55 protein-coding genes and 1 tRNA gene (1 of these 56 only partly in view) are annotated in these 56,364 nt (G+C 57.4%); 26 read left to right on the forward strand and 30 right to left on the reverse strand.

Translation table 11 applies throughout. The annotated features are described in order from the left end of the window. From thiL to J7447_RS05010, 3 genes are all read left to right on the forward strand, one after another. Nucleotides 1-645, forward strand: the 3' portion of a protein-coding gene (gene thiL / locus J7447_RS05000) for a thiamine-phosphate kinase (protein ID WP_209168970.1). It extends 354 nt beyond the left edge of the window; 645 of the gene's 999 nt are visible here — the last part of the coding sequence; its start codon lies off the left edge, out of view; its stop codon occupies nt 643-645. A gap of 218 nt (nt 646-863) precedes the next feature. Then, nucleotides 864-2,087 carry an MFS transporter gene (locus J7447_RS05005; RefSeq protein ID WP_055656427.1) on the forward strand — a complete coding sequence of 408 codons (1,224 nt, stop codon included), beginning with the start codon at nt 864-866 and terminating at the stop codon, nt 2,085-2,087. Between the two features lie 219 nt (nt 2,088-2,306). Further along, nucleotides 2,307-4,442: a sodium-translocating pyrophosphatase gene (locus J7447_RS05010; protein WP_075281473.1), complete on the forward strand. Its 2,136-nt coding sequence runs from the start codon at nt 2,307-2,309 to the stop codon at nt 4,440-4,442. A 65-nt stretch (nt 4,443-4,507) separates the two neighbouring features. Here J7447_RS05010 and bamE read toward each other — a convergent pair whose 3' ends face one another. Then, nucleotides 4,508-4,945 (reverse strand): outer membrane protein assembly factor BamE, encoded by a 438-nt coding sequence (gene bamE, locus J7447_RS05015; RefSeq protein ID WP_006931570.1) that lies wholly within the window; start codon nt 4,943-4,945, stop codon nt 4,508-4,510. 113 nt (nt 4,946-5,058) lie between these two features. Here bamE and J7447_RS05020 point away from each other — a divergent pair, with 113 nt between their 5' ends. From J7447_RS05020 to J7447_RS05045, 6 genes are all read left to right on the forward strand, one after another. After that, on the forward strand, nt 5,059-5,607 hold the full coding sequence (locus J7447_RS05020) for a ubiquinol-cytochrome C chaperone family protein (protein ID WP_023003814.1): 549 nt from the start codon (nt 5,059-5,061) through the stop codon (nt 5,605-5,607). Nucleotides 5,608-5,662: 55 nt separating this feature from the next. Then, complete coding sequence (locus J7447_RS05025; RefSeq protein WP_055653457.1) at nt 5,663-6,235, forward strand: DUF177 domain-containing protein; 573 nt, start codon at nt 5,663-5,665, stop codon at nt 6,233-6,235. A 214-nt stretch (nt 6,236-6,449) separates the two neighbouring features. Further along, a complete protein-coding gene (gene plsX, locus J7447_RS05030; RefSeq protein WP_023003817.1) occupies nt 6,450-7,514 on the forward strand; it encodes a phosphate acyltransferase PlsX in 1,065 nt (354 codons plus the stop codon). Then, nucleotides 7,511-8,488, forward strand: coding sequence for a beta-ketoacyl-ACP synthase III (locus tag J7447_RS05035; protein WP_023003818.1), 978 nt, complete (start codon nt 7,511-7,513; stop codon nt 8,486-8,488). The genes plsX and J7447_RS05035 overlap by 4 nt, the downstream gene beginning before the upstream one ends. A 141-nt stretch (nt 8,489-8,629) precedes the next feature. Then, nucleotides 8,630-8,944 (forward strand): integration host factor subunit alpha, encoded by a 315-nt coding sequence (locus tag J7447_RS05040; protein ID WP_023003819.1) that lies wholly within the window; start codon nt 8,630-8,632, stop codon nt 8,942-8,944. A 20-nt stretch (nt 8,945-8,964) separates the two neighbouring features. Further along, on the forward strand, nt 8,965-9,564 hold the full coding sequence (locus J7447_RS05045) for a MerR family transcriptional regulator (RefSeq protein ID WP_023003820.1): 600 nt from the start codon (nt 8,965-8,967) through the stop codon (nt 9,562-9,564). 15 nt (nt 9,565-9,579) lie between these two features. Here the strand turns inward: J7447_RS05045 and J7447_RS05050 are convergent, their stop codons facing one another. The 3 genes from J7447_RS05050 to J7447_RS05060 all read right to left on the reverse strand — a co-directional run bounded on the left by J7447_RS05050 (nt 9,580) and on the right by J7447_RS05060 (nt 13,579). After that, nucleotides 9,580-10,959, reverse strand: coding sequence for a hypothetical protein (locus J7447_RS05050; RefSeq protein ID WP_209168971.1), 1,380 nt, complete (start codon nt 10,957-10,959; stop codon nt 9,580-9,582). Nucleotides 10,960-11,065: 106 nt separating this feature from the next. Next, a complete protein-coding gene (locus tag J7447_RS05055; RefSeq protein WP_209168972.1) occupies nt 11,066-12,265 on the reverse strand; it encodes a glycerophosphodiester phosphodiesterase family protein in 1,200 nt (399 codons plus the stop codon). A 78-nt stretch (nt 12,266-12,343) separates the two neighbouring features. Continuing rightward, nucleotides 12,344-13,579 (reverse strand): cytochrome P450, encoded by a 1,236-nt coding sequence (locus tag J7447_RS05060; RefSeq protein ID WP_209168973.1) that lies wholly within the window; start codon nt 13,577-13,579, stop codon nt 12,344-12,346. A gap of 277 nt (nt 13,580-13,856) precedes the next feature. On the opposite strand from J7447_RS05060, the gene J7447_RS05065 reads away from it, so the two are divergent. Together J7447_RS05065 and J7447_RS05070 are read left to right on the forward strand one after the other, a co-directional pair. Then, nucleotides 13,857-14,045 (forward strand): hypothetical protein, encoded by a 189-nt coding sequence (locus J7447_RS05065; RefSeq protein ID WP_031270652.1) that lies wholly within the window; start codon nt 13,857-13,859, stop codon nt 14,043-14,045. Between the two features lie 165 nt (nt 14,046-14,210). Then, a complete protein-coding gene (locus J7447_RS05070) occupies nt 14,211-15,284 on the forward strand; it encodes a DUF389 domain-containing protein (RefSeq protein WP_209168974.1) in 1,074 nt (357 codons plus the stop codon). A gap of 67 nt (nt 15,285-15,351) precedes the next feature. Here the strand turns inward: J7447_RS05070 and J7447_RS05075 are convergent, their stop codons facing one another. The 5 genes from J7447_RS05075 to J7447_RS05095 are packed head-to-tail and all read right to left on the reverse strand — an operon-like array spanning nt 15,352 to nt 19,450. Continuing rightward, entirely contained in the window at nt 15,352-15,858 is a 507-nt protein-coding gene (locus J7447_RS05075; protein ID WP_209168975.1) for a GAF domain-containing protein, read from the reverse strand. Nucleotides 15,859-15,889: 31 nt separating this feature from the next. After that, on the reverse strand, nt 15,890-16,642 hold the full coding sequence (locus J7447_RS05080) for an ABC transporter ATP-binding protein (protein ID WP_023003827.1): 753 nt from the start codon (nt 16,640-16,642) through the stop codon (nt 15,890-15,892). Next, nucleotides 16,639-17,484 (reverse strand): ABC transporter ATP-binding protein, encoded by an 846-nt coding sequence (locus J7447_RS05085; protein ID WP_055653473.1) that lies wholly within the window; start codon nt 17,482-17,484, stop codon nt 16,639-16,641. The genes J7447_RS05080 and J7447_RS05085 overlap by 4 nt, the downstream gene beginning before the upstream one ends. Next, the gene (locus tag J7447_RS05090) at nt 17,481-18,377 is read right to left on the reverse strand and encodes an ABC transporter permease (RefSeq protein ID WP_023003829.1); all 897 of its coding nucleotides are present in this window, start codon (nt 18,375-18,377) and stop codon (nt 17,481-17,483) included. Before J7447_RS05090 ends, J7447_RS05085 begins: the two co-directional genes overlap by 4 nt. Further along, a complete protein-coding gene (locus J7447_RS05095) occupies nt 18,374-19,450 on the reverse strand; it encodes an ABC transporter permease (protein ID WP_209168976.1) in 1,077 nt (358 codons plus the stop codon). The genes J7447_RS05090 and J7447_RS05095 overlap by 4 nt, the downstream gene beginning before the upstream one ends. A 223-nt stretch (nt 19,451-19,673) precedes the next feature. Here J7447_RS05095 and J7447_RS05100 point away from each other — a divergent pair, with 223 nt between their 5' ends. From J7447_RS05100 to J7447_RS05140, 9 genes are all read left to right on the forward strand, one after another. Then, nucleotides 19,674-20,342, forward strand: coding sequence for a cupin domain-containing protein (locus J7447_RS05100; protein ID WP_209168977.1), 669 nt, complete (start codon nt 19,674-19,676; stop codon nt 20,340-20,342). Between the two features lie 24 nt (nt 20,343-20,366). After that, complete coding sequence (locus J7447_RS05105; protein WP_077290250.1) at nt 20,367-21,953, forward strand: ABC transporter substrate-binding protein; 1,587 nt, start codon at nt 20,367-20,369, stop codon at nt 21,951-21,953. A 92-nt stretch (nt 21,954-22,045) separates the two neighbouring features. After that, nucleotides 22,046-23,140 carry a M24 family metallopeptidase gene (locus tag J7447_RS05110; protein WP_209168978.1) on the forward strand — a complete coding sequence of 365 codons (1,095 nt, stop codon included), beginning with the start codon at nt 22,046-22,048 and terminating at the stop codon, nt 23,138-23,140. Between the two features lie 162 nt (nt 23,141-23,302). After that, nucleotides 23,303-23,881: a dTDP-4-dehydrorhamnose 3,5-epimerase gene (gene rfbC, locus J7447_RS05115; protein WP_209168979.1), complete on the forward strand. Its 579-nt coding sequence runs from the start codon at nt 23,303-23,305 to the stop codon at nt 23,879-23,881. Further along, on the forward strand, nt 23,878-24,960 hold the full coding sequence (gene rfbB / locus J7447_RS05120; RefSeq protein WP_209168980.1) for a dTDP-glucose 4,6-dehydratase: 1,083 nt from the start codon (nt 23,878-23,880) through the stop codon (nt 24,958-24,960). Before rfbC ends, rfbB begins: the two co-directional genes overlap by 4 nt. Beyond that, nucleotides 24,957-25,847 carry a dTDP-4-dehydrorhamnose reductase gene (rfbD, locus tag J7447_RS05125; RefSeq protein ID WP_209168981.1) on the forward strand — a complete coding sequence of 297 codons (891 nt, stop codon included), beginning with the start codon at nt 24,957-24,959 and terminating at the stop codon, nt 25,845-25,847. Before rfbB ends, rfbD begins: the two co-directional genes overlap by 4 nt. 37 nt (nt 25,848-25,884) lie before the next feature. Beyond that, a complete protein-coding gene (rfbA, locus tag J7447_RS05130; protein ID WP_209168982.1) occupies nt 25,885-26,763 on the forward strand; it encodes a glucose-1-phosphate thymidylyltransferase RfbA in 879 nt (292 codons plus the stop codon). A gap of 277 nt (nt 26,764-27,040) precedes the next feature. Beyond that, on the forward strand, nt 27,041-28,684 hold the full coding sequence (locus J7447_RS05135; protein WP_209168983.1) for a glycosyltransferase: 1,644 nt from the start codon (nt 27,041-27,043) through the stop codon (nt 28,682-28,684). A 26-nt stretch (nt 28,685-28,710) separates the two neighbouring features. Then, the gene (locus J7447_RS05140; protein ID WP_209168984.1) at nt 28,711-29,607 is read left to right on the forward strand and encodes a hypothetical protein; all 897 of its coding nucleotides are present in this window, start codon (nt 28,711-28,713) and stop codon (nt 29,605-29,607) included. 30 nt (nt 29,608-29,637) lie between these two features. On the opposite strand, the gene J7447_RS05145 is transcribed toward J7447_RS05140, so the two are convergent. The 6 genes from J7447_RS05145 to J7447_RS05170 form a co-directional block, all read right to left on the reverse strand. Continuing rightward, nucleotides 29,638-30,723, reverse strand: a complete 1,086-nt coding sequence (locus J7447_RS05145) for a hypothetical protein (RefSeq protein WP_209168985.1) — start codon at nt 30,721-30,723, stop codon at nt 29,638-29,640. 294 nt (nt 30,724-31,017) lie between these two features. After that, nucleotides 31,018-31,094 (reverse strand) — tRNA-Pro (locus tag J7447_RS05150). 79 nt (nt 31,095-31,173) lie between these two features. Further along, nucleotides 31,174-32,442 carry an O-antigen ligase family protein gene (locus J7447_RS05155; protein WP_209168986.1) on the reverse strand — a complete coding sequence of 423 codons (1,269 nt, stop codon included), beginning with the start codon at nt 32,440-32,442 and terminating at the stop codon, nt 31,174-31,176. Beyond that, entirely contained in the window at nt 32,439-34,046 is a 1,608-nt protein-coding gene (locus tag J7447_RS05160; RefSeq protein WP_286188933.1) for an undecaprenyl-phosphate glucose phosphotransferase, read from the reverse strand. The genes J7447_RS05155 and J7447_RS05160 overlap by 4 nt, the downstream gene beginning before the upstream one ends. Then, the gene (locus J7447_RS05165) at nt 34,046-35,275 is read right to left on the reverse strand and encodes a glycosyltransferase family 4 protein (RefSeq protein ID WP_286188934.1); all 1,230 of its coding nucleotides are present in this window, start codon (nt 35,273-35,275) and stop codon (nt 34,046-34,048) included. The genes J7447_RS05160 and J7447_RS05165 overlap by 1 nt, the downstream gene beginning before the upstream one ends. Nucleotides 35,276-35,381: 106 nt before the next feature. Next, nucleotides 35,382-35,939: a polysaccharide biosynthesis/export family protein gene (locus J7447_RS05170; RefSeq protein WP_023003844.1), complete on the reverse strand. Its 558-nt coding sequence runs from the start codon at nt 35,937-35,939 to the stop codon at nt 35,382-35,384. A 197-nt stretch (nt 35,940-36,136) separates the two neighbouring features. On the opposite strand from J7447_RS05170, the gene J7447_RS05175 reads away from it, so the two are divergent. Continuing rightward, nucleotides 36,137-38,611: an exopolysaccharide transport family protein gene (locus tag J7447_RS05175; protein WP_209168987.1), complete on the forward strand. Its 2,475-nt coding sequence runs from the start codon at nt 36,137-36,139 to the stop codon at nt 38,609-38,611. Nucleotides 38,612-38,644: 33 nt separating this feature from the next. Here the strand turns inward: J7447_RS05175 and J7447_RS05180 are convergent, their stop codons facing one another. Continuing rightward, a complete protein-coding gene (locus J7447_RS05180; protein WP_209168988.1) occupies nt 38,645-39,814 on the reverse strand; it encodes a GNAT family N-acetyltransferase in 1,170 nt (389 codons plus the stop codon). Nucleotides 39,815-40,019: 205 nt separating this feature from the next. Between J7447_RS05180 and J7447_RS05185 the strand changes: the two genes are divergently transcribed. Continuing rightward, nucleotides 40,020-41,114 carry a polysaccharide deacetylase family protein gene (locus tag J7447_RS05185; RefSeq protein WP_209168989.1) on the forward strand — a complete coding sequence of 365 codons (1,095 nt, stop codon included), beginning with the start codon at nt 40,020-40,022 and terminating at the stop codon, nt 41,112-41,114. On the opposite strand, the gene J7447_RS05190 is transcribed toward J7447_RS05185, so the two are convergent. Continuing rightward, nucleotides 41,074-41,289, reverse strand: coding sequence for a DUF2842 domain-containing protein (locus J7447_RS05190; protein WP_023003848.1), 216 nt, complete (start codon nt 41,287-41,289; stop codon nt 41,074-41,076). The genes J7447_RS05185 and J7447_RS05190 overlap by 41 nt on opposite strands. A gap of 150 nt (nt 41,290-41,439) precedes the next feature. Between J7447_RS05190 and J7447_RS05195 the strand changes: the two genes are divergently transcribed. Further along, nucleotides 41,440-42,534 carry a COX15/CtaA family protein gene (locus tag J7447_RS05195; RefSeq protein WP_075281493.1) on the forward strand — a complete coding sequence of 365 codons (1,095 nt, stop codon included), beginning with the start codon at nt 41,440-41,442 and terminating at the stop codon, nt 42,532-42,534. A 177-nt stretch (nt 42,535-42,711) separates the two neighbouring features. Here J7447_RS05195 and J7447_RS05200 read toward each other — a convergent pair whose 3' ends face one another. From J7447_RS05200 to J7447_RS05210, 4 genes are all read right to left on the reverse strand, one after another. Beyond that, a complete protein-coding gene (locus J7447_RS05200; protein ID WP_023003850.1) occupies nt 42,712-43,992 on the reverse strand; it encodes an O-acetylhomoserine aminocarboxypropyltransferase in 1,281 nt (426 codons plus the stop codon). A gap of 159 nt (nt 43,993-44,151) precedes the next feature. Then, entirely contained in the window at nt 44,152-44,277 is a 126-nt protein-coding gene (locus tag J7447_RS31225; RefSeq protein WP_023003851.1) for a hypothetical protein, read from the reverse strand. A gap of 397 nt (nt 44,278-44,674) precedes the next feature. Then, nucleotides 44,675-44,860 (reverse strand): hypothetical protein, encoded by a 186-nt coding sequence (locus J7447_RS05205; protein WP_023003853.1) that lies wholly within the window; start codon nt 44,858-44,860, stop codon nt 44,675-44,677. A 104-nt stretch (nt 44,861-44,964) separates the two neighbouring features. Further along, the gene (locus J7447_RS05210) at nt 44,965-45,495 is read right to left on the reverse strand and encodes a CoA-binding protein (protein ID WP_209168990.1); all 531 of its coding nucleotides are present in this window, start codon (nt 45,493-45,495) and stop codon (nt 44,965-44,967) included. A gap of 183 nt (nt 45,496-45,678) precedes the next feature. Here J7447_RS05210 and J7447_RS05215 point away from each other — a divergent pair, with 183 nt between their 5' ends. Beyond that, nucleotides 45,679-46,551 carry an AraC family transcriptional regulator gene (locus J7447_RS05215; protein WP_209168991.1) on the forward strand — a complete coding sequence of 291 codons (873 nt, stop codon included), beginning with the start codon at nt 45,679-45,681 and terminating at the stop codon, nt 46,549-46,551. Between the two features lie 42 nt (nt 46,552-46,593). Here J7447_RS05215 and J7447_RS05220 read toward each other — a convergent pair whose 3' ends face one another. Both J7447_RS05220 and J7447_RS05225 read right to left on the reverse strand, forming a co-directional pair. Beyond that, nucleotides 46,594-47,028, reverse strand: coding sequence for a DUF3052 family protein (locus J7447_RS05220; protein ID WP_209168992.1), 435 nt, complete (start codon nt 47,026-47,028; stop codon nt 46,594-46,596). A gap of 35 nt (nt 47,029-47,063) precedes the next feature. Continuing rightward, nucleotides 47,064-47,885 (reverse strand): enoyl-CoA hydratase, encoded by an 822-nt coding sequence (locus tag J7447_RS05225; RefSeq protein WP_023003857.1) that lies wholly within the window; start codon nt 47,883-47,885, stop codon nt 47,064-47,066. Nucleotides 47,886-47,996: 111 nt separating this feature from the next. Between J7447_RS05225 and J7447_RS05230 the strand changes: the two genes are divergently transcribed. Next, nucleotides 47,997-48,869 (forward strand): DUF1194 domain-containing protein, encoded by an 873-nt coding sequence (locus J7447_RS05230; RefSeq protein ID WP_286188936.1) that lies wholly within the window; start codon nt 47,997-47,999, stop codon nt 48,867-48,869. A 54-nt stretch (nt 48,870-48,923) separates the two neighbouring features. On the opposite strand, the gene J7447_RS05235 is transcribed toward J7447_RS05230, so the two are convergent. The 7 genes from J7447_RS05235 to J7447_RS05265 form a co-directional block, all read right to left on the reverse strand. Then, on the reverse strand, nt 48,924-50,960 hold the full coding sequence (locus J7447_RS05235; RefSeq protein ID WP_209168993.1) for an ASKHA domain-containing protein: 2,037 nt from the start codon (nt 50,958-50,960) through the stop codon (nt 48,924-48,926). 279 nt (nt 50,961-51,239) lie between these two features. After that, nucleotides 51,240-52,196, reverse strand: a complete 957-nt coding sequence (locus tag J7447_RS05240; protein WP_023003861.1) for a methyltetrahydrofolate cobalamin methyltransferase — start codon at nt 52,194-52,196, stop codon at nt 51,240-51,242. Then, nucleotides 52,197-53,090, reverse strand: a complete 894-nt coding sequence (locus J7447_RS05245) for a methylenetetrahydrofolate reductase (protein ID WP_209168994.1) — start codon at nt 53,088-53,090, stop codon at nt 52,197-52,199. After that, complete coding sequence (locus J7447_RS05250; RefSeq protein ID WP_031270670.1) at nt 53,083-53,385, reverse strand: virulence factor; 303 nt, start codon at nt 53,383-53,385, stop codon at nt 53,083-53,085. The genes J7447_RS05245 and J7447_RS05250 overlap by 8 nt, the downstream gene beginning before the upstream one ends. Before the next feature lie 113 nt (nt 53,386-53,498). Further along, nucleotides 53,499-54,146, reverse strand: coding sequence for a DUF1638 domain-containing protein (locus tag J7447_RS05255; RefSeq protein ID WP_209168995.1), 648 nt, complete (start codon nt 54,144-54,146; stop codon nt 53,499-53,501). A 26-nt stretch (nt 54,147-54,172) separates the two neighbouring features. Next, a complete protein-coding gene (locus J7447_RS05260) occupies nt 54,173-54,877 on the reverse strand; it encodes a B12-binding domain-containing protein (RefSeq protein WP_031270674.1) in 705 nt (234 codons plus the stop codon). Between the two features lie 177 nt (nt 54,878-55,054). Further along, nucleotides 55,055-55,672, reverse strand: coding sequence for a TetR/AcrR family transcriptional regulator (locus tag J7447_RS05265; RefSeq protein WP_209168996.1), 618 nt, complete (start codon nt 55,670-55,672; stop codon nt 55,055-55,057). Between the two features lie 86 nt (nt 55,673-55,758). Here J7447_RS05265 and J7447_RS05270 point away from each other — a divergent pair, with 86 nt between their 5' ends. After that, a complete protein-coding gene (locus tag J7447_RS05270; RefSeq protein ID WP_209168997.1) occupies nt 55,759-56,271 on the forward strand; it encodes an anthrone oxygenase family protein in 513 nt (170 codons plus the stop codon). The last annotated feature ends 93 nt before the right edge of the window (nt 56,272-56,364 follow it).

The following is a 56,364-nucleotide window of genomic DNA, read 5'->3' on the forward strand; positions in this document are numbered from 1 at the left end:
CATCTTCTGGGCGGTGACACGGTTCGTTCCGGCAATGGTCTGCAGGTGTCGATCACGGCAATTGGCGAGGTTGAAACCGGCAGCGCAGTTCGGCGGTCCGGGGCACGACCGGGCGATCTTCTGTTTGTTACCGGAACCATTGGTGACGCCGCTGCCGGTCTTCAGGCGCGCCTCAATCCCGACTTCTGCCGCGATCATGATCTGACAGAGAGCGAAGAAGCCCATATTCTCGACCGTTACCTGCTGCCGAGGCCGCGCACGAGGCTTGCCGGGGCGGTGACCGATTATGCTTCGGCTGCCATGGACGTGTCAGATGGCCTGTTCGCCGACTGCGCGCATATGGCCAGCGCTTCGGCGTTGGACCTCACGATCGACCTGGATCAGGTGCCGCTTTCACAGGCGCTCGCCCATCTCAAGATCAAGTCACCAGAAGACTTTGCCCGTTGCCTGAACGGTGGCGACGATTACGAAATCCTGATGTCGGTGCCGGAAGACGTTTCTGGTACCTTCTGCCGGGTTGCTCATCTTGCCGGCTGTCCCGTTACGCAAATCGGTCATGCCCGGGCAGGTGAGGGCCGAATTCGGCTTGAGGAAGCCGGGCAACCTGTCGACTACGGTCGCTTTGCGGGCTTCAGTCACTTTTAGCTATTGCAAAGGACAGGTGCCGGAATTTTACCAGGCCGGATCCATCGCCCGAATGCCTGCTTCCTATGGTGTTGCGCTTTCGTGCCGCTTGGCCGCGACGTGTCGCACGTTACAGCTCTCGGCTGGTCTCCAGTTGCAAATGAAACTTCTGGTCTTTCGCGGTCGGCTGTTGGCGTGTTATGTGCCATGCAAACTTCTGCCTTCCTGAAAGTATCCAAATGACCGTGACGACCCCCGATAGCTTTGTCGACGACAGTCTGGCAAAACGAAACGCGCTGCTATTGGCTCTGGCGCAGGCAATTGGTGGGGCTTCGGCGTCGATCGTGATCGCAACGGCGCCGCTGGTCGGGTATTCGATGCTGGATACGGACAAGTCTCTGGCAACCTTGCCCGTGTCGGCGATGGTTCTGGGAACAGCTTTCGGAACCATTCCCGCCGGCATGATCATGCGCCGCTACGGCCGCAGGACCGGTTTCATGGGGGCAGCTTTGCTTGGCGCTATCGCCGGGCTGCTGGCGGCATTCGCGGTTTTCCAGGACGAGTTTCTGATGTTTGCCCTCGGGTGCTGCATCAGCGGTTTTGCAGGCGCATTCGTGCAGCAATACCGCTTTGCGGCAGCGGACACGGCAAGTGACGCCTTCAAGCCGAAGGCCATCTCATGGGTGCTTGCCGGTGGTGTTCTGGCAGGGGTGGTTGGTCCGCAAACGGTTATCGCCACCAAGGACCTGTTCTCGCCAATCCTGTTCGCCGGAACCTATCTGGCGCAGGCGGGCTTGTCCCTGATTGCCTTTTTCCTCGTGGCTTTTCTCCGAATTCCAAAGCCGCAGCGGCACAGCCATGCCCAGGCGGGAGGACGTCCATTGCGCCAGATCATGTCGCAACGCCGTTTCATCGTCGCGGCAGCCTGCGGTATCTGTTCCTATGCGCTCATGAGCATGGTGATGACGGCCACGCCGCTGGCCATGATCGGCTGCGGCCTGTCGCAGAATGACGCCACGCTTGGCATTCAGTGGCATGTGCTTGCCATGTTCGGTCCGAGTTTCTTCACGGGTAATCTCATCGGTCGCTTCGGCAAGGAGCGGATCGTCTCGATTGGCCTGCTGCTGCTGGCCGGATGTTCCGTGGTCGCGTTGATGGGGGTCGACCTTGCCAACTTCTGGATCGCGCTGATCCTGCTCGGCCTTGGCTGGAACTTCGGCTTCATCGGAGCCACCGCCATGCTGACGGATACCTATCGGCCCGAAGAGCGGAACCTGGTGCAGGCGGTCAACGATTTCCTGGTGTTCGGCTTTGTTGCTGCCGCATCGTTCTCGTCCGGTGCTTTGCTGAATGTCTACGGCTGGAACACGGTCACCCTTCTGGTGTTTCCCTTTGTGGTGCTCTGCATCGGCTTGCTTATCTGGCTTGCAGTTGCGGAAAGAAGAGCGGATACAACCGCTTAAAGTACCTTCGAAATTCCATTTCGTCAGCGCAGCATAATTACTGCGCTGCATCAAACAATACCGTAACGGAAGTTTTGAATTAAACAATGTGAGAGCTTGACGAGGCGCGCCGCTTTGCTGCTATCGTTACCCTCCCTCACGTCGAGGAATTGATGTGAAGGGCCGTCAGGCGGCAAAAAACGACAAGAAAATCAGTCCGCCGCAGCTTTGGGAGGAAGTATGATCGAGCTTGTCGTCATCATTTGTGGCCTCTTGTCCATTGCCTATGGGGCGTGGGCCATCCAGTCCGTTATGGCAGCGGATGCAGGGAACGCGCGCATGCAGGAGATCGCCGAGGCGATCCAGGAAGGGGCTAGCGCTTATCTCAATCGTCAATATACGACTATTGCCATTGTGGGGGCCGTTGTTTTCGTGCTCGCCTGGCTATTGCTTTCCGGCACCGCGGCAATCGGATTTGCCATCGGCGCCATCCTCTCGGGAGCTGCCGGTTACATCGGCATGATGGTTTCCGTCCGGGCCAATGTGCGCACCGCCCAGGCGGCCAGCCAAAGCCTCGGGGCAGGGCTGGAAATCGCGTTCAAGGCCGGTGCCGTCACCGGCCTTTTGGTTGCCGGGCTAGCGTTGCTTGGCGTGGCAGTCTATTTTGCCATCCTCACCGGAATGATGGGGTACGACCCGACGGACCGTACAGTGATCGACGCGCTGGTCGCGCTCGGCTTCGGTGCCTCCCTCATATCGATCTTCGCCCGTCTCGGCGGCGGTATCTTCACCAAGGGGGCTGACGTCGGCGGTGATCTGGTCGGCAAGGTTGAAGCCGGAATACCGGAGGATGATCCACGCAACCCGGCGACTATCGCCGACAATGTCGGCGACAATGTCGGCGACTGTGCGGGCATGGCGGCCGATTTGTTCGAAACCTACGCGGTGACGGTCGTCGCCACGATGGTTCTGGCCTCGATCTTCTTCACGAGCAGCCAGGCCATCGACCTGATGCACCTGCCGTTGCTGATCGGAGCTAGCTGCGTGGTGACGTCCATCATCGGCACGTTCTTCGTCAAGCTCGGCAGCAACAACTCGATCATGGGGGCGCTCTACAAGGGCTTCATTGCCACGGCGGTTCTGTCCGCGGTTGCCCTCGCGATCATCATCTTCGGCTGGATCGGTGCCGGCACCGAGTTCACGACATCGGGCGGCACGACCTTTACCGGGTTCGATCTGTTCGTCTGTGGTCTCGTAGGTCTCGTGGTGACCGGGCTGATCATCTGGGTGACCGAATATTACACCGGCACGGAGTATCGTCCGGTGAGATCCATCGCCCAGGCGTCGGTGACCGGTCATGGCACCAACGTGATCCAGGGTCTGGCCGTGTCACTGGAAGCAACGGCCCTGCCGGCGCTGATCATCATCGCGGGCATTCTGGTCACCTACGCCTTCGCGGGCCTCTTCGGGATTGCGATTGCCGTAACGACCATGCTGGCGCTCGCAGGCATGGTGGTAGCACTCGACGCCTTTGGTCCGGTGACCGATAACGCCGGGGGGATTGCCGAAATGGCGGATCTTCCGGCGGAAGTGCGCACCACGACGGACGCCCTCGATGCGGTGGGGAACACCACCAAGGCGGTCACCAAGGGCTATGCCATCGGGTCTGCTGGGCTAGGTGCACTGGTGCTCTTTGCCGCCTATACGGAAGACCTGAAGTTCTTCTCCAGCAATGCTGCGGAAGGGTCGATCTTCTATGGCATCGACGTCGGCACCCTGTTCACATTGTCCAATCCCTATGTGGTTGCAGGTCTCCTGTTCGGCGGCCTGTTGCCCTATCTCTTCGGCGGCATTTCAATGACCGCCGTCGGCAGGGCTGCCGGAGCGGTGGTGGAGGAAGTCCGCCGCCAGTTCAAGGAAAAGCCGGGCATCATGCAGGGCACGGAACGGCCGGATTACGGCCGTGCGGTGGACATGCTTACAAAGGCGGCGATCCGGGAGATGATCATCCCCTCGCTGCTGCCGGTGCTGTCGCCCATCGTGGTGTTCTTCCTGGTCAAGGCCGTGGCAACACCAGCCGACGCCTTCGCGGCGCTTGGTGCGATGCTGCTGGGCGTGATCGTGACAGGGCTCTTCGTGGCCATTTCCATGACCGCCGGTGGCGGTGCCTGGGATAACGCCAAGAAGTCCTTCGAGGACGGCTTCACCGACAAGGACGGTGTGACCCACCAGAAGGGAAGCGAGGCGCACAAGGCCTCGGTGACAGGCGATACGGTTGGGGATCCCTACAAGGATACCGCCGGTCCGGCTGTGAACCCGATGATCAAGATCACCAACATCGTGGCCTTGCTGCTGTTGGCGATCTTGGCGCACTGACGCCCCGGAAAAAGAAAGCCCCGGCCGATGGCCGGGGCTTTTTGCATTGGGTTGTGGCTTTTGCCTCAGAGACCAAGGCTCGGGTTGGTCGCACCGCGCAGGATCTGCGTCAGGAAGCCATAGTCGGCACCGCCCGTACGGGTCTTGCGGGTGACGATGTCGACGATCTTGCCGTCTTCAAGCGAGTAGTTGCCGAGGTCCTGGACGTAGCCGTCCTTGTCGAAGTAAACCGCGACGACGCGCTGCTCGACGATATCTGGAGCCATGAAGGCGGTCGTGGCGGTTTTCTGCGAGATGTAATAGTAGGCATCGCCGTTGAGGCTGGACGTAGTCGACGGGGTTCCCAGGACCAGCTCAACCTGTTCGCGGCTGGAGCCGACCTGAACCTGGTTCAGCATGTCGCTGGTGATCACGTGCCCGTGCGTATAGGTGGAGGTAAAACAGCCGCCGAGCGGTAAGGTGACCAGAAGCGGAAGGATCAGGGCGCTTGCCTTGAAGTTCATCTAAGAATTCCCGTTTCGCCAGACCGGTCTGGCTGCTCTTGAATTTCGTTGCTTGGCAAAGTCACTATCGTGGGATAGGGCACAAGGCAACACCTGACTTAAAAGGAGATGCCATGCTGTTTGGCCTGTTCCGCCGTCGGACCCGCGATGCCGAGCACAAGGTCTATTGTGAAATCGTGGCTCAAGCACGGCAGCCAGTCTTTTACACCGACTTTCACGTGCCCGATAGTGTCGACGGCCGTTTTGACATGATCGTGGCCCATGCAGTGCTGTATTTCCGCCGGATGCGCGGGGAGGGGAAGTCGGTCTCGGAGTTTACGCAGAACGTCTTTGACCTGTTCTTTCTGGACATGGATGCATCGCTGCGTGAAATGGGTGTCAGCGACACGCGCGTGCCCAAGAAGGTGAAAGTCATGGGCGAAGCCTTTTATGGTCGTGCCGATGCCTATATTCCGGCGATTGAATCAAAAAACGTTGAGGAGCTGGCAGAGGCGCTCGGCCGCAACATCTATCCGGATGCACCGGAGCCGGTCGCACAGAAGCGTTTGGCGTACTATATGCTGGAAGCTGCCGAAAGCCTCGAGGGGCAGACGGTGGAAGCACTGATGAACGGGAGCATCGTCTGGTCCGACCCTGAAAAATTCAAGGCATTGCCGGTCTGAGAGCCTAGCCGGCGGTGCAAGAGGCCGCGACAAAGGTGCCAAGGTAAAAACAAAAATGACAAAAGAAACTTTCCCCTATTCGTACAAGGTCAACGCCGCCCGCGTTGTCGACAAGGACGAACGCGTCACTGTCAGTCCGGACGAAGCCGCGCTCAAGGCCATAGCAAAGACCTATGAGCTCGATGGTATTCGCGACCTCAAGGCGGATTTTCTTCTGAAACCGTATCGCAAGGCGGGACTGCGTGTCGTCGGCCCGCTGACGGCAACGCTGGAACAGACCTGTGTGGTGTCGCTGGAACCTTTCGAAAGCCAGCTGAAGATCGATGTCGATCGCACCTTCGAGCCCCAGTCCAGCCGGCCGCGCAAGGTCAGCGATCTCAATGAGGACGGCGAGATTGAAATCGACCTGGAAACCCTCGACCCGCCCGATGTCATTCTGGACGGTGTTCTCGACCTTGGTGCCGTGATCTGCGAGGAACTTGCACTTACGCTCGACCCGTTCCCCCGCAAGCCGGGAGTGGAGTTCGAGGGTGGAGATGGCGACGACGACAGCGTCGATGAAGAGCCCGAGGCCAAACCGTCCCCCTTCGCCGCCTTGAAGGCACTCAAGGAACAGCCGGATAACTGATATCCATTGTATTCACAGGTGCCGGAACGATTTGGACTGGGTCTTCATGCAGGTTTTCAACGTCAGAACTCTCCGCGATCAGGAAAACGGTTGTCAGTCTTGCCAAAACCGTTATGTTCGCGCCCGTTCTAGGCCCTTGCCGGACCTGCAGGACTTTGTCTGGAAGCACCACTCGGTGCTGTTCTTGGTAGCGAAACGTCAAAAGACCTTCTAGATGGCGAAAACTATTCCGATTTCTCTGGATGCCATGGGCGGCGATCATGGGGCTGACGTCGTCATTCCCGGGGCGGAAATTGCACTTGTCCGCCATCCTGACATCCGTTTCCTGCTGTTCGGCAATGAAAAGGTCGTGCTGCCGCTCCTGGAAAAGTATCCAAGGGTTCGCGATGCTTCGACGTTCCATCATTGCGATGTCTCCATTGCGATGGACACCAAGCCCAGTCAGGCACTGCGTCAGGGCCGCTGGCGCTCGTCCATGTGGCGGTCCATCGAGGCGGTAAAGACAGGCGATGCATCCGTTGCGGTCTCTGCCGGCAACACGGGCGCGCTCATGGCCATGTCCAAGTTCTGCCTGCGGACAATGGCCAATATCGAACGTCCGGCGATCGCGGCCATCTGGCCGACCATGCGCGGTGAGTCCGTGGTGCTTGATGTCGGTGCAACGATTGGCGCCGACGCACAGCAGCTTATCGATTTCGCCATTCTCGGTGGCGCCATGGCGCGGGCCCTGTTCGGTGTCCAGAAGCCGAGCGTCGGCCTGCTGAACATCGGCGTGGAAGAGGTCAAGGGACTGGAAGAGGTTCGCACCGCCGGCCGGCTTCTGCGCGAAACGCCGCTGCGCTCGCTGCATTACGCCGGTTTCGTCGAGGGTGACGACCTTGGAAAAGGCACTGTCGATGTCGTCGTGACCGAAGGCTTTGCCGGTAACATTGCGCTCAAAACCGCGGAAGGCACGGCCAAGCAGATCGGCAGTTACTTGCGTTCGGCCATGAATCGGACCTTTATGTCCAAAATCGGCTATCTCTTCGCCAAAGGCGCCTTTGATCTTCTGCGCGAGAAAATGGATCCGCGCAAGGTCAACGGCGGCGTGTTCCTGGGACTGAATGGCATTGTGATCAAAAGTCACGGCGGGACGGATGCTGAAGGCTATGCCTCGGCGATCGACCTTGCCTACGACATGGTCAAAAACGAACTGACACACAAGATCGCCCAGGATCTTGTGCATTATCATCGTGGCCGCTTCGCAGAAGCCGCGCCGACATCGGAAGGTGATTTGTGAGCGTAATCCGTTCGACCGTAACCGGCTGCGGAAGTTTCCTGCCGGAAAAAATCCTGACCAACGACGATCTCTCCAAGATGGTCGACACGTCTGATGAATGGATCGTACAGCGCACCGGCATCCAGCAGCGCCATGTTGCAGCCGAAGGCCAGATGACCTCGGACCTTGCTCTGGAAGCTGCCAAGCGCGCGCTGGAAAGCGCCGGCCGGGATGCTCAGGAGATCGACACCATCATTCTGGCGACCGCCACACCAGACAACACCTTTCCGGCAACGGCTGTCACCGTCCAGGCCAACCTGGGCATCTATCACGGTGCCGCATTCGATGTGCACGCCGTTTGCTCGGGCTTTGTCTATGCCCTGACGACGGCCGATGCCTATATTCGGGCAGGCTTGGCGAAGCGCTGCCTGGTTATCGGTGCAGAGACGTTCTCACGCATTCTGGACTGGACCGACCGGACGACCTGCGTTCTCTTCGGCGACGGCGCTGGCGCTGTCGTGGTGGAAGCTTCGGAAGGCGAAGGCACGACCGCCGACCGGGGTGTTCTCACATCGCACCTTCGCTCCGACGGCCGACACAAGGAAAAGCTCTTCGTCGACGGTGGACCGTCCTCGACCGGTACCGTTGGGCATCTCCGGATGGAAGGCCGTGAAGTTTACAAGCATGCGGTCGGCATGATCACCGACGTGATTGAAGATGCCTACAAGGCAACGGGCACCACATCGGAAGATCTCGACTGGTTCATTCCGCATCAGGCCAACAAGCGCATTATCGATGCCAGCGCCAAGAAACTCGGTATCGCTCCCGAGAAGGTCGTGACCACGGTCCAGCATCACGGCAACACCTCTGCCGCGTCCATTCCGCTTGCGCTGGATACGGCCGTCAGGGACGGACGTGTCAAAAAGAACGATCTCGTGATGCTGGAAGCAATGGGGGGCGGATTCACCTGGGGCTCCGTTCTGCTGCGCTGGTAAGTCCTGTCTAACTTCCTACGACAAATCTGATTTCCACCAAGAGTTCCGGTTGACCGGCTCGCCGCAAGGCCGTACCGTATGGCCTTGCATCGGAGTTCTTGTGCAAAATCAGCCAGATGATGGCGTCGTTGAGGAGGGGTTATGGGCAATCGGACTATTACCCGCGCTGATCTGTGTGAGGCCGTTTATCAGAAAGTTGGTCTGTCCCGGACCGAGTCTTCTGAATTGGTCGAACGCGTACTTTCTGAAATTTCCGACTGTCTTGTGACCGGAGAATCAGTAAAATTATCAAGCTTCGGGTCTTTCGTGGTCCGCTCCAAGGGGGAGCGCATCGGCCGCAATCCGAAGACCGGCGAGGAAGTACCTATTTCACCGCGCCGGGTGATGGTGTTCAAACCGTCTAACGTATTGAAACAGCGGATCAATGATGCGCTGACAGGACAGGCCAGCAAATAGCCAGAAAATTATAAGACCGGATGAGCTCGCAGGAAAAAAGCCCCGACGCCTTTCGTACTATCAGCGAAGTCGCAGAAGATCTTGACCTGCCGCAGCACGTGCTGCGGTTCTGGGAAACACGCTTCTCGCAGATCAAGCCGCTGAAGCGTGGGGGAGGTCGCCGGTACTACCGGCCGGACGATGTCGAGCTTCTGAAGGGCATCCGTCATCTGCTCTACGGTGAAGGCTACACGATCAAGGGTGTACAGCGGATCCTGAAAGAGCAGGGGCCACGCTTCGTCATGCAGATCCGGCATGAAGACATGTCGGCCCTGCAGGCCGTTGCCACTGCAGAACCTGCACAGGCGGAGCCTGCGCCTGCCCCTGCGATGATTTCCCAAAATGGCCAGCATGAAATCCATAACGGCCCGTTGCCAAGCGGCGTTCTGGCGGACAATGCACCGGAACCGGCACCAGCCCAGGGTCATGGGCATTTCAGTATTCTTGGTCGCCTGCGCGGTGAGAAACCGGCTCAGGGCACAGGGTCCCATTCGTCCGTGACGAAGGAGGATATCCGCCGCCTGCAGGCAACCCTCTTTGAGTTGCTGGAATGCAAGCGAACGCTGGATCAGGCGCGCTGACCTTCATACCTCGCCTTACTGGTCTGCCTTGCGTTTGAAAAGTTTCGCCAGGAAGCCAGGTTTTTTGCCGGCCTTTTCCGAAGTTTCGTTCGAAACCTGAGCCTGCTTGACGAAGTCTCGCAATTCGGCAACCGACATCCTTTTTGATGACGGGGAAGTCTTTCCGGCAATGCGGGTGTCATCCAGCCGTCGGGCTGCGGTGGCGATCGTCTGATGAACTTGCGATGCGGTTGACGGTGAAACGGGTGTAGCAGTTTCAGGGTAAGCTGGTGTAGCTGGCTGGTCTGGCCGGTCCAGTGCCGACATCTCCTGTTCGAAATCCTCCTCGCTCCGAACGTCTGGAAGCTCTTGAGAGGAAGGCTCTTCTTTCAGCTCCTGTAAACGTTCCAGGATGGCTGCGTCCACGGGGTCGTGCGGATCCAGCTCTGCATCCTTGTTCCCGTCCGTATAGTTCCCGGTTTCATTCAGGTCTTCATCGTAGCGAACGTATTTTGTCGGCACATCTTCACGGAGGATACCGAATTTGGGATTGTGGACGACCTTGAGTTCAATCGTACCCAACCCGTCATCGTCTTCCTCATGGTAGATTACCTGGATCTTTTCGTTCTCCTCACGGCCAAAAACGTCTCCATCATCGATCAGGCGACTACTCTTGTTCGTGAACTTTGAAAACGCGACGAGGATCTCGGCAAGGTACTCTGGCGGCAACCTGCAAGGCAGCACCTCCACCCTGTACCCGGTTAGCCACTGGGAGCCGATCCCCATCATGCCGATCAATTGCTCGCCGGTTTCGGGAACCTGTTGTCCGTAAGGATTGGGCAAGAGGTACAGGTCGTCGTGGTTTGAGGCGCGAGCCAGCGCCGAGAAGGCATCCGGCTTCAGCATGAAGCTGCTTGGAGCCCAAAAGACGGCGTCCGGCCGGGATCTTTCCACGATGATCGCCGTGATCAACCTTGCGATCTCCATGGCTTGCAAGGTTTCCTCAGCCTCGCAGAAAGCCAGACTTTCCACTCCGGAAAGTGTCTTCAGGTTCTCTGGCAGCGAATCCGTGGGGATGAGGCTTTTTCGGACCGAAATCTGCGTGCAGGCCGCAATCTCGTTCAAAAGGTCGGCCGCTTCCGGAAAAGCGGTCCGGGCATAGATCGTTTCAAGCGCAGCATCTATCAGCGGCGTGTGTTCGAAGAGGCCTGTCTGTGTGACAAGAACATGGAACTTGCCGCACAGAAAACGCTTGTTGACGTCGTCTGACGTGTTCAACAGCTGGCAAGCGCTGCGCGGAACGCCCACCTTTTCCGCGACAGCTACAATGACAGCCATGATCGCGTCTCCGTCAAGCGGCTGATAGCGCTTGTAGAGGATCTGGGAATCGACGCTTGGAAGCGGATGCGTTTTCAACGGTAAGACCACACCTGATTTGCGGAATGATGCGGGAGGTTAGGCAACTTTGGTGAAAAAGGCCTTATCGCCTCTCAACTTGGTTGCCAAAACCGGTTCCTGCACGTCACTCCAGTCCGAGGCAGGACGCATAAAAGCTCGTGGTTGCCGGCCAGTCCGAAAAGATGCCCTTGACGCCAACCTGGCGCGCCAGAACATCCACAACCTCATAAAGCTTGCCGTCGCCGTCGATGGCATCGTTGACGGTCTGATAATACCAGCCGCCGCCGGACGACAGCGGTCCCGACCTTTCAAGCGTCCAGGCAATCAGCTCGATACCGGCTTCCTTTGCTGCAATCGCATAAGCCGAGGGAACGATCTTGCCGTCTTCCTCAGCAAGAAGGACAAACAGCGGCGGTGCGAGGTAGTTGACGCCCATGTCCTTCAGTTCGGTCATGGAAGGGGAGAATGTTTCCGGATCCATGGGATCAACATCGCGGCGGCTTTCAAGGAAGACTGCCTGCTTGCCGAAGTCCGGTTCGTTTTCGATCCAGTAGAGAACGTCATCAAGGTTGAAGGATTGCGGGTAGACGTCTTCTGCCGGAATGCCTGCCGCCTTGTATTCGTCAATCAGTTTCTGGGCATAGTCGGCCTGGGTAAAGCCATCAAAAGGCATCTCGACTTCAGGGGCCTTCAACTCCGGAGTGAATTTCACGCCGAGGTCCTTGAAAAGGCGGATCGAGGCGTCGTGTGTCAGCAGCGTTCCCGTGCCCGCGTAGAGATCCGTGCGCCAGGGCGCGGTTCCATTCTGGTAAGCTTCAGGCGTTGTTGCCGTTTTGTCTGCACTGTCCATCTTGCCCTGCAAAGACGAGAACTCAGCCAGGGTCAGATCACTCGTCCGGCATTCGGCCGCAGCCGGGGTCTCACCCGAGGCCGGAGTGAAGCCCGTGGTGCATTTACCGGCGAGATCGGTCGTCAGAATGTTTGTGGTCGTGTGCAGATCGTTCTGGGAATGCCGGCACACCAGTTCCTTGTCCTTGGTAAAGGTGACGTCGCATTCCAGGATGCCCGCTCCCATGAGTGCCGCAGCCCGGTAGCCTTCCTCCGTGTGTTCTGGAAACTGCAATGGGGCGCCACGATGGCTGATGGAAAACAGGGTGCGTTTTGCCGGCTTGCCGATGCAGGCTTCCAAGGTGTCCTTCAGCGGGCCGTCAGTCATCTGGGACACAAGGTAGGCGGGGCGGGGCCCAAGCTCGACAGTGCCTGCTTGTGCAGGCAAGACGGCACACAGCCCGGTCAGGCAAAGAGCAACTTGTTTGAGGTGCATGAGGTATCCAATGGCTTTCGTGGCAAGAAGGGCAATAATTAGCGGCACGCATGCCGGGAGCAAGTGCAATAGCTGCAACTAGGCGGGTTGCCAGGCAAGTCTGAGTGCTTCCGGGCCTCTCACGGACAGGCCACGCTTGTAGGTGACGTTGTTGTCAACCAGCTCAATCGTGCTGAACCTTTTCAGCAGTGTTGAAAAGATGATGTCCATGTCCAGACGTGCAAGATGGTTGCCGAGGCAGAAATGTGCGCCCCGGCCAAAGGCAATGTGCCAATTCGGCGTTCTGCCAACATCGAAGCGGTCAGCGTCGGGAAATTGGGCCGGGTCGCGGTTGGCTGCTCCATAGAGGACGCCGAACTTCGTCCCACGCGGATACGCGTCGCCGCAAACCGTCATGTCCTCGGTTGAATAGCGGTGGAAGAACGGCAAGGGAGATTCATAGCGGAACATTTCCTGCACGGCCGTTTTCATCAGTGACGGATCTTCGCGCAGACGCTGCAGCTCATTCGGAAACTTCAGCAGCGCATGCATGCCACTGCCGAGAACGTCGATGGTTGAACCGTGACCGGCCATCAGGATCAGCATGGCGGTCGAGATGAATTCGTCCTCGTTCATCTGGCCGGCCCGTTCAGCTTCGATCATGAGCGATAGAAGGTCGTCCTGCGGTGCGCGTTCGCGCTTTGCTTTAAGCGTTTGCAGGTAGTGATAGAATTCTGTCGTGTTGCGTTCAGCCAGTTCCTTGCGCTCATTCGTCCGGTCGATGTCGAAATACTGAACAATGTTTTCCGACCAGATGCGCAGTTGCGGGCAGTCCTCATCGGGAACGCCCAGAACGCGGCCGATGATGTGACCTGGAACATGGGCGGCCAGATCTTCGATAAAGTCGATTTCGGTGCGGTCTGACAGACTGTCGAAAAGGCGGTCGACATAGGCCTGTATGTCATCGCGCAACTTGCCGACCATCACTGGCGTGAACAGTCTGAACACCTGCTTGCGCAGCCGGTCGTGAATGTCCCCGTCGCTGTCCAGCAGAGAGAACTGCACGAACCGGGAATGATGCGGCATGTCATGCCAGTTTTGGGCGCGTTTCATGTCCGCGATTTCTTCCGCGCTCGCGATGTGGTCCATGGATCGCACCATCTTGCCGTTCTGCACGATTTCCGAAACGTCATCGAATTTCGCTGCCAGCCAGATATCGAAATCCTCGAAGTAAGTCAGACCCTTGCGGTCACGCAGTGCGGCGTAGAACGGGTAGGGGTCTTGTGCAAAGGCATCGGACAAAGGCGCGAAGGAAAGGTCTGTGGACGGGCTCATGAAGGGCTCTTGAGGTCGGGTTGGATGGGGTAGAATTGTGATTCTTGGCAGGGTCGAAGATTTGGCTGGCCAAGTGCAAGCGAAAAGCGGGAGCTATGGGCCATTTTTGACGTGTTTGGGCGAGTTATCCCAAGCCAGGCCTTCAGCTCTTGGGGATTGTGAGGAAATGACATTTCTGACGATATCGGCAGAGGTTCGGAAATCTTAACAATTCCTAAACGCGGGCTGGAAGGCCTGCTTGCACAGACCAGCAGAACCGTGAGTGCGTGAGGCCGAAATGCGTGTGCCAAAGGCTTTCAGTGACGAGTACCAGACCTTCTTGCGGGAGACGGGCTTGGACAACCCCAATCCGCAAGCCCTCCTCATGGAACTTGCCTCGCTCTCCATGGAAGTCTACCTGAAGGAAATCGCCTGGCTTTCCGAGTTCATCGGCAAGATCGAGCGCGCGAAAAAGGCTGCAGCCTGACGGTAAGCTGTTGACTGGATTGCGCCATTTCTGGCGGAAGACATGTTTCTCCGGAATTTGGTCTTGTGCCTATCGAAGATTGTGAACCAAGTCGTTGCAATTAAGATGACGAATGACGCTACGTGAAGCATACTCGGACGATATAATGTCCGGAGCAGCTGTTTCATGTCCATCAGTCAGTTCTCCACCACCAAGGAAATTCTGAGGTTCGAGGGCGCCAACAAGGCGGCCTATTGGCGCAAATTCGCTTTGCTGCTGTCGCTTGCCGTGATCATCGCGACGATGGGACTGTTGCGAAATTCCGGTGCTGTCGTGATTGCGGCCATGCTGGTGGCCCCGCTTATGACCCCCATCCTGGGCATCGCCTCATCGATCGTGATGGGATGGGTTGGCAGGGCGCTCGTCCTGATGCTGACTGTCTGGATCGCCGCCGGCTGCAGCATCGTGATCTCGTGGCTGATTGTCTGGATAGCGGATGCGCCTTCAACGCTGCTGCTGCCGGATGAAGTCCTCAGCCGGAGCAATCCCGGGGCGGAAGACATGGTCGTTGCGCTCGCCGCGGGCATTGCCGGTGCCTATGTGCAGATCAGGAAATCGGAAATCAGCCTTTTGCCTGGAGCGGCCATCGGCGTGTCCCTGGTTCCGCCGCTCGCGGCAGCAGGGATCCTGTTGTACTTCGGAGAACAGGAGGCGGCCTATGAGGCCACATTGCTCTTTGCCACCAATTTCGGGGCGATCATCTTCTCTGCAAGCCTGGTCTACATCATCCTGGGCCCACGGGAGCGGCTCTTCCGCAAAGCGCATCGGGGCGTCAAGTTCACGCTCGGCATGACGGTCACGCTTGCCTTCCTGTCGGTCGTTCTGGTCCAGCTTCTGGCGGCAACCTACCTGCGCTACATCGAAACCGGGACAGAGGCCGTTCTGGCACAGCGCACCAAGGAGTGGGCAGGGGACACGCCTGTCGAGATCATAAGGGTCGACGTTCACGCCCGCACCAGGATTGCGGAAATCTGGGTACTTCTCGATTTGCCATCGGACGCGCAGTACAAGATCGGCTCACTCGACGATTTTCTGCCAGCCGCGATGAAGGAACATCCGTTCAGAGAGGCCGCCCGTGAAGTTTTGGGAGAGGATTACAAGGTGGTCGTCAGATACCAGACACGCATTGCCTGGCTTCTGGATCTCGCCACGGAAACGATCGATGTAGCTCCTTCTGTCGATACCGTCAGAGAGGACTGACAGGTCATGCAAAAACAAACCCCGCCAGAGCGGCGGGGTTACGAGAGACTGCGTGTACTATTCCGTCCTAGGAGGCGGTCGACAGCGACTGGCTTGCCAGATAGGCAGCCTTGGCCGGAACCGAGAGCCAGGCCTGTGCCTGAGCGACGCGTTCCGGCGTGTAGTGATGTTCTTCGTGAAGCATGTTGACTGTACCAACCAGCGTATCGCCGAGAACAACGGGCAGGTTGATGACGGAGCCGCAGCCAAGTCGGCCTATCAGTTCGTAATCGGGAAAGACGGTCGCAATATCGGCAAGCGTGTTTGCGACAAAGCTTTTCCGGTCCTTGTGTACGGTTTCAAACCAGCGGTCATAAGTGATCGGTTTGGTTCCGGAGACCGGGTAATCTTCCGGATGCGAAGTGTAGGAGCGCTGCGCCAGCTCGGTATTCATGTCGGCTGTCATGAACGTGAACAGCTTCACGCCAATGGTTTCCTGCGTCAGCTTCAGAAGAGCATCAAAAGACGCATCCGGTGTGATCGCGTTGGAAAGGGCATGGTCAAACGTGGCCAAAGGGCCGGTGAAATCGGTCATGTATCGAAATCTCGAGCAATTCTGGTTGACGTTAGGCAGGGTGCAAGATGCCGCCGCTGGCGGCATAGAGTTCGCGGGAATAAGGATCTGAGAGCTGACCCGACTTGAGAGCGTCGACACCGGCAATTTCCACCACGCGGCCATAGCGCATGACAGCCAGGCGGTCGCACAGGAACGAGACAACCGGAAGGTTATGCGTGACCATAAGATAGGTCAGCCCCTGTTCCCGTCGCAGCTTTTTCAGAAGGTTCAGGATTTCCGCCTGTACCGAAACGTCCAGTGCGGATGTCGGCTCGTCCAGCAGTAGAACGCGCGGTTCCAGCATCAACGCGCGGGCGATCGCCACTCGTTGGCGCTGACCACCGGAAAGCTGATGCGGAAAGCGGAAGCGGAATCGCTGGTCCAGACCGACGGCGGCAAGCATGTCTTTCACTCGGCCGTCCCGACCGCCAATACCATGAATGGCGAGCGGCTCTGCAAGGCAGGTATCTATGGTCTTGCGTGGATGAAGCGAGCCGTAAGGGTCCTGAAACACCATTTGGCAGGTTTCGGCAAAGGTCCTGTCCGGTGAATGTCCGCGAGGTTTTCCTTCAACGGCAATGGTGCCGGTCCAGTCCGGGGCCAGTCCGGAGATTGCCTTCAGGATTGTCGATTTGCCTGAACCGGATTCCCCGACCAGCGCAAAACTTTCCCCTTCAGCAACATCGAAGGTGACGTCGTGAACAACAGCCGTGTCGCCATAGCTGATGGTGAGGTTTTCAAGATGGATGGCGGCGTCGGTCATGTTCCGGCTCCCGTGGTCCAGGTACTGCGGTCGAGAACGGGCAGCTCATCACGGTCTTCATTCATGCGCGGCATCGCGGCAATCAGGCCACGAGTGTAGGGATGCTGCGCGTTGTGCAGATCGCTCGCCTTGCACTGTTCGACGATCTCGCCGCTATTCATCACCAGGATGCGGTCGCAGTAGCGGGACACCAGGTTGAGGTCATGACTGATCAGGATCAGACCCATGCCCTTGCCGGTGACCAGATCGTCGATAATGTCCAGGACCTGTGCCTGCACGGAAACATCAAGCGCGGAGGTTGGTTCATCTGCGATCAGGAGATCAGGTTCCGGGATCAGCATCATGGCGATCATGATACGCTGGCCCATGCCGCCGGAAACTTCGTGCGGATAAAGACCCGCAACCCGTGCCGGATCGTTGATGCGCACAGCTTCCAGCATGGCAAGCACCCGTTCCTTCAGCTCCCGGCGTGGCAGCTTCTTGTGGGTGACGAGGGCTTCGGCAATCTGCTCGCCTACGGTCATCACCGGGTTGAGCGAGAATTTGGGGTCCTGCATGACCATGGAAATGCGGGCGCCGCGCAGATCGCGCATCTGGCGTTCACTTCGGCGGAGGAGGTCCATGCCGTCGAAGGTCATGCGCCGGGCGGTGACCTTTCCGGGTTTCCGGATCAGGCGCAGGATCGACCGGCCGGTCATGGATTTTCCGGAACCGGATTCGCCGACAATTCCGAGCCGTTCCCGCCCAAGCGTGAACGAAATACCCTTGACGACATCGACCGGGCCGCGGGCCGTCGGGAAGGTGACAGTGAGGCCGTCAACCTCGAGAAGCGGGGCGCTCATTGCTTGTCTCCCTGCTTGGGATCGAGCACGTCGCGCAGGCCGTCACCGAGGAAACAGAAACCGAGGCTCACCAGGATGATGGCAAAGCCCGGCATGGTGGCGACCCACCACTGGTCGAGAATGAAATTCCGTCCGCGCGAGATCATCGCCCCCCATTCCGGCAGAGGCGGCTGGGCGCCGAGACCGAGAAAGCCGAGACCGGCGGCCGTCAGGATGATGCCGGCCATATCCAGCGTCACGCGAATGATCGTGGAAGAAGCGCAAAGCGGCAGAACGTGACGGAGGATAACGCGGGCGGAAGACGCGCCTTGCAGGCGCACCGCCGCGATGAACTCTGCATCGCGGAAGGTAATCGTTTCCGCTCGGGCGATACGCGCATAGGCAGGCCAGGCGGTGATCGCAATGGCGATGATGGCATTCTCGATGCCGGGTCCGAGGGCTGCCACAAAGGCAAGCGCGAGGATCAGCTTCGGCATGGACAGGAAGATATCCGTCACGCCCATCAGCACCCGATCGGTCCAGCCGCCGAAATATCCGGAGACCGCACCGACGATGAGGCCGATTGGAGCGGCGATGACGGCCACCATGGTGACGATCATCAGCGTGATGCGCGCACCGTAGACAACGCGGGAGTAGATGTCCCGGCCAAGCTCGTCGGTGCCCATCCAGTGGGCCGCGGACGGCGGCATCAGGCGGTTTGCGAGATCCTGGCCGATGGGAGAGTAAGGGGCGATCAGCGGAGCAAAGATCGCCATCACGATCAGGACCAGGATGATGAAGCCGCCCACCACGGCAAGCGGATTGCGCAGGAGCGCTGCAAAGACACGCCAGGCGCGGCCTAGATTGGCCTGCAGGCGCGAGGCGGGGCTATCGTCGAGAAGCCAGTCGATCATTTGCGGGCCCTCGGATCGAGAATGCGGTAGAGCACATCGGAAATCTTGTTGATGAGGATGAACACGGCGCCGATGACGAGCGTCGCGCCCAGCACGGCGTTCATGTCGGCATTGAGAAGGGCACTGGTCAGGTAGTTGCCGATACCGGGCCAGGAGAACACGGTCTCGATCATCACGGAGCCTTCCAGAAGAGCGGCATAGGACAGGCCGATCACGGTGATCAGCTGGATACGGATCGGGTAGAACGCGTGGCGCCAGATGACACGGCGCTCGGGCACACCTTTCACCCGCGCGGTCGTCACATACTCGTGTCCAAGCTGATCCAGCATGAACGACCGGGTCATGCGGGCGATGTAGGCAAGGCTGAAGAAACCGAGGATCGATGCCGGCAGCATGAGGTGATCGAGCGCGTTCCAGAAGATGTCCCATTCGCCTGCGACAACACTGTCGATCAGGTAAAGCCCGGTTAAGGGATCAACAATGCCGTCGTAGAAGATGTCGATACGGCCGGGACCGGCAACCCAGCCGAGGCCGGCGTAGAAGACCGCAAGACCAACCAGCCCAAGCCAGAACGCGGGGACGGAATAGCCGAGAAGGCCGAGGACGCGGATCAATTGATCGATCCAGGTTCCCTGGCGGGTGGCGGCCAATACGCCCATAGGTACGCCGAGCAGCACGCCGATCAGGATGCCGATCGTGGCCATTTCCAGGGTGGCAGGGAAGAACCGCCCCAGGTCTTCAGCGACTGGCCGACCGGTGGAAATCGACATGCCGAGATTGCCGGTGAAGACGTCGCCCACGTAGGAGAAAAACTGGATGACCAGTGGCCTGTCCAGCCCCATCGCCTGACGGGCAGCTTCATAGACTTCGTTCGAGGCCCTGTCTCCGACTACTGCCAGAACCGGATCGATCGGCACCACGCGGCCGATGAAAAACGTAATTGCAAGCAGGCCAAGGAACGTTCCGGCCGTTACAAGACAGAAGCGCAACAGCGCCGCCGCACTGCCCAGCAGTTGGCTCGTCAACAGGCCCTCTCGTGCGTCGGTTACGCTCTCGGAAGGCTCAAAAGACATGCCGGTAGCGGCCTGTTGCCGTTCCCTGTTCAACCGGATTCTTCAAGTCCGTTCTCCACACTCGTATGACTCATTTTCTGAATTAGAGTCTTCAGGTTATTGTTTTTAAACAGCTTTCAGAAAGCGCTCGTAATGCGCTTTTTTCAAAGCTGTCTAAAAAAGTTCTTGGAGCATACAAAAAAATCTGGTTACATCAAAAAAATTTTGATGGGAGTAAAAATCTTTGAGCAGTTCGACAGCACGTGCCGCTTCCGATGTCGATACAAAGGTTGGCGCGCTGATCCGTGCGCGGCGCCGGCAGCTGGGGTTCACCCTGCAACAGCTGAGCGACGCTTCGAACCTCTCGGTCGGGTATCTCAGTCAGGTTGAGCGCGATCACGCGACACCGACACTCGGATCTCTGGCGGGAATCGCCCGGGCACTCGGCGTCGGGCTGGATTATTTCGTGGCCCAGCCACGGGCCCAGGATGCACTGACCCGTGCCGCCACGCGGCCCAATTTCTCCATTTCCGGTTCCGCCGTAAGCTATGAGCGGCTGGCAACCGAGTTTCCAGGCAATCAGCTTTCTTCGTTCATTCTTACCGTGCCAACGGGATATGCCTCGGAAACGGTGAGCCACGAGGGCGAGGAGCTGATCTACATCCTGGAAGGGTCCATCACCCAGTACCTCGACGGCGAGGCGATGGTGATGACAGCTGGCGACAGCCTGCATTATCGGGGCAACACCCCGCATGCCTGGTCAAACCCGAACGATGCTCCGGCAAAGATTCTGTGGACCGGCACCCTCACGATTTTCAACGCCGGCGACGAGAAAACCAGCCGCATCGAGCTGGTGTCGCCTGACAAGAACGCGGTGAAGCCGAGCCGCGCCAAAAACAAGAACAAATCCTAACCCCTGACAGACGGAGACGAAGAAATGAAACTTTTAAGGACCGCGCTTCTGGCGGCCGCCCTGGCAATGCCGATGGCAATGCCTGCCGGTGCCGCGACACCGGACAACATTCTGGTGGTGGCGCAGAACATCGACGATATCGTCGCGATCGATCCTGCCCAGGCTTACGAGTTTTCCTCCGGCGAACTCGTGACCAATGTCTACGACCGACTTGTGCAATATGACGCCGAAGACCCAACAGTTCTGGCACCGGGCCTTGCTGCCGAATGGCAGGCTGACGCTGATGCCAAGACCATCACCTTCACCCTGCGCGACGGTGCGACGTTCCATTCCGGCAATCCGGTTCGCGCTGAAGACGTGGTGTTCTCCTTTGCCCGTGTCATCAAGCTGAACCTCACCCCGGCCTTCATCCTTGCCCAGCTTGGCTGGACGGCGGAAAATGTTGAGGACATGGTCACGGCCGACGGCAACAAGGTCGTTGTCAAATACGAAGGTGACTTCTCTCCGGCGTTCGCCCTCAACGTCCTGGCTGCCCGTCCGGCTTCCATCGTCGACGAAAAGACGGTGATGGAGCACGAGGAAGATGGCGACATGGGCAACAAGTGGCTCAATGCCAATTCCGCCGGTTCCGGTCCGTTCGAACTGCAAACCTACCGCGCTGGCGAACTGGTGCGTTACAAGTCCAATGCCGACTACTTCAAGGGCGCGCCGAAGGTTGAAGGCGTGATCATCCGTCACGTGGCCGAAGCCGCAACCCAGCAACTGCTGCTGCAGTCCGGTGATGTCGACATGGCCCGCAATCTGACGCCGGACCAGATCGCCGGCATGGAAGGCGACACCATCAAGGTGGAAACCTATCCGCAGGCAGCCGTCCACTTCCTGTCCTTCAACCAGAAGAAGGACGTGCTGCAGCCTGAAGCGGTGTGGGACGCGGCGCGTTACCTCGTCAATTACAAGGGTATGACCGACAGCTTCCTGAAGGGCCAGATGGAAATCCATCAGGCTTTCTGGCCGAAGGGCTTCCCGGGCTCCTATGACGAGACGCCTTACACCTACGATCCGGAAAAGGCCAAGCAGATCCTGGCGGATGCCGGCATCGAGACGCCGATCACGGTAACCCTAGACGTGATCAACTCCACCCCGTTCACGGACATGGCCCAGTCGCTGCAGGCAAGCTTTGCCGAAGCCGGGATCAATTTCGACATCATCCCGGGCACCGGTTCGCAGGTTATCACCAAGTACCGCGAGCGCAGCCATGAAGCGATGTTGCTCTATTGGGGCCCGGACTTCATGGACCCGCACTCCAACGCAAAGGCCTTTGCCTATAACAGCGACAACTCCGACGACAACTACCAGGCAACCACCACGTGGCGGAATGCCTGGGCTGTTCCGGCCGAGATGAACGACATGACCAAGGCTGCCTTGGCCGAGAGCGATGCGGAAAAACGCAACGGGATGTATGTCGAACTGCAGAAGGAAGTTCAGGCCAAGTCGCCGATCGTGATCATGTTCCAGGCAGCCTATCAGGTCGCGATGGACCAGAAGGTCGAAGGTTACGTCAACGGTGCAACGTCCGACTTCGTCTACTATCGTCTGGTAACGAAAAACTGACGCCAGAAACCAGGCCGTCCCGGTTTCCGGGGCGGCTTTTTTGTTTGCTGACACAGCACACTGACTGACCAACCCCTCCGGAGTTTCCTGAAATGTCTTCCCTTTCCGATCAGCGCCTTGCCGCTTTGCGCGAGCGGATGTCTGCGACCGGGACCGACCTTGTGGCCATCGGTCCGTCCAGTCACATGATGTATCTGGCTGGTCTCGACCCCCATGGCGACGAACGGCCGGTGATGCTTCTGGTTTCCAGGAGCCATGCGGGCTTTCTGATGCCGGCGCTCAATGTCGACAGCTCACGCCAGAAGACGCACTTGCCTTTCTTCCCCTGGCGTGACGACGATGGACCGGATGCCGCGCTTGCCACATTGCTGGAAGCCTCCGGACTTCCTCAATCGCCAAGTGTCGTCATTGACGAAACCATGCGTGCCGATTTTGCCCTTCTGTTGCTGGACGCGCTTCCGGGGGCTTCTCGCCGGTTTACGGATGACACGGTCGGCTTCCTGCGTGCTCGAAAGGAAGAGGACGAATACCGCCGTCTTAAAGCCAGTGCCGTTCTGAACGACACTGCCGCCATGGCGGGCTTCGACGTCCTGACACCCGGCATCACGGAACTTGAGATCGCTGCCGTCATCCGGGACGTTTACAAGCAGGCAGGCGCGACCCCGGTGTTCACCTCGGTCTGTTTCGGTGGAAACGGCGCTTTTCCGCATCATCACACTGGCGAAACACAGCTGAAAGCCGGGGATGCCGTGCTGATCGACACCGGTGGACGTCTCGAGGGATACCCGTCCGACATGACCCGTGTTGGCTTCTTCGGAACGCCTACGGCGGAATTTGAGAAGGTCCACGCCATCGTCAACATGGCTGTGGAAGCAGCGCTTGCCGCTGCAAAGCCTGGGGTCTTGGCAAAATCAATCGACAAGGCGGCTCGGGATGTCATTGCAGATGCGGGCTATGGTGACTTTTTCACACACCGGACCGGCCACGGCCTCGGAATAGACATACATGAACCGCCATATTTGACGGCGACCTCCGAAACCGTACTGGACGAGGGCATGGTGTTCTCGATCGAACCCGGCATCTATCTCCCCGGCCAATTCGGCCTGCGTCTTGAGGAAATCGTCATCTTGCGGAAAGACGGCGCGGAAATCCTCTCGGACCTGCCGCGTGCGGCGGTCGTAAGGTGAGGGTACTCCAGTAAACGGACACGAAGCCGTTTTGGGAAACGAGGTCGGATTGTGGTTCCTTCGCCCTTGAAGGAACTTGAAAATCTTATACAGATTCGCGGCAAGACCTGCCTTGAAGCGGGGCTTGCCACGAAACGTGACCGCGAGACCCGAAACGGATTCATGCTCGAAGTAATTGAACTGGACATTCCCGAGGTCAAGATTCTCCGGCCGAAGAGGCATGGTGACAGCCGTGGTTTCTTCTCCGAAACCTACAACAAAGCGCTTCTTTCCGACGCCGGAATAGACATCGATTTCGTCCAGGACAATCATGCCTACTCTGCGGAAAAGGGAACCGTCCGCGGTCTGCATTACCAGACGCCGCCGTTCGCGCAGGACAAGCTGGTGCGTGTCGTGCGCGGTGCGATACTGGATATCGCTGTGGATCTGCGGCAAGGGTCTCCGACTTACGGCAAACATGTCTCGTCCGTCATTTCCGCGGAAAACGGTGATCAGATCCTGGTTCCGATCGGATTTGCCCACGGGCTGGTGACCCTGGAGGCGCACACGGAGGTTCTCTACAAGGTCTCGCATTATTATGCTCCGGAGCATGACCGGGGCATCGTGTGGAACGATCCCGATCTGGACATTGATTGGCGAATACCCGAAGCCGATGCCATCCTGTCGCAAAAGGATCAGAAACTCCCACGCCTTGCCGATGCTGCCAGCTGTTTCACGTACCCGGAGGCCAGAGAACGATGAAAGTTCTTGTCACGGGGGGCGCCGGCTTTATCGGTTCGGCGCTCGTGCGAAAGCTGGTGTCGCAAGGCCTGGCAGAAGTCGTCACCGTGGATGCCCTGACATATGCCGGTAACCTAGCGTCACTGGCGCCAGTCATGGAAGAACACCGCCACCGGTTCGTGCAGGCAGACATCCGGGACGGGGAGGCAATGGCCGGTCTGCTGGAGGCAGAGGCACCCGACGCTGTCATGCATCTGGCGGCTGAAAGTCACGTCGACCGGTCGATTGATGGCCCGGCTGCCTTTATCGATACAAATATCGTGGGCACCTACACCTTGTTGGAGGCGGTGAGGGGGTATTGGTCAGGCTTGCCGGTGTCTCGAAAGGAAGCCTTTCGCTTTCATCATGTTTCCACCGATGAAGTCTATGGCAGTCTCGGTCCGACAGGGGCCTTCAAGGAAACGACCGCATACGCGCCGAATTCTCCTTATTCCGCATCAAAGGCGGCGTCGGATCACTTGGTCAGGGCTTGGCACCATACGTATGGATTGCCGGTGGTCACCACCAATTGTTCCAACAATTACGGGCCTTACCAGTTTCCGGAAAAACTGATCCCGTTGATGATCCTGAACGGCCTGGAGGAAAAGCCTCTGCCGGTCTATGGCGCGGGAGCAAATATCCGTGACTGGCTACATGTCGAAGATCATGCGGATGCGTTGTGGCTGGTCTTGACGCGTGGCACTCCGGGCCAAGTTTACAACATCGGCGGTGACGCAGAGCGTCGAAACATCGATGTAGTCCATTTGATCTGCGATCTGCTGGATGAAGCGGTGCCTGGAGGAAAACCCCGGCGAGAATTGATCGAGTTCGTGACAGACCGTCCCGGCCACGATGCGCGCTATGCGATGGACATTTCGCGGATCGCTGCCGAACTCGACTGGCGACCCGGATATTCATTCGAAAATGGATTGCGCCAGACGTTGGACTGGTACCTTGCCAATCGCAGCTGGTGGGAGGCGATCCGTAGCGGTCAATATAGGGGTGACAGGCTGGGACTTGGTGCAAATGGTGTTTCAAGTGCAACTGCCGGTGTTCCATGACCCGTGTTCTGCTTACGGGAGCCAATGGCCAACTCGGTTATGAAGTCATTCGGCAAGCCCGGGCACTTGATCTTGATGTCGTGGCTCTCGACAGGTCGACACTCGACATAACAGATCGCAAAGCCGTGGCGGAAATCGTCCAGAACTTGGCACCCGACCTGATCATCAATGCGGCTGCATACACTGCAGTTGACCGTGCCGAGACCGACCGGCAGGCCGCCTTTGCGGTCAACCGCGACGGAGCCCGCAATCTTGCGGAAGTTGCCGAACGGCGTGGTGCCGTCTTGATACATTTCTCCACGGACTACGTATTCGACGGGGCAAAGTCGCAGCCTTATGTGGAAGAAGATACAGTCGGCCCGTTAGGCGTATATGGCGAAAGCAAGGAGGCCGGTGAGGCCGCCGTCCGCACAGTCTCAGAACGTCACCTGATCCTGCGCACGTCCTGGGTGTACGGTGTGCATGGTGCGAACTTTGTTCGGACGATGCTGAGGCTCGCACGGGAGAAGGATGAAATTCGGGTGGTCACTGACCAGACAGGATGCCCGACATATGCCGCTGACCTGGCTGAAATCGCATTGCAACTATCCGTACAGGTCCTGAAAGGCGATTTTCCGAAGGATGGATACGGAACATTTCATTGTGCCGGACAGGGGCAAGTGAGCTGGCATGGGTTCGCATCCAAGATATTCGAACTGGCCGGGGAACGATTGTGCAAACAGCCGCAGCTTATTGGCATTCCGGCGTCGGAATTTCCAACGCTTGCAAATCGGCCGGCGAACTCGGCGCTTGATTGCTCTAAACTGTCACGTGTCCACGGCCTTTCCGCCAGGGACTGGCAAGTGGCACTGTCCGACATGCTTGACCGCCTGTATCTAAACGCCTGATATCTTGCGGGCAAGCAATTGGAACTGGAGTTGGACAATGAAAGGCATCGTGCTGGCGGGCGGAAGCGGAACGCGTCTCTTCCCGGTAACAAGGTGTATTTCCAAGCAATTGCTGCCTGTCTACGACAAGCCGATGATCTACTATCCGTTGAGTGTTCTGATGCTTGCCGGGATAAGAGATCTCCTGATCATCACAACTCCACGCGATGCCATGGCTTTTCAGAGCCTTCTGGAAGACGGCGCGCGCTGGGGCATCAACATCAGCTATGCAGTTCAACCTGAACCGGCCGGCATCGCGCAGGCGTTCCTGATCGGAGAGGAGTTTCTGGCTGGACAGGAATGTGCGCTGATCCTGGGAGACAACCTTTACTACGGTCATGGTCTGACGGAAATTCTTGCGCGAGCTTCAGCGCGCAAGTCCGGAGCGACCCTGTTCGGATACGAGGTGGCGGAGCCGGAACGATATGGTGTCATCTCGTTCGACCCGTCGGGGAAGCCCGCTGCAGTGGAAGAAAAGCCGAAATCGCCCCGGTCTTCCTGGGCGGTAACAGGGCTTTACTTCTATGACAAGGACGTCGCCGCCATTGCTTCCGATATACGTCCGAGTGCGCGCGGTGAACTTGAAATCACGGATGTGAACGCCCGGTACCTGGAGCGCGGAGACCTGCATGTTGAACAACTGGGGCGCGGATTTGCCTGGTTCGACATGGGGACACATGACAGTCTCATCGAATCCGCGACCTTCGTGCAGGCCATCGAGAAAAGACAGGGCCACCGCATCGCCGTTCCGGAAGAAATTGCGTTCAAGAACGGTTGGATTACTGTGAATGATCTGGAACGGCTGAGCGAAGAATATTCCAGCAGCGGATATGGGAAATACTTGGGAAAAATAGTCTCCGGGCACTCTAACTCATAAATTAATTTTTCCGTGCGGAGGAAAATTGAAAATCTTGTCTAATAATAATCTATTTGATTTACGGGCTAATAAATTCTGTCGAAGGTTATACGAAGCTTTTCTCTCGCCACGAATATTTGTAGCTGCTTGCTGGTGGTACGTCGTTGGTAAAAGGCAGCGTTCCCGAAACCGATTCCGACTGGTATTCAGCGCTACAAGTATTCAAGGCAAGAATCTTCGTGTCGGACCACATATCTGCTTTGCACAAGCAAACCCGTCTATATCAGAACGAGAAGAGATGCAGCAGGAAGTTGCCGGTTGGGATAATCCTCCAGTGATCTCAATCGCGATGCCAGTCTATAATACAGATCTGGCTCAGTTGCGAGATGCCATCCAATCCGTGAAGAAGCAGATATATCCGCATTGGGAGTTGTGCGTTGCTGACGACTGCTCAACGGATCCTGCCGTTCAAGAGGCTCTCAAGGAATTTGAAGAAAGCGACGGGCGCATCAAAGTCGTTTACCGGAAGGAAAACGGACATATCTGCAGAGCCTCAAATTCTGCCATAGATATAGCGACGGGTCCTTACATTGCATTCATGGACCATGATGACCTGCTACCAGTTCATGCCCTTTATTATGTTGCCAGAGAAATTCTGCAATTTCCTGAGGCAGATTTCATCTACTCGGATGAAGATAAAATCCGGAAGGAAGGCTGGCTTACCGATCCACACTTCAAGCCGGACTGGAATCTGGAACTTTTTCTAACCCAGAACTACGTCAATCACCTCAGTGTATACAGGGCTTCAATAGTCAGGGATGTTGGAGGTTTTCGACCAGGTTTCGAGGGAAGTCAGGATCATGATCTAGCGCTCCGGGTGGTTGCTCGGATTGACGAGAAAAATATTCGTCATATTCCGAAAATTCTCTACCATTGGCGATGCTTCTCCGGTTCGGGATCTTTTTCCGATCGCTGGATGCAGCAAGCCATAGAAGCGCGTCAGCGCGCCGTACGTGAATATTTTAAGGACAATCACCCGGAAGCACCGGTGTCGGTAACGAATGGCCCTTCAGGGTGCAACAGGATCGTTAGGGAGCTTCCGAGCCCGGTTCCGCACGTAACAATCATTATTCCAACCCGTGACCGCACAGAATTTGTAAAGGCCTGTGTCTTCAGTTTGTTTGATAAAACAGACTATCCACGTTTTGACGTTATCATCGTGGATAATGACAGTGTGGAAGTGGAGTTAAAAGAATATCTGAGTGAAGTAACAGAAAAGCACCCTGTAACTGTTTTGCCGTATTCAGGTGAGTTTAATTATTCGGCCATGAATAATTTTGCTGTTGAACATGCTTCCGGTTCAGTTGTTGTGCTCTTGAACAATGACACTCAAGTTATTTCTTCTGAATGGCTTCGGGAGATGGTGTCCTATGCAGTGCTACCTCATATCGGGGCTGTTGGGGCGAAACTCCTTTATGCCAACGGTTCGGTTCAACATGCTGGTGTGATCGTGGGCGTGGGAGGTATCGCAAATCACGCTTTTCAATTTTATCAAGGCGGCGATATCGGCTACCAGAACAGATTACAGCTTCCGCAATATTTTCTCGCAGTTACCGCCGCTTGCATGGTTGTTGAAAAGGAAAAATACCAAAAATGTGGAGGTTTGGACGATAAAGACCTAAAAGTTGCGTACAATGATGTTGATTTTTGCCTAAGGCTATCAAGAGATCTTGGGTTGAAGAATGTATACACTCCATATGCCCAATTATTTCATCATGAGTCTGTTTCGCGTGGCCAGGATATTTCGCCGGAGAAGGTGGCAAGATTCGAGCATGAGTCGATGACCATGAGGCAGCGCTGGGGTGATATCATGCAACGGGACCCTTATTATAATGAAAACTTCTCGCATCATAATGCGTATTTTCAGTATAAATATGAATAATTACATAGTTCTTCTGGAGGGTGTTTGTGAGAGGTGAAGAGAGTAATCTAAAGAATGACGGGTTTACTGTTTTAAATGGTTCTCAGTCACACTCGGATGAGTACGCAACGCTAATCTGCGTTGGTGTGGCCCGCAGTGGCACTTCTCTTATTGGAGCTGTTTTGCGACAGTTCGGCATTTTTCTTGGTGAGAAAGCAGATCCGGCTGTTTTTGAAGACACTGTATTGTCAAATGCTTTGGAAGCTGGCGACTGGGTTCGTTTCGATCAAATTATTGAGAACTACAATAAAGAGCACAAGGTATGGGGGTTCAAGCGGCCCGAAGCGTTTGGTCTGCTTGCGCAGAAGTTGAACAAATTCAGGAACCCTCGCCTGATTGTAATACTGAGAGATCCTGCATCGATTGCAAAACGCAACGAAATCTCCATGCATACCGACTTTCTGGAGCAACTGAAAAGAGCGGCTGAACGGACGTTGGATCTCGTACACTTCGTCGAGTCAATCGAAGTGCCGATACTTGTAATTAGCTATGAAAAAGCTCTATCGGACCCTAATTGTCTTGTAGAGAAACTTGCCAAGTTTTGTGGAATTAAACTCGATGAAGGTTTAAGGACTGAGGCGCTTGCTGTAATTGAAAACGGGCCAGAGCTTTATTTGCAGAGTTCTCGGGTCCGGTACGAAGGTCAATTTTTCGGAGTTATTGACGGGGTAGCTCAAGGTTGGGCCCGAAGGCTTCCTGGTGATTTTGCATGTTCGATCGAGATTCGCTCTGGAGGCGAGATAATCGGGGCAGGGACATCCAGCCATTTCAAGGTAGATCTTCCCGAAGAAATTAGGGCGAGAGCGTTCTCCATTCCGTTGGAAAAATTGGGCGACGGTACAGAGATCGAGGCTCGAATATCAGGGACTACTGTAAAACTATAGTGGAAAGGATCGCGAATTAATCACTTTGTTTCATGTCGATACCAAAGCGGTATCCTCACTTAAGGAAGTTCTCGTTGAATTATCCAAACACGCCGACCAGAAGGCTTTCTGTTCTCTTCCGGCAATTTCATTGCGCTCATGAACGGGTGTGAGCGATCCGACGAGATCCTGAAAGTTCCGTTCAATCGATAGCGACAGCAGGTTGTCCACCCAGGTTCGAACGCTGTTTTTCCAGACCAGGCCCACGCGGTTGACACGAACGAAGTCAGCATAGGCCCAGCTGTCGCTGTACACACCAACGCCTCCACAAACGGCATGTTCTGCCAGCTTGTTCGCGGATCGGGCATCGTTGAAGCTCGAAGGTATTACCGGGTAGAGAAGAACGTCAAACCTGTGTTTGAAAAGGCGCTTGCGATAGAAATACCAGTCGAGGTGCCTCAAAACCCGTAGCTTGGGGTGCGTTGATAGCTGCGGCGGTACATCGTGATCTCCAACGATTGTCAGTTCGACATTTGCGCCTGTCGCCAACAGGTTTTCAAATACCTCAAGGACGAATTTTCGATCGGCGGCGTGGCTGGCAGTTCCCAGGTAGCCAATCCTGAGCGGTGCATCTGCCGGCAGGTCTTGAAAACACCAGTCCGTCGAAAGTGCTTCTGACCAAAACGGATCGAGCATTTTGACCTGAAATCCTTGTTGCTCGTAGACCTCGAACAAGGCAGACGAAGGGACAACAATCGTGTCGGCTGCAGTTGCCAGCTTGTTGTGCTGCCCATTGCGAAGGCTTAACAAACGTTGCCGGTAAATTTCAGGCAGTGACACATCGTGGTCGGCTGCCCATAAATTGTCATCGATCACGTAATAGAGCCGTTTTGTCTTTTCATTCAAAAGACGCTCGACGACGCCTGGATGATCACGACGGCAGACGACAACGGCATCACGGGTGGAAAACGAATTGATACCTTCGCGCTGCAAGCTCCGCTCGCGGTTGGAATTCAGAAAATAGATGTCTGTCGTTGGAATGGTTTTGAACGAAGAACACAGATTACGCGCGAGGACGCTGTAGCAATAGTAAAAATCATCAGACGACTTTCTCGAAAATTTTGTCGCTATTCTCATCAAAAAAATACTCGGAATATTCGAATACGAACTGGTAGCTATGATTACTCGGAATACAGCATAATCAGGTGCCAGTTCCGTGCCGTGGCCGCAAGCTGCCATACGTTGTCACGGTAGGTAAGTTTACGCATAGCGTGCATCCGACGGCAAGCAACTGCGGGAAGCGAAAATGACAGACTGTGATACTTCTGGGTGAAACGTTGGAATGCTGAACGGCAAACGCAATGCGGCGCTGGATGGAGTTCCAGCCGCATACTCGTTCAAAATCTGCAAAATATTTGGGGAAGTTTGTGTTGGTCGGGCAGGCCGGATTTGAACCGACGACCCCTTCACCCCCAGTGAAGTGCGCTACCAGGCTGCGCTACTGCCCGAACGGACCCTACCTAGCTTGTTCGCATGCCAAGCGCAAGCAGGTTGTTGCGCTTCTTTGGAGGCTTTTCCAGACATCTGTTACTTGCGGTATGGGAAGGCGGGAACCGGTCGTGCAGGGCGGCCATGGCCGAGCTTTTCAGCGGCAATCAAGCCCCAGGCCAGGCCGTACAGCATATACATGTGCCGCCAGTGGTCGGTGTCGATGATCACCGACAGGATAAGATGCGCGGTAAACACCGCGAAGACGGACTGGGTGAAGGCGGTCCACGGGCGGGCTTTGAACAGGAGCGGCACCAGCGCACAGAACGTCCATAGCGCCATCAGAATGTAGATCGAGCCGCCGAGCCAGCCGTAGGTCGTGTATCCTTTCAGATAGACGTTGTGTTCGTCTTCCGGGAAATACTTGTTGAACTCCAGCGGGCCGAGCCCGAGCGGGTGTTCCATCACCAGCTGAAAGCCGAGCGAGTAGCGGGCGAAACGGCCAAGGCGGGCACCGTCGTAGGATTGAACGAGCTTTGCACGTTCGGCGAACATGTCGGCGACCGTATCGACCGAAAGTGCCGCACCGATCAGTGCGAAGACCGCAAGAATGCCGATTACGCCGAGAAGCACCAGACGTGCCCGGCGGGCAGCGGCCTTTTCGGTGACGAGCGCCAGGAAATAGACCAGCAGCACCGATGCCGACAGCACACCCCACGCGCCGCGTGAAAAACTCAGGAAGACGCCGAGCAGCAGGACGGCAAGCGGCACCAAAAGGTGCAGGTTACGCAGCACCGATTGCCGGAGCAGCTTCTGGACCAGAAGCACCGTAGGCAGCACAAGGAACGGACCGAACACGTTGGGGTCCTGGAAAGTGCCACGGGCTCGATCGTAGAGCGTGAAATAGGACGCGCCGGGGAAAAGCTGAAAGTAACCGGCAATGCCTATGGCAGCCACAAGCACGGCGCTGGCGATATAGCCGCTCTGGATGACCCTGAACCTGCCAGGGTCTTCCGCGATAATCGCAGCATAGAAGATTGCGGTGATTGCCAGAAAGCCGGAAACGGCGATGTACATGATGGCATCACCCATCTCCTTGGCCATGGGAATGGAAGCGACGCCGCCTGCAATGTAAAGCATCAGGCAGATGATCAGCGGACCGAATTCACGACGAAGTTTCAGGCCGCAGGCAAGCCAGACGACCGAAAGCAGTGCCATGTAGAGTTCGTAAGGTGCAGGCTCCTCGATTACGAACCCGGACAGAAAGGCTGCAAGCCACAGTGCGCCGTTGCCCAGGCTCCTGGCCTGAAGACCGATGGGCGCGCGTGCATGAGGCGTGCCGCCAAAATGGTCGGTCGCAAGGCTCAATAGGCGTTCTCCGTATTGAGCAACCGGAAGGGCGTCTGGATCAGAATTTTCAGGTCGAACAGGATCGACCAGTTCTCGATGTAGTAGACATCGCACTCCACGCGCTTCTGGATCTTTTCCGGTGTATCGACTTCACCGCGCCAGCCGTTGATCTGCGCATAGCCGGTCACGCCCGGCTTGACCTTGTGCCGTGCGAAGTAACCGTCAACGACGTCGTCCCAGGTCTTGTTGTTGGTATGGGCGTTGACAGCATGCGGGCGAGGTCCGACGAGCGACAGGCTGCCGCCGAGAACGTTGAAAAGCTGCGGTAATTCATCGATCGAAGTCTTGCGGATGAAGCGACCGACCCTGGTTACGCGGGGATCGCCCTTGGTCACCACCTTCTTGGCGTCCGGATCGGCCATTTCCGTGTACATGGACCGAAATTTCAGAACTTCGATGATCTCGTTGTTGAAGCCGTAGCGTTTCTGCCTGAACAGGATCGGTCCCTTGCTGTCCAGCTTCACGGCGATGGCAGCGGCGATCATGACCGGCAGCAGCGTGATGATGGCGAGCGAAGCGAAGACAAGGTCGAAGATCCGCTTGGCCACCATGTCCCAATCGGCTATCGGCTTTTCGACCACGTCGACAAATGGGACCGTTCCGATGAAGCTCGATCCGCGGTTACGAAAGCGAACCTTGTCGGTGTGGGCAGAAAGGCGGATGTCGACCGGCAGAACCCAGAGTTTTTTCAAAAGCTCCAGCACCCTTTGCTCTGCGCGCAAGGGAATGCACACAATGAGCATGTCGATGCGTGCCAGACGGGCGAATTCCACCAGCGCGCTGATGTTGCCGAGTTTCGGATAGCCGGCCACCACTGGCGGCGAACGTTCGTTGTTCCGGTCATCGAAAATACCGCAAATGCGGATGTCGTTGTCCGCCTGGGCTTCCAGGTCGTGGATCAGTTCCTGGGCGGCCGTGCCGCCACCGACGATGATCGCGCGCCGTTCCAGACGACCGGATTTCATCCAGTGACGCACCAGCCGATAGACAATGAAGCGTGACAGGCAAAGGCCGGTCAGGCTTATCGCGAACCAGGCGCCGATCCAGGCATCTGACAGTTCCGTGCCGATGCCTGTTGTAGTCCGCAGAAGCGCGAACATGGCGAACACGAGCGTCCAGCCGGCGGCAACGCGTCCGATCTGCGACAGACCCTGGCGCATGACCGGAACCTGATAGACGTCTGCGGCCTGAAAAAAGGCGAGCGCAAACAGGATGGCGGCGCCAGTAACAAACAGGTTGCCAAGTCCGAAACTAGCCGTTTCGGGACTGGTAAAGACTGCGAACAAGGCCGTACCAGCGATCAGAAGTACATCCGTCAGACGCACCATACCGGTGAGAACGGTAACGGAAACGCCCTTGCCGCCTAAGCCTTGAGCAATTTCAAAGGCATCGGCGGAAAGGCTGGTGTTGGCCGCGGACAGAACCTCGACGTTACTTTGGCCCGTCGCGCCATGAACGGTATGTCTGAAATGCTTTTCCAATCTGTGCCCCAAAGCGGATGTCCCGCCTGGAACAGGCTTCGGTTCGACCGCATCAGAGGGTTTAAAAACTGGGGTATTCATTATCGGTTGCTCGATCTGGCAAGAACAGTCTGCGCACGCGGCACGGCTGAGACACTATCAGCTTGGGCCGGTGTCGAGCTATCGGTCGGGGCGATGCCCTGGATTTCCTGGTAGAGGGTGGTGATTCTGTCGTTCATGAGGTCGACCGAGAAAGTCTCAGCAAGGCAGCTGCGCAGGTTTTTTGCCTGCTGAGCCATCTTGGCGGGGTCTGCAAGTGCTTCTTCCATGGCCGTGGTCAGTTTGCCGATATGGCCAGGTTCCACCAGCCGATTGGCATAGCGGCCAAATATTTCCGGAATGCCGCCGACGCGTGTTGCGATCAGCGGACGTTCTGCTGCCACGGTCTCCAGGATGATATAGGGCATGGCTTCGGCGCGTGAGGGTACAACGACGTTCCTGGCAAGCTTGAAAGCTTCACGAGCGGGAAGGGCACCATGGAACGTGATTGCGCCGTCGAGCCCCAGCTTCCTCACCATGTTCCGATACCGCTCTTCGTCCGGGCCTTCACCAACGATGTGAGCCTTGGGCGCGGTGCCGTTCTTCAGGCGAATGTTGTAAAGCGCTTCAATGAAAAGGTCTGGTCCCTTCAGGTCTCGCAACATCCCGATATAAAGGAAATCGGCGGCTGATTCATCCACCGGAACGGGGGTGAATTCGTCTGGTGTCAGCCCGTTGTAGACAATGCGCGATCGGGCTTTCGTGTGACCGACCTTGCTTTCGTAGGCTGCGGCTTCATAGTCGGACACAAAGATCAGCCCGTCGGTCAGGCGGCCAAGAAGCCGTTCCAGCGTGTGGTAGACCCGGCCTTCAAAGCGATTGGGATCATAGTGCAGGCTGCCGCCATGAGGGCAATAGACACGGGCGGCTTTCTGGCCGCGCAGGCGCAGAACACTACCGATCAGGCGCGCATAGGCGCCACCTTTTGCCCCGTGTCCATGCAGGATGTCGGGTTTCAGGTCCCGGATGTGCTTGTAAAGGGAAACAGTTGCCGTCAGATCCTGTACGGTCAGCTGCCGTTGCATGGGAAAGCGTGCAATACCAAGAGCTAGCCTCGGCTTCAGCTCTTCAAGAAGCTGATTGTCGAAAGCACTGCCCGTGTTGCTGTCACATACGAGGCCGACATCGTGTCCCGCTTCCGACTGGCAGATGGCCAGATCCCGGATATGGCGGAAAATGCCGCCAATGGGCGAGCGCACGCAATGCACGATCCGCATGGGGGTCGTTGTCATGATGCAGTATCCCTGTTGCTACCCCCAGGTTTCTTGTCGAACCTGTGGGGCACTGAAACTGCACCCTAACAAAGGGAGGTGAGTCCACAGTTAACTTGGCGGGACCCTAAAAATAACGCTCACGGACGTAAATTGTATCACCGGGACGCACCGGGTCCGAAATGGGCACACGGCCGTTTAGAATTTCACCGTTGAGCTGTCGGGTGATATCCACATCTGACTGCAGCGCCCGCGAACTGAAACCGCCTGCTGTTGCGATGGCGTTTTGAACGGTCATGCCGGCAACGTAATTATATTGGCCTGCATTTTGCACTTCACCCATGACGAAGATCGGACGATAGGTATCGACCTCCACCGAGACGTCCGGATCGCGGATATAGCCCTGACGCAGCTTGGCCGAAATTTCGGATGCCAAGCCTTGCTGGGTCTTGCCGCGCGCAGCGACGCTGCCGACCAGCGGGAAAGAAATATATCCTGCTTGATCAACGACATAAGTATTGGACAGGTCATCCTGGCCGAACACGATAATGCGCAGCTTATCGCTTGAGTCCAAGCGATAAGGCTGGGTCAGTGTTTCGTGAAACGCTGTCGGCGGCTGTCTGTACCCGCTGCATGCAGCAAGGCCCAGGCACAAGCCCAGGACAACAAGCGCTCTCGTTCGCATCAACGACTCTCCTACAATTCGGAGACAGGATCGCGCTTTATGGTTAATTGAGGGTGAAGAGGAAAAAAGACCTGTCCGGCACCCTGTCAAATTTGCGCATGCATTAATTAACAGGGCGACCCCGGAGACTGTAACCAGCTTAACCGAACGCTTACCATAATTCGACATAGTTTGCCGGTATCTTGGAGTTTCAAAAGATGAATGCTGAGCGGCAGACACATTCCGAAGACGATATGGCGCTGGATCTGGGTGGTCTGTTGCGGACGATCGGTCGATCCCTGGGCTGGCTTGTTCCACTCACGCTCTTCGTCACCGTTGTCGTCTTTCTGGGGCTCCAGTTCGTAGCGCCCAAATACAAGGGCGAAGCGCGCCTCATCATCGAGAGCACGGACAATCTGCCCGGTGCATCGCGAGGGCAGGAAGAAGAGCGAGCCCTGCTCGATAGCGAAGGTGTTGTCAGCCAGGTTCAACTGCTCAAGTCCGCTGATCTGGCGCGTCGTGTCGCGAACAAGCTCAACCTTGCTGCGATCCCGGAGTTCGATGCCAACGACGATGGCAGCCTCGTCAATCTCCTGCTGTCTCTGGTCGGGTTCGGAAACGAAACCGAAGGCAATAGCGAGGAAGAGCGGGTCCTCAAGCATTATTACGAGAATCTGGAAATCTACCGGTTGGAGGGATCCCGCGTGATCGCGGTGGACTACACCGCCGAAAGTCCGGTTCTGGCGGCCAAGGTCGCCAATACGATTGTTGATGAGTATCTGTCGGTTCAATCCAGCGCAAAACGGCAGACGACCGAGCAGGCCTCCGCTGCGCTGGAGCCTCAGATTGTCGAATTGCGCCGGGAAGTTCAGGCAGCCCGGCAGGCGGTATCGGATTTTCGCGCCCGGGCCGACCTTTTGATCGGCGCTGACAATATCCCGCTCAACCAGCAGCAACTTGCCGAAACGAGTACCGCTTACTCCGACGCCCAGTCCTCCAAGGCCGAGGCGCAGGCCAAAGCCGACCTCATTCGCGAGTTGTTGAATTCAGGCGGTTCTCTCGAGACTGCCAGCGATGTGCTGAATTCCGCACTCATTCAGCGTCTGAGGGAGCGTCAGGTCGAAATTCAGTCCAATATTGCCGAACTCTCAATCACACTGTTGCCCAACCACCCGCAACTGAAGGCGCTTCAATCTCAGCTTGGTGATTACGACCGGCAAATCCGATCGGAAGCACGCAAGATCCTGCAGGGACTGGAAAACGATGCGAAGGTGCAAGACCAGCGCGCAAAAGCACTTGGGGCACGCCTTGAGGAGCTGAAGACGGCAGCGGCAAAATCCAACGCCGATCAGGCACGGCTCGCGGAACTGGAGCGCGAAGCCAATGCCAAGGCGGCGCAACTTGACCAGCTTCTTCTCAGTTTCCAGGAAGCTGATTCCCGCTTGCGTGCACAGGTTCTGCCTGCCGATGCCAGGATCATTTCCCGTGCCAGCGTGCCGGTAGAACCGGATTCGCCCAAAATCATTGCCAGCACCATCATTGCTGCGCTTGTCACCTTTATTCTCGGATGTGCCTTTGTGCTCATGCGCGAATTTCTGAACGGCAATGCGCTCTATCGGATGCAGGATGGTTCGTCCGAAGGGCAGCGTGTCGCACCGCGCATGGATGAGCGGCCGCAATCAGGTCCTCAGGATACCGTGCGGGCTGAAAACCCAGGCTGGGGCGGCGGCTACGGTCAGACCGTTGCCAGCTACAGGATCGATCCCGGCGAGTGGAGCAAAGCCGACACGCTTCGCGACGCTGAACCAAGCGTCCCTGAAACAGCCGTTAACATTGATGAACCAGCCGAAGAAACGGTTCCTGAGCAGGCCCCGGAACCACAACCCCAGCCCCAGGCCTCGGAAAAGACACAGCGGCCAAAGGGACGCATCGGGATCCTGTCCGGCAAGCTTCGTGGTCGCAAAAAGAAGACCGGCTACGATCACGATGTCAGCCCGGACTGGGTGGGGGACATGCGGGGTTCGAAGGAAGCCGAAGCAGAGGTGCCAGGCGCGGAAGTTGCTCCTGTTCCTGTGGTTTCAGCCAGCAAGACAAGTAGGCAAGCAAAGCGGGAAGAGCAGCTCAAGACAACGCACGCGGACGATGTCGAAGCGGCGGGACGCGTTGTCGTTCTCAGCGTCGATGATGAGGCCCTGTCTCACGAGCTCGCTTTCGACCTGATCCGGAAGGCGGCCGGACGTGGCAAGTCTTCTCTCATCATGGAAGTCTTTCCCGATCAGACCAACCTGAAGGGGGCCGAAGGGTTCTCCGACATCGTCGCCGGAACGGCGCCTTTCGCCAAAGTGGTCTATCGCGATGCCGGATCAAAGGCGCATATCATTGAGGCCGGGCGGGTTGAGATCACGGACGAAATGGTGAACTCGGAACGTTTCAAGCTGGCTCTTGAGGCAATCAAGTCGACCTATGAAACTGTGGTTGTCGATCTTGGCGCCATCGATGGGTCGCTGGCGAGTGCCCGTATGTTGAGTTTCGCGGACAGGGTATTGATTGCAGCATCGGCGCCAGACCACGGCCACGAACTGCAAAGTGCGGCCAATCTTCTGGCACATAACACAGGCGCGAAGGTCGAAGTCGTGATTTCTGGTGGAACCGGACCGGGGCCGCGCAGAAACGGTGACGGGCACGCCGCCTGAGGAAGATGTTGGCGACAGTTGGTCGCCAACTGTCTAACTGTTGCCGGAAAAACCAGCTTTCATCTTGCGCAAACGCCGGATCAGCGGCCACAGGATCGATGAATTGCGGATGCAGGATTTGGCTTTCAGCCTTGCGGCTTCCAGACGCATGCGGAGAGCCCCTTTCCAGGTCATCGCCAAAAGGCTGTCCTTCAAAGGCACTGGTTCTGCCCACGTGGTCTTGTAGCGTTCCTCGCCTAGGCCGAGGTCCAGTGTGTCGATGGTCGGATCACAGCACGCCCGTTCGATGATTTCCTTGATCAGGACCAGCCCTGGACTGTTGGGCAGCATGTCGTCATGAGCAACGCTGTTGCTGTAGGCATAAAGCGTCTTGCCATGCTGGGCGCACAGATAGGTGGCCCTGATCCGGTCTCCCGCTTCCAGGTACCAGAGATCCAGGGGACGAGCGCCGTGATCTTGCGCGCTGCCCGCTGCCACCAGTCCAACCACGCTGGACAGGAACGTCTTCGCTGGGGGCGCCGAAAAAACATTCGGAATGCCCGCTTCCCTTGCCCTGACAGAGCGTTGTTCAAGAAAGGCATCAAAGCCACGTTGCCTGTCGACAGGGGAGGTGGCTTTGGCAATCGTGTAATTACCGGCTGCCTGAAGATGTCGTTCCTTGCGAAGCAGGTTCTTGCGTGAGGACTTGCTGTGTGTGTCGTTGAACAACTGTCCGAAATCGGAGGGCAGAGCGCGGGCGAAAACAGGGCTCGGGCTTGACGTTGCTCCTTTGAAAACGAGCGGATGGTCTCGCCCTAGCCAGGTCTCCGGAACGTTTTCAAACTTGAGGAGATCAGCATCGACCTCTTTGCAGACGGCAGACAGGTGGCTTTTCATCTCGTCTGCCGTGGCACCTTGATAGAAATCGGCGTGCCAGAGGCCCGTATTCTGGTTGCCGTTCTGGTGGCCGAGAAACGTCAGCGCAGAGATGCCAGCAGACCGTTCAAGTTGCAGTGGCAGCAGAAAAACCGCCTGACCGCGACACCGTCCGACAACGATCACCGGCGTGCAATTCAGGCTCTGGCCGACTGTCTCGAACCAGCTGCAAAGCCAGCCAGGAGACTGGTATGGATTACTGTGCAGCACATCCTTTAGTTGTTGCCAGTCAGCCTGTGCTTCGCTAAGCCTCGTGAATATGGACAATTCAAGGTCTGTTGAGGACACGGTGCTCACCTCGCACCAGGGCGCGTGAAAGACAGGCTGAAACGGTTATTGAAAATCGGATAAACCATTTTGAACAAACATGAAGGAAAGACAGGACGTCGCGCTGGCAGATCAAGCTAAGTCTCGATAGATTTAGCAATAATTGTTAAAGAAACCGTGCCTAACTGGCACATTCTAGCAAGGTGGGCATTTCGGCCACATGGGCATGCGGCACAAGACGGTAACAAGCGCATTCAGTGTACTTAAGGGAACGGGGCTCGGCCGTATGCTGGCACCGTTTACCCAGGGCTGTGGTGCCGTGTTTATGATGCACCATGTCCGGTCGGCCCGCTCCGATGCTTTCCAGCCGAACCGTCACCTGGAAATCACGCCCGAATTTCTGAAGCTCGCGGTCGAGCGGATTAGGGCAAACGGCTATGAAATCATATCGATGGATGAAGCCGTCGACCTGCTCAAGTCCGGTTACGGGCACCGCCGTTATGCGGTTCTGACTTTCGATGACGGGTACCGGGACAATCTGTCTGTCGCCTATCCGATATTGAAGGAACTGGAAGCTCCTTTCACCGTGTTCGTCACAACCGGGCTGATCGACCGGACCAGCGAACTGTGGTGGCTGGCCCTTGAGAAGATCATCGCAGACAACGATGAAGTGGTCTTCACAGCGGCAGGCAATTCAGCCGGCATCCCGTGCAGAACACTTGCAGAAAAAAACGCGTGTTTCGAAAAGATCGTCGATCATCTGACACTGGAGGTCGGCGAAGGTGATCAGCGCAAGATCATCCGGGCGCTTGCTGAAAGATACGGCGTCGACCTGAAAGCCCTGGCGGACGCGCAGATGATGACGTGGGACGAGACCCGCCAACTGGCTGATGATCCACTGGTTACCATTGGTGCCCACACCCACGATCATTTTGCCATGGCGCGGTTGAACGCAGATGCCGCCTGTGAAGATGTGACCAGGGGCCTTGAGCGGCTGGAGAAAGAACTCGGCCGCAGGCCGAAGCACTTTGCCTATCCGTATGGAAAATCACACGCGGTTACACCGCGCGATGCGGATATCTTGCGGGAAATCGGCTTCGCCTCGTCTGTGACGACGCTTCCCGGTGTCCTTCAATCCGTCAACGCGCGCGACCCGATGATGCTGCCACGCGTCTCCCTGAACGGCCGGTTTCAAGACCCGGCTGTTGTCGACCAGTATCTGACGGGGGCGCCCTTTGCGCTTTACCGGGTTGCCCGGTGGGCCGCCAACGGGTTTGGTGTCAGGTCCGGCTTTTCCCGCCTCTTTCCATCCACCAGATAATCGCGCCTGCCGGGATGACCCAGGCCAGACCTGCGATGCCGAAGTAGATGAAGCGGACCAGGTTCGAGGACTGCTGCAATGTCAGGTCGCCGATCACCATCGCGGTGAGGGCGTAGACCACCACAAAAACAACCAGCAGCACCATGCCGATAAACTTGCGAAACGAGGGAACCATTGTCGGGCGTGTCCGTTGACCGTGTGTGAATCCGCGCGATGAGGGACCTTTTGCCGCAAAACGTCCCGGACCGCTTGCCGTCTTGCTCCTGCACCTATATCTCCGCAAGCCAAAGGTCAAACTCACGATAAGAATTTCCGGAAGCGGCTCATGATTGCGATTGCAGAAGGTGTGAAGAACGAACAGATGCTTCCGGCCAAATTGCAGAGATTGCGACAGAACAGGGCCCTGATCCGATGGTGGCTCTACTTCGTTTGTGCGCTGATCCTGGCCATGGTCGTCGTCGGCGGAGCGACGCGTCTTACCGAATCCGGGCTGTCAATCACCGAGTGGAAACCCATCCACGGCGTCATTCCCCCGCTCAGCGAAGCGGAGTGGGAAGAGGAGCTGGAGAAATATCGCCAGATTCCGGAATATCAGCTCATCAACAAAGGCATGAGCCTTGACGAGTTCAAGTTCATCTTCTGGTGGGAATGGGCGCACCGGTTGCTGGGGCGCTTCATTGGTGTTGCGTTTTTTGTTCCCATGGTGGCGTTCTGGGCAACCGGCAGGATAGAGCCCTGGCTGAAGCCGAGATTGCTTGTCGGCCTGGCACTTGGCGGTTTGCAGGGCTTTGTCGGCTGGTGGATGGTGGCATCCGGTCTGGTGGACAGGGTGGATGTCAGTCAGTACCGGCTGGCCACACACCTGACGCTCGCACTCTTCATTTTTGCCTATCTTTTCTGGATTGCCCGGCGGCTGAGCCCCTTGCCCGAACCCGAAATTCAGGAGCAGGAGCGGCTCGCAGGGCTGGGCAAACTGGTTCTTTTCCTTGTCTTTGTTCAGATGTTCCTGGGAGGTCTCGTCGCCGGGCTGAATGCCGGCTTGACCTTCAATACATGGCCACTCATGGATGGCCAGTTCATTCCGCGCGGCATGCTTGCCATCCAGCCTATCTGGCTGAATTTCTTTGAAAACGTGATGACGGTTCAATTCCAGCATCGCATGACGGCCTATGTGCTGGTGTTCACCGGTGTGGCGCTGGCCTGGAGTACCTTCCGCGTGAGCCGCCGCAAGGAGCTGCGCCGGGCAGGCGCCCATGTTGGGGGCTTCCTGTTGCTGCAGGCGATCTTCGGCATTCTGACGTTGCTGTGGCACGTGCCGCTGTCCATCGCTCTGGTGCATCAGGGCTTCGCGGTTATCGTCCTGGCGGCTGCGGTTGACTATGTGGCCATGCTGAAAGGGCCTTTCGCCATTCGCAGCTAGGCTCCGGAAATCTCAACTGTTGGGGAAACGGGCAGCCGCGTGGAAGCACCTCGCTCCGAACGCCGCAGCTCTCCCATCCAGGATTTCCGCTGTGCTTACAGCCTCGGGGCCTGAATGGGAGTACAGGCAAAAAAGCCCGCCAATCGGCGGGCTTTTCGTTTGTTCAGCTGGTGCCTCTTAGCCGGAAAGGGCCTGATCGAGATCGGCGATGATGTCATCGACATCTTCCAGGCCGACCGAAATACGCACCACGTCCGGGCCCGCACCAGCCGCGGTCTTCTGTTCATCCGAAAGCTGCCGGTGTGTTGTGGATGCGGGATGGATGATCAGACTGCGGGTGTCACCGATGTTGGCCAGGTGCGAGAACAGTTCCACCTTGCTCACCAGGGCGACGCCTGTGTCATAACCGCCTTCAACGCCGAAGGTGAACACGGCACCGGCGCCCTTTGGCATGTACTTCTGTTGCAGGGCGTGGTGCTTGTCTTCCGGCAGGGCTGCGTAGGACACCCATTTGACCTTGTCGTGGGCGGCGAGGTGAAGCGCGACCTTCTTGGCATTGTCCGAATGACGCTGCATGCGCAGCGGCAGGGTTTCGATGCCGGTCAGGATCATGAAAGCGTTGAAGGGCGAGATGGCCGGTCCGAGGTCGCGCAGACCAAGCACACGGCAGGCAATGGCAAAGGCGAAGTTGCCGAAGGTCTCGTGCAGGACGATACCCTGGTATTCCGGCCGGGGCTGGGACAGCAGCGGATAGTTGCCGCTGGCAGACCAGTCAAAGCTGCCGCCGTCGACGATGATGCCGCCCATGGAATTGCCGTGACCGCCCATGAATTTGGTCAGCGAGTGCAGAACGATATCAGCACCGTGTTCGATCGGCCGGCACAGGTATGGCGTTGCCATGGTGTTATCGACCACCAGCGGCACACCCTTCGCCTTTGCAATTGCCGCAATCGCCTCGATGTCGACAACGATTCCGCCGGGATTGGCCAGGCTCTCGATGAAGATCGCGCGTGTGCGGTCGTCAATCGCCGCTTCGAAGGACGACATGTCCGCAGGGTCGGCCCACTTCACGCCCCAACCGAAGCTCTTGAAGGAGTGGTTCAGCTGGTTGATGGAACCGCCATAGAGCTTGTTTGCGGCCACGATGTTGTCGCCGGGCTGCATCAAGGTATGGAAGCACAGAAGCTGAGCCGAATGACCGGAAGCTGTCGCAAGTGCGGCGGTACCGCCTTCAAGCGCCGCAACGCGCTCCTCCAGAACAGCCGTCGTCGGATTGGTGATGCGTGTGTAAATGTTGCCGAAGGCCTGCAGCCCGAACAGGGAAGCGGCGTGATCGACATCGTCGAAAACGAACGAGGTCGTCTGGTAAATCGGTGTCGCCCGCGCGCCTGTCGAAGGATCCGGCGCTGCGCCAGCGTGAATCGCGAGAGTGGAAAAACCTGGAATATTTTCGCTCATTAAAAGACCTCCCTGTTGGATTGGCGGCCAGTTTGACCGAAGGAGCAGGGCAGGTCAAAGAACGATTTTGCGGTTTTGTGATCTAAAGGAAATTATGTATGTCAAAGCGTTAGGCAGGATTGGTGGCCTTTGCCTCCTGCCAGGGTGGGGCATGTCTGCCTATTGGTCGGAAGGGTCCTTCCGGTTCTCCAGCTTCACACCGAAATAGACACCAAAAAGCAGTGCCGCCGCCAGCAGTGGCAGGCTCCATGCCAGAAATGTCGTATCTCCGAAGACTGCAAACACAGCGGCCTCCTCCCGGTTTGAAAACTTGGATGCGAGGCAAAAGGTTAACGATCTCTTATGGAGAAAGTGGAAAGAAATTCATCGGCATTCGGAGCAAATTGAGCGAAAGCTCTTATAAATTGAACTTAAAATTGTCAGCTTTTGTCGGTTGCGTCATCTTTCGTGCGCCTGGTTGCGCGCGGGCCGTTTGCAGATGGTTTCTGCAGATGAATCAGTACCGCGATACAGACGACGAACGCGACAGTCGCGAGCGCGAATATCATTAGTATTGCCCCCATGTATCTGTCGTCAAAGGCGCAATTTCGCCTGAACGCAGATCAAAACCCCATCCCTGAAGTCTCGAAGTATAGCAGAAACACGCAGGGGTAGAAGTGGGGGTGTATACATTGATTTCGGTTCAGCCGCCCTTCTGTTCCCGCTCGCCGGACTGTGCCTGCTCTCGCGCCCAGGTCTCGTCACGGTGGGCGAAGGGGGATCCGTGTTCGGCCTTGTGCACGAATGCGAACAGCAGCAAGGCAACCAGAGCTGCCATAGCCATGAGAACCCATTCAAATGCGGTAAACAGGGTCGGGTCCTGGGTCATGCTGCCTCACGCTACTGATGGCATCCGGTTGGCTTCCGGACGGCGGTATCTCGACTAACGAGCTATCCGGCGAGCATTGTGCGAAGCTGATGCAATGGGGAAAATTAGCTGTTTTTTTCCCCAGAAAGCCCGCGATGCTGAAACCCTGCTTTCAGAGCAGGGCGCTTGGAGGAAAGCGTGCGCGAGTTGACACCTGCCCATCCGATTTCACCTGACAGCCGACCATACTCTATCTTGGGGCAGCGGTTCATCACCATCTTGATACCGGCAGCTTCGGCTCTTGCTGCTGCTTCGTCGTGGCGCACGGTCAATTGCATCCAGATGACTTTGGGCAACATGCCGCTGGCAATAACGTCGTCGACGATAACGCCTGCCGCTTCGGAATTGCGAAAGATGTCGATCATGTCGGGAGCCGCAGGCAATTCGTCGAGCGAGGAATAGACCTTCTGTCCCAGGATCTCCTTGCCTGCCTGACCGGGATTGATGGGCCAGACCTCGTATCCCTTGGACAAAAGGTATTTCAGCACGAAATAGGACGGCCGGACATTGTTGGCACTCGCGCCGATCATGGCGACGGTTTTCACCTCGTCGAGAATACCCTTGATGTAGGCGTCCGGATAAGTGTCGTGATTCATGGAATGGAGATCCTCAGATTTGTCGCGCTATCCAATGCGAAATGACACCTGCCTGCAAGGGGCCTTCTGCCGCAGACCGGTCTGCCTCGAAGAATTGTGAAACTGCGCAGGGACGGTCAGGCGCGATAAGCGGCTCACCGGTAAACGGAAGAGGCTAAACAGGCATACGGAAGGCGGCGTTTTATGAGTGAGTTGAAAAAGCGGTTCCAAAAGGTGCTGGAAACGATCGACCGGTCGCTGGATGGTCCGCTTGATGTTCCTGCGCTTGCGGGGGTGGCCGCTTATTCGAAGTTTCACTTTCAGCGCCAGTTCTCGGCTTTCTTTGGCCTCGGAGTTGCAGAATACCGGCGGCTCCTGAAGCTGAAACGCGCAGGACAGCAGCTCGCTTTCAGGGGGGAGCTACCGGTCACTGAGATTGCCTACGATGCGGGCTACGAAAATCTCGAGAGCTTCTCACGTGCGTTCAAACGAGATTTTGGGCAAAGCCCTTCGGCTTTCCGATCAACGCCCGACTGGTCTGTCTGGCACGGAACCTATGACCCATTGCTGAATTTGAAAGGACAGTTCATGTCGGATCAGCACCTTGATGTCTCGGCCGTCCGGATCATCGATTTTCCTGAAACACCCGTCGCCCTGCTTGAGCATCGCGGGTCACCGCAAGAGGTGCCCGCATCCGTCAGACGCTTCATTGCCTGGCGCAAGGCAAATGCAAGCCCTCCCTCCAGAAGCGCGACGTTCAATATACTCTTTGACGATCCCAGAACGGCGCTGCCTGAAGAATACCGGTTCGGCATTTGCTGCGCTGTAGCAGGACAGTTCAAAGAGAATGCGGAGGGCGTGGTAGCCGCAACGTTGCCTGCAGGACGCTGCGCCGTAATCAGGCATTCCGGTCCACTCGACTTGGCTGAGGAAACAATCCGCGCCCTTTATCGCGATTGGCTGCCACGAAGTGGCGAGGAGCTGCGGGACTTTCCGCTGTTCGTTCAACGCCTCAGCTTCTTTCCGGATGTTCCGGAGCATGAAGCGAAAACCGATATCTTCCTGCCGCTGAAATGACATGGAACCGCAGTGGTAATACGGTGAGTTGACAGTCGACACTCAGGCCAGTTTTGCCGCCTGTTCTTTCCTGAATTCCTTGCGGATCATCAGTTTCAAACCGGACCAGGTGCCGTCAACGGCACAAACCTTTACGTCCACAAGCCCCATCGGCAGGCAAAGCTCGCGGATGGTGTCTTCGGTGACGTCGGTCGGTAGCTTGCTGGCCTTCTTGGGCCAGGAAACCCAGATCATGCCGTCCGGGGCCAGCAGGACCCGCAAGGTTTCCAGTAGTCCAGTCAGCTCAACCCGTTCGGTAACAAACACATGAGCGCACTCAACACCCGGTTCCGGCGCGGTACAAATGACCGCGCCAGGGGCCTGTGTCTGCAGCAAGGCGGAAATGTCTTCCGGCATCCGGTGACGCCAGCAGATCATTCCCGGTTTCAGCCCCAGTTTTGCGGACAGCGGACGTCCGGAATAACCGGCTTCAGGCATGTCTTATCCTTGTTGCCTCCAAACGGCAGGGCGGATCAGCTGTCCGTCCATTCTGGTTTGCGTTTTTGCAGAAAGGCGTTGATGCCTTCTTCCGCATCCCGGGCCATCATGTTCTCGACCATGGTTTGTGCTGCGAAATCATAGGCTTCCGACAACGGCATTTCCAGCTGACGGTAAAAGGCTTCCTTGCCGATCTTTACGGTCTTGGCAGACTTGGAGGCGATCGATTCCGCGTATTTCTGGACGACCTGCTCCAGGTAGTCACGCGGGACGATGCGGTTGATCAGGCCGAAATCCTTCGCGGTGGATGCGTCGATGCTTTCACCGGTCAGAAGCATCTCCATGGCCTGTTTAGGCGCAACATTGCGCGAGAGCGCAACCATTGGCGTGGAGCAAAAGAGGCCGATATTGACGCCTGGCGTGCAGAAGGTGGCCGTGTCGGTAGCGATGGCAAGGTCGCAGGAGGCAACCAGTTGGCAACCGGCTGCGGTCGCAACACCTGTTACCACGGCGATCACAGGCTTGGGCAGGCGCACAATCTGCTGCATCAGATCCGAACACTGGCGCATGATCCGCTCGTAGGTGGCCCTGCCACCATCCGCTTCACCGCGCGCTGCGGTTAGTTCCTTCAGGTCGTGGCCAGCGCAGAAGACCTTGCCTTCCGCACCAAGCAGGACAACACGCACTGCAGGATCCTCGGCCGCCTTCTGAAGTTCACCGGCTAGAGCGGTCATCATCTCGCTCGAAAGAGCGTTCATCCGCTCCGGCCGCTGCATCACGATCCGGTAAACGCCTTCATGAAGAAGCGTTGCGAGCATCGGTTTCTGGATCTCGTCATTTGCGGCGGTTTCAGACATGGAACGCTCCCTGAAGATTTGCTTTGCCGATGTTATAGCCGACGCGGGCAGGGCGGCGAAAGTGTCCGATCGGCTGGTGGCTGCCGCCGATCACAGATGGTTTATCTGACGATGCGTCAAGTCGCTGGCGGTTCTTTCGGTTTCGGTTATCCTTTCGGCATGTGGAGGCTTTCCGAAGTCCGCTCACTTGCAGGTGCAGTCGCCTTGCTGCTGGCACCTCTCGGTCCCGCGCTTGCGCAGGAACAGGTCGATGTCGCTCTGGTCCTTGCTGTCGATGTCTCCCGCTCCATGTCGCCTGAAGAACTCCAGATCCAGCGCCGCGGATATGCTGCCGCCATCGCCAGCCCGGAAGTGGTGCGGGCGATCGGGTACGGGGCTCACGGCCGGATCGCTCTCATGATGTTCGAATGGGCCAACGAAAGCCATGCGCGCGAAATTGTCGGGTGGTCGGTGATCGAGGGCGTGGAAGATGCCCAGGAGTTCGCCGACAAGGTTCTGGCGGACAGCACCTACGGCCAGCGCCGAACCTCGATTTCCGGCGCAATCTGGCATGCTTCGGCTCTCCTCGCCGATGCACCTTTCAAGGCAGACCGCCGCGTGATCGACATTTCAGGGGATGGTCCCAACAACCAGGGAGCACCTGTGGTCCAGGCACGCGATGCCGCCGTGGAGGCCGGTCTGGTGATCAATGGATTGCCGCTGATGACTACTGGTGGCATGGGCTTCCAGTTCAACATTCCGGACCTGGACGTCTACTATCAGCGCTGCGTCATCGGCGGGCCCGCCAGCTTCGTCATACCGGTGAACGACTGGGAACAGTTTCCCGAAGCCGTACGTCGCAAGCTGATCCTCGAGATCGGCGGCGTCAAGCCGCCCGAGCCACAAGTCATCCCGACCCAATTCACCTTCGAAGAGCCATATGACTGCCTCGTGGGAGAAAAGATCTGGCGGCGTATGCGCGAGCAATATTTCTGGGATCAGTAGCGGCAGAGCAAATCTGCCGCCCGTTCATGCTTGCTAGCCGAAGGAACGACACCGTCAACCTCGGCGGCGTCTCCGCCTGCGCTCTCCACCGGCTGCATCCGACCCCGCGTCAGCCTCCTTGCGTACCGGCAATTCGACGGCAGCTCGAAGGTGGGGGAACTGATCGACCTTGTTGGGCAAGGCCATTGCATTGACGAAATGCTCCTGGAACTTGGGTTCCAGAGCGGTCTCGATCTTTTCGATATCGCGCACCGTCTGCTCGATCTCGCGCCTGTAGCCGCGGTTGAGCAAAGCCATCCGGGCGCCTGTCCCGGCAGCGTTGCCGACGCCGGAGACACCGTCCAGCGGGCAATCGGGAATAAGGCCAAGGATCATTGCGTACTTTGGGTCGATGTAGCTGCCGAAGGCCCCCGCAAGGCGAATGCGGTCCAGATCATAGGTGCCGAGCTTGTCCTGCAGAAGTTTGACACCCGCATAAAGCGCACCCTTGGCGAGCTGGATCGCGCGAATGTCCGTCTGCAGGATCGATATTTCGACCCCGTCGTCAGCAATCAGATAGGAGAAGGTCCGGCCGGTGGATTTGACGCGCGATGTCCGTTCCGCCATCGAGCCGTCGATAACACCGTCTTCCGTGATGAGGCCCGCCAGATACATTTCGGCAACGGCCTCGATAATGCCGGAGCCGCAAATGCCGGTAACGCCGACAGTGTCGACCTTTTCGGCAAAGCCTTCTTCATCCGACCATTCGTCGACACCAATCACCTTGAAGCGAGGCTCAAGCGTTTCCTTGTCGATGCGGATGCGCTCGATTGCTCCTGGTGCCGCGCGCTGGCCGGACGAGATCTCGGCGCCTTCGAACGCAGGGCCGGTCGGAGAGGACGCTGCCAACAGCCTGTTCCGGTTACCCAGCACGATTTCCGCATTGGTACCGACATCGACAAGCAGCGTTATCTCGTCGAGCTTGTAAGGGCTTTCTGCAAGCGTTGCAGCAGCTGCGTCGGCACCCACATGGCCGGCGATGCAGGGCAGCATGTAGACACGTGCACCCGGGTTCAGTTCCAGATCCAGATCGCGCGCGTTCAAAACCATGGCGTCGGAGGCTGCGAGCGCGAAGGGAGCGCCGCCAAGTTCCACCGGATCGATACCGAGAAACAGATGATGCATGACCGGGTTGCCGACAAAGGTCGCATCAAGCACATCCGTGCGCTCTGCGCCGACATCGCCGACCAGTTTGCCGATCAGCGCGTTGATGGCATCGCGCACGGCCTTTGTGAGATCCGGCAGCTTGGACGGGTTCATCTGGACATAGGACACCCGCGACATCAGATCTTCACCAAAGCGGATCTGCGGGTTGGAGGTGCCTGCGGACGAGACCGTGCGCCCGTTCTGAAGGTTGCAAAGGTGGGCTGCGATGGTGGTGGAGCCGATGTCGACGGCAAGGCCGTAGACGGCAGGTTTTTCTCCGGGCCAGAGCGCCACGAGTGTCGGCAGCACGCCTCTGTCTTCGTGGATTGCCGCAGTTACCTGCCAATTGCCCTTGCGCAGGATTGTCTGGACCCGTGGCAGCAGCACCGGGTCGATTGTGAGGTCGGCGATGCCGGTCTCGGCAATCAGCGCCTCACGCAGGCGGTCGATATCGCCGCGCGGCGTTTCCATGTCCGGTTCGGCGATCGAGACGGATACCAGCGAGATCGGGCTGTCGGCTTCGATGTTGCGGGCTTCCGCGCGCTTGCGCACAACCTGACGGTTGGTCTGGGCATCGGTCGGGACATCGATAACCAGATCGCCCAGGATTTTTGCCTGACAGGAAAGGCGCCGGTCGGCGGGCAGTTTGCGCAAGGTCGCGTAGCGGGTTTCCGCTTCGGTGGCACCTTCCAGGTTTTCAGCTGCGCTGGTCAGGTTTTCCTTCGCGAAAGTGCCTTCCGAGATGGAAATCTGGCAGCGCCCGCAAATGCCGCGCCCGCCACATACCGACTCCACATAGACACCGAGCGAGCGGGCAGCGTCGAGCAGGGGCGTACCGACAGGAAAGGTTCCACGGCGCCCACTGGGTTGGAAAACGACTTTGGCTTGTTTGACGGTCTCGGTCATGTCTGCGATCTGCCACTACCGGTTTTGAAACACTACGGGGACGAAGCCCACCCTTGACCCTTCACTCACAAGGAGGAGGGAGTTTTTATCTAAACTGCGAAAGCCGGAGCCATCGTGAAAATGACGCGGATCCCGCGATTTGAAACGTGCCCCTCGACACGCAAAACCCCTCCCTATTAAAGGGAGGGGATTGGGGTGGAGATTCCATCCTGAAACTGGTGAAAAGCCACCCTGTTTGCGGAAGGGGAGAGAACCGCAAACGTGTTATGACATCTGGGCTCAGCCGGCGGACCGACGGGCCGCGCGTCCACCGCGGCGGCGACCGCCAGCAGACGCACCACCTTCACCAGGTGCTGCAACCGCACCTGCAGCGGCAGGCTGATGATCACGGTAGGTCATGATCCATTCCGAGCAGTTCGGATCAGTGCCGTTGAGCACGTTCGCCGCACGTACGGCTTCCATTTCCTGCGGGCGGCACGGGTTCATGATCGCGGAGGTCATGCCGGCACCGATGACCATCGGAATGAAACCGGCATTGATGCCGTGGCGATGCGGCAGGCCGAAGGAGATGTTGGAAAGGCCGCAGGTCGTGTTGACCTTCAGCTCTTCACGCAGACGGCGCAGCAACCGGAACACCTGCTGACCTGCGGTGCCCATGGCGCCGATCGGCATCACCAGCGGGTCCACGACAATGTCGTGTGCGGGAATGCCATAGTCGGCAGCATGCTGAACGATCTTCCTGGCGACTTCGAAACGAACGTCCGGATCTTCGGAGATACCGGTCTCGTCGTTCGAGATCGCCACCACCGGCACGTTGTATTTCTTGATCAGCGGAAGGATCGCTTCCAACTTCTCTTCTTCACCGGTCACGGAGTTGACCAGCGGACGGCCCTTGGCAACCGCGAGGCCGGCCTCGATGGCGGCGGTCACGGATGAATCGATAGACAAGGGAACGTCGACAAGTTCTTGAACTATTTCAAGAGTTTTGACGAGCAGTGGCGGTTCGGTCTCGTTCGGGTTGACCGCTGTCACGCCTGCGTTGACGTCAAGCATGGTCGCGCCTGCAGCCACCTGCGCCAGAGCATCGGCCTTGACGGTTTCGAAGTTGCCTTCGGCCATTTCCGCCGCCAGCTTCTTGCGGCCGGTCGGGTTGATCCGCTCGCCGATCACGCAGAACGGCTGATCGAAACCGATAACGATTTCCTTGGTGGCGGACGCGACAACAGTGCGGGTCATTTATGCGCTCTCATTGGCAGTCAGGATTGAAGACGAGGTTTGAAAAGACCAGCTCCCGCGGCTGTGCAGCCACTCGGCGGTTTTCTGGATACCGCCGAAGGGATAGGCGTGAATCTGGGCCAATTGGGTGTTCGGCTGGCTGGTGACGCGGGTCTCCAGCGGATCGACCATCGTGTCAGGATCGTAGCCCGACAGCATGGAGACGACAGCACCGCCGCGCTTCTTCAGGAAGTTGAAGGAATTTTCAACACCGGCAAAAGCGGCATATTTCAGCAGGGTCGTCATCTTTGCCGGACCGGCAACGCCGACATGGACCGGGAACTCGTTGCCCCATTCGCGCAGCTCGTCCAGCCACAGGCTGACGCGGTGCGGATCGAACCCGAACTGCGTGACAATGCGGAAATCCGCATCGCTTTCGCGGGCAAGTTCGTGCTTGCGCTGCAGGAAGCTCTTGATGACGTCCGGCTTGATGTCCGGTGCGCCTTCCGGGTGACCTGCAACGGCGATCTTCTTGATGCCGAGCTTGTCGAAGAGGCCCGTCTCCAGAAGGGCGACGGATGAGATGAGGGGGCCGGCTTTTTCTGCTTCACCGGCAATGGCCAGAACCTCGGTCGCACCTGCTTCCTGGGTCAGACGCGTGATGCGGCGCTCGAAGTCCTCGCGGCTGGCGTACCGGCGGGCCGCCATATGCGGAACGGCGGTCAGCTTGTTGTCGCGCAGGATGCGGGCGGCATCGACGATCATGTCTTCCGAGCAGTTGCCCAGATCCGTGACATAGACCTGCGTGCCCGCCGGAATAAATTCCAGAAGCTCGGTCTTTTCGACCACCTGCTTGGGAGACATTTCGGTAGAGGCGGGAAGCCGCCCATTGGCCAACAGGCGCTGATCAGTCATGTTCCGAGCCTCCATTTGCGAGCAGGGTTTTCAGTCTCTCTTTCGGATAGGCCGAGACCAGGTCGGTCAGGGCTGCGTCCGCTTCCGTTTCCAGGTCGTCCGTGACGGAGACCGGGTCTGTCCGGCGCCACTCCGCCATGTAGGCGTCGCTGTCCTTCGCTCCGATCCGCATCGCGCAGGCATCAATGGCTTCCATGAACATGGCCGGCAGTTCCCGTCGGGCGGATTTGCGCCCCTGTTTCACCAGGATCTGTGCCGGGATGTCCCGCCAATAAACGATGATTTTCTGCGCCATTCTCGGACTTTCCTCCTGAGAAACATGTTTGCCGGAAGCTGGCTGATCCAGGACGCCTGATAGCGGCATCATCACGTGAAAAACCGACTTGTCCGGATGCTATTTTGCGACGCTCAGTCCGCCTGGCCCTTGTCCAGAAACGGCTGAAGCAATCCATACCCGGTTCGGCGCATTTCAAACGGCAGACCCAGCCGGTCCGCCGCGCGCCGCGCCGCATTCTCAAGGGCAGGGTCATCGGTCTGCGCAAGATAAAGAACACGGGTGTAATGAGCGAAATACATGTCCCGCAAATGCGGGTGCCAGTCGAGGCCGAGCGGTTCGATGACCATGGTCTGGAAGTGACGGGCCAGGAAGTCGGTCAGGTAGAAGGTGCCGAGCTGGTCGTCTTCCATCTGGTCGAATTCGTCTATCCCCGTGAAGAAGGCATAACAGTGCGCGCCATCGATGCGTCTCGCGCCGGTTTCTTCCAGCACCTTGTCGAGCAGGCCACCGGTTCCGCAATCGCCGTAGGCAATCAGAATGTCGGAATAGGTGTCCGCGTTCTTGAGGATGGCCCGGCGGACTTCATCAGGGATCTTTTCCGGCGAGTTGTGAAGCTTCGCCGGAAGGCAGGTGATATCGAGATGATCGAGGCGGTTCTTTTCGCGGATGGCAACGATTTCGCGTGCCAGAGCCCCGCAGGCAATAACAAGAACGCGGCCGGCCTTGTCGTCCGCGCTCCCATCCGTTTCAACCGGAAAGAGAGGCTCGCCCACCAACATTTCGGCAGCCTCCTTGAACATTGCCGTCAGCCCTTGTTGGCCAGCATGTTGTGGCGGCGAGCGATCAGATCTTTCGCCATTTCCACAGCAACGGCCGCGTCGCGGCAATAACCGTCAGCACCGACGGCTTCGCCGAATTCCTCGTTCAGCGGTGCACCGCCAACGAGCACGATATAATCGTCCCGGATGCCCTTGGCCTTCATTTCGTCGATCACGACCTTCATGTAGGGCATGGTGGTGGTCAGAAGAGCCGACATGCCGAGAATGTCCGGCTGATGCTCTTCAATGGCCGCAAGGTAGTTTTCGACAGGGTTGTTGATGCCGATGTCGATCACTTCAAAGCCGGCGCCTTCCATCATCATCGAGACAAGGTTCTTGCCGATGTCGTGGATGTCGCCCTTCACGGTGCCAATGACCATCTTGCCAACCTTCGGTGCGCCGGTTTCCGCCAGCAGCGGACGCAGGATGCCCATACCGGCTTTCATGGCGTTGGCGGAAAGCAGCACTTCGGGAACGAACAGGATGCCATCGCGGAAGTCGACGCCGACGATCCGCATGCCTTCGACAAGGGCCTTGGTCAGGATGTCGTAAGGTACCCAGCCGCGTTCCAGAAGGATGTTCACGGCATCCGTGATTTCTTCCTGAAGACCGTCGTAGAGGTCGTCATGCATCTGCTCGACAAGTTCGTCGTCAGAAAGGGAGGCGAGATCAATATCGTCTTCGTCAGACATGGGCAGCTCCAACCAGGCACAACGGCCATCAACTTAGTGCAAAACCTTATGCCTCAAGCCGGATTCGCCGATATCTCCAAAGCGACACGGCTAGTCGTTTACGCGACAGGGAAATCAAGCCAGGCCGTTCAATGTCAATTTTGTACGGTGACGGGAAATGTTTGTAGCTGTCTAAACTTACGAGAAGGCAGTGGCGCTGCCTGCCGAAAGAAGCTTCACGCCCTGCCAGGCGGTTTCCGCACGGGCGTCGATGTCGTTTTCCGACCATTCAGTCACGGTGCGTGTCACCAGCCGGATTTGAAGATCGCCGATCAGCAGGGACAGATAGATTTCTACCGCGGTTTCCGTTTCAAGGCCTGTCAGCAGTCCATCGCCCTGAACCTTCGCGACAAGGTCAGTTACGAGCGGCCTGATCGCGTCGCGACCGCTTTGCGCGAGGGCAGTTCCAAGCGTGCCGGTCGTGTCGGCGGCAGCTGCACGGTTGAGAGCGATTGCGGCCGGGTTCGAAAGAACGCCCAGGAGACGTCGGCCGAAGTTCCGCAGTGCTTCGGTGGGAGACGGGTTGTTTTCAATACACTCTCGAAGTGACTGGCGAATGTTTTCTGCATTGCGATCCACCAGGGCGCTGAACAACCCGGTCTTGTCTCCATACCAACGGTAGAGCGTTTCGTTGGAGGCCTTTGCTTTTTTTGCGACCGCCAGCATCGACAGGTTGTCATAGCCCTGATCCAGCAGCAATTCGATCGCCGCCGCTTCTATGGATGCTTTCCGTCGTTCCCTGGCTTCCGCCCGCATGTCGTTCTCTCCGTCGCTTGCTCAAAACCGTAATCGATGTTACGGAAATTGCAATCCGTACACCTAATTACGGTTTGGAGTTTGGGATGTATCGACTTGCACTTGGAACTGGTCTTTTGGCGATTGTTTTTGCCGGGGCCATCTTCGGTTTCTTTTATGCCTGGGTCTGCTCAACCATGTGGGGCCTGGATGCCACTGACCCTCGCATTGCGATAGCAGCCATGCAGGCCATGAACGCGTCTGTCCGCAACGCCGTTTTTGCGCCCGCTTTCTTCGGCACGCCTTTCGTTCTTGCTCTTGCCGGGGTCTTCAGCCTGTTGTCTGGCCAGCGCGCAGCCGGGGTTGCCTTTGTAGGGGGAGCAATCGTCTATGTGCTGGGTGGCATCATGCTGACGTTCCTGGTGAACGTGCCGATGAACCTCGAGCTTGCTGAGGCAGCGATCCCGGAAAACCTGAATGAAGCGGCAATGCTCTGGCGGTCCTATTCCGAGCCTTGGCAGGTGTGGAACCAGACACGGACCGTCTTCTCGGGCCTTTCCCTGTTGTTGGCTGCGATCGGTCTCGTTCTGCTCGGCCGAAACCCACACCGCACTGACTAGCCGAAATCTCAGCTTTCTTCATGCGTGGCTCGACCGTGGCATCCATGCCGTTTCAGTTCCTCTTGTGTAGCGTTTGAAGCGATGTCATTCCGC

It is taken from the genome of Labrenzia sp. R5_0, assembly GCF_017743835.1.
Taxonomy (GTDB): domain Bacteria; phylum Pseudomonadota; class Alphaproteobacteria; order Rhizobiales; family Stappiaceae; genus Roseibium; species Roseibium algicola.

Excerpts from the sequence above, each read along its gene's own strand:
- J7447_RS05245 (WP_209168994.1), bottom strand. The coding sequence starts at position 53,090 with ATGACTGATCAGCGCCTGTTGGCCAATGGGCGGCTTCCCGCCTCTACC.
- J7447_RS05045 (WP_023003820.1), top strand. The coding sequence starts at position 8,965 with ATGAGCTCGCAGGAAAAAAGCCCCGACGCCTTTCGTACTATCAGCGAA.
- J7447_RS05085 (WP_055653473.1), bottom strand. The coding sequence starts at position 17,484 with ATGAGCGCCCCGCTTCTCGAGGTTGACGGCCTCACTGTCACCTTCCCG.
- J7447_RS05105 (WP_077290250.1), top strand. The coding sequence starts at position 20,367 with ATGAAACTTTTAAGGACCGCGCTTCTGGCGGCCGCCCTGGCAATGCCG.
- J7447_RS05190 (WP_023003848.1), bottom strand. The coding sequence starts at position 41,289 with ATGGTTCCCTCGTTTCGCAAGTTTATCGGCATGGTGCTGCTGGTTGTT.
- J7447_RS05075 (WP_209168975.1), bottom strand. The coding sequence starts at position 15,858 with ATGACCGATTTCACCGGCCCTTTGGCCACGTTTGACCATGCCCTTTCC.
- J7447_RS05255 (WP_209168995.1), bottom strand. The coding sequence starts at position 54,146 with ATGTTGGTGGGCGAGCCTCTCTTTCCGGTTGAAACGGATGGGAGCGCG.
- J7447_RS05055 (WP_209168972.1), bottom strand. The coding sequence starts at position 12,265 with ATGCACCTCAAACAAGTTGCTCTTTGCCTGACCGGGCTGTGTGCCGTC.
- J7447_RS05110 (WP_209168978.1), top strand. The coding sequence starts at position 22,046 with ATGTCTTCCCTTTCCGATCAGCGCCTTGCCGCTTTGCGCGAGCGGATG.
- J7447_RS05165 (WP_286188934.1), bottom strand. The coding sequence starts at position 35,275 with ATGACAACGACCCCCATGCGGATCGTGCATTGCGTGCGCTCGCCCATT.
- J7447_RS05250 (WP_031270670.1), bottom strand. The coding sequence starts at position 53,385 with ATGGCGCAGAAAATCATCGTTTATTGGCGGGACATCCCGGCACAGATC.
- bamE (WP_006931570.1), bottom strand. The coding sequence starts at position 4,945 with ATGAACTTCAAGGCAAGCGCCCTGATCCTTCCGCTTCTGGTCACCTTA.
- J7447_RS05235 (WP_209168993.1), bottom strand. The coding sequence starts at position 50,960 with ATGACCGAGACCGTCAAACAAGCCAAAGTCGTTTTCCAACCCAGTGGG.
- J7447_RS05160 (WP_286188933.1), bottom strand. The coding sequence starts at position 34,046 with ATGAATACCCCAGTTTTTAAACCCTCTGATGCGGTCGAACCGAAGCCT.
- rfbA (WP_209168982.1), top strand. The coding sequence starts at position 25,885 with ATGAAAGGCATCGTGCTGGCGGGCGGAAGCGGAACGCGTCTCTTCCCG.
- J7447_RS05005 (WP_055656427.1), top strand. The coding sequence starts at position 864 with ATGACCGTGACGACCCCCGATAGCTTTGTCGACGACAGTCTGGCAAAA.
- J7447_RS05040 (WP_023003819.1), top strand. The coding sequence starts at position 8,630 with ATGGGCAATCGGACTATTACCCGCGCTGATCTGTGTGAGGCCGTTTAT.
- J7447_RS05095 (WP_209168976.1), bottom strand. The coding sequence starts at position 19,450 with ATGTCTTTTGAGCCTTCCGAGAGCGTAACCGACGCACGAGAGGGCCTG.
- J7447_RS05080 (WP_023003827.1), bottom strand. The coding sequence starts at position 16,642 with ATGACCGACGCCGCCATCCATCTTGAAAACCTCACCATCAGCTATGGC.
- J7447_RS05145 (WP_209168985.1), bottom strand. The coding sequence starts at position 30,723 with ATGAGAATAGCGACAAAATTTTCGAGAAAGTCGTCTGATGATTTTTAC.
- J7447_RS05175 (WP_209168987.1), top strand. The coding sequence starts at position 36,137 with ATGAATGCTGAGCGGCAGACACATTCCGAAGACGATATGGCGCTGGAT.
- J7447_RS05200 (WP_023003850.1), bottom strand. The coding sequence starts at position 43,992 with ATGAGCGAAAATATTCCAGGTTTTTCCACTCTCGCGATTCACGCTGGC.
- J7447_RS05270 (WP_209168997.1), top strand. The coding sequence starts at position 55,759 with ATGTATCGACTTGCACTTGGAACTGGTCTTTTGGCGATTGTTTTTGCC.
- J7447_RS05205 (WP_023003853.1), bottom strand. The coding sequence starts at position 44,860 with ATGACCCAGGACCCGACCCTGTTTACCGCATTTGAATGGGTTCTCATG.
- rfbD (WP_209168981.1), top strand. The coding sequence starts at position 24,957 with ATGACCCGTGTTCTGCTTACGGGAGCCAATGGCCAACTCGGTTATGAA.
- rfbB (WP_209168980.1), top strand. The coding sequence starts at position 23,878 with ATGAAAGTTCTTGTCACGGGGGGCGCCGGCTTTATCGGTTCGGCGCTC.
- plsX (WP_023003817.1), top strand. The coding sequence starts at position 6,450 with ATGGCGAAAACTATTCCGATTTCTCTGGATGCCATGGGCGGCGATCAT.
- J7447_RS05065 (WP_031270652.1), top strand. The coding sequence starts at position 13,857 with ATGCGTGTGCCAAAGGCTTTCAGTGACGAGTACCAGACCTTCTTGCGG.
- J7447_RS05070 (WP_209168974.1), top strand. The coding sequence starts at position 14,211 with ATGTCCATCAGTCAGTTCTCCACCACCAAGGAAATTCTGAGGTTCGAG.
- J7447_RS05170 (WP_023003844.1), bottom strand. The coding sequence starts at position 35,939 with ATGCGAACGAGAGCGCTTGTTGTCCTGGGCTTGTGCCTGGGCCTTGCT.
- J7447_RS05265 (WP_209168996.1), bottom strand. The coding sequence starts at position 55,672 with ATGCGGGCGGAAGCCAGGGAACGACGGAAAGCATCCATAGAAGCGGCG.
- J7447_RS05240 (WP_023003861.1), bottom strand. The coding sequence starts at position 52,196 with ATGACCCGCACTGTTGTCGCGTCCGCCACCAAGGAAATCGTTATCGGT.
- J7447_RS05185 (WP_209168989.1), top strand. The coding sequence starts at position 40,020 with ATGCGGCACAAGACGGTAACAAGCGCATTCAGTGTACTTAAGGGAACG.
- J7447_RS05010 (WP_075281473.1), top strand. The coding sequence starts at position 2,307 with ATGATCGAGCTTGTCGTCATCATTTGTGGCCTCTTGTCCATTGCCTAT.
- J7447_RS05225 (WP_023003857.1), bottom strand. The coding sequence starts at position 47,885 with ATGTCTGAAACCGCCGCAAATGACGAGATCCAGAAACCGATGCTCGCA.
- J7447_RS05090 (WP_023003829.1), bottom strand. The coding sequence starts at position 18,377 with ATGATCGACTGGCTTCTCGACGATAGCCCCGCCTCGCGCCTGCAGGCC.
- J7447_RS05025 (WP_055653457.1), top strand. The coding sequence starts at position 5,663 with ATGACAAAAGAAACTTTCCCCTATTCGTACAAGGTCAACGCCGCCCGC.
- rfbC (WP_209168979.1), top strand. The coding sequence starts at position 23,303 with ATGCTCGAAGTAATTGAACTGGACATTCCCGAGGTCAAGATTCTCCGG.
- J7447_RS05020 (WP_023003814.1), top strand. The coding sequence starts at position 5,059 with ATGCTGTTTGGCCTGTTCCGCCGTCGGACCCGCGATGCCGAGCACAAG.
- J7447_RS05060 (WP_209168973.1), bottom strand. The coding sequence starts at position 13,579 with ATGAGCCCGTCCACAGACCTTTCCTTCGCGCCTTTGTCCGATGCCTTT.
- J7447_RS05210 (WP_209168990.1), bottom strand. The coding sequence starts at position 45,495 with ATGAATCACGACACTTATCCGGACGCCTACATCAAGGGTATTCTCGAC.
- J7447_RS05215 (WP_209168991.1), top strand. The coding sequence starts at position 45,679 with ATGAGTGAGTTGAAAAAGCGGTTCCAAAAGGTGCTGGAAACGATCGAC.
- J7447_RS05220 (WP_209168992.1), bottom strand. The coding sequence starts at position 47,028 with ATGCCTGAAGCCGGTTATTCCGGACGTCCGCTGTCCGCAAAACTGGGG.
- J7447_RS05260 (WP_031270674.1), bottom strand. The coding sequence starts at position 54,877 with ATGTCTGACGAAGACGATATTGATCTCGCCTCCCTTTCTGACGACGAA.
- J7447_RS05230 (WP_286188936.1), top strand. The coding sequence starts at position 47,997 with ATGCGTCAAGTCGCTGGCGGTTCTTTCGGTTTCGGTTATCCTTTCGGC.
- J7447_RS05195 (WP_075281493.1), top strand. The coding sequence starts at position 41,440 with ATGATTGCGATTGCAGAAGGTGTGAAGAACGAACAGATGCTTCCGGCC.
- J7447_RS05135 (WP_209168983.1), top strand. The coding sequence starts at position 27,041 with ATGCAGCAGGAAGTTGCCGGTTGGGATAATCCTCCAGTGATCTCAATC.